At 58.8% G+C, this 56,461-nt stretch carries 53 protein-coding genes (2 of these 53 running past the window's edge); 26 read left to right on the forward strand and 27 right to left on the reverse strand.

Annotation, left to right across the window (positions count from 1 at the left end; genetic code table 11):
- A protein-coding gene (locus tag ACYVI2_RS19120; protein WP_415818578.1) for a DJ-1/PfpI family protein crosses the window boundary here: on the reverse strand, nt 1–18 show its beginning. It extends 663 nt beyond the left edge of the window; only the first 18 of its 681 coding nucleotides appear in the window; its start codon is at nt 16–18; its stop codon lies off the left edge, out of view.
- Nucleotides 19–141: 123 nt separating this feature from the next.
- On the opposite strand from ACYVI2_RS19120, the gene ACYVI2_RS19125 reads away from it, so the two are divergent.
- Nucleotides 142–1,116 (forward strand): GlxA family transcriptional regulator, encoded by a 975-nt coding sequence (locus ACYVI2_RS19125; protein ID WP_415818576.1) that lies wholly within the window; start codon nt 142–144, stop codon nt 1,114–1,116.
- 28 nt (nt 1,117–1,144) lie between these two features.
- Here ACYVI2_RS19125 and ACYVI2_RS19130 read toward each other — a convergent pair whose 3' ends face one another.
- Nucleotides 1,145–1,489: an EF-hand domain-containing protein gene (locus tag ACYVI2_RS19130; protein WP_415818574.1), complete on the reverse strand. Its 345-nt coding sequence runs from the start codon at nt 1,487–1,489 to the stop codon at nt 1,145–1,147.
- Nucleotides 1,490–1,670: 181 nt separating this feature from the next.
- Between ACYVI2_RS19130 and ACYVI2_RS19135 the strand changes: the two genes are divergently transcribed.
- Nucleotides 1,671–2,093: a cupin domain-containing protein gene (locus ACYVI2_RS19135; protein WP_415818572.1), complete on the forward strand. Its 423-nt coding sequence runs from the start codon at nt 1,671–1,673 to the stop codon at nt 2,091–2,093.
- Here ACYVI2_RS19135 and ACYVI2_RS19140 read toward each other — a convergent pair.
- From ACYVI2_RS19140 to amaB, 5 genes are all read right to left on the reverse strand, one after another.
- Entirely contained in the window at nt 2,058–2,906 is an 849-nt protein-coding gene (locus ACYVI2_RS19140) for a 5'-methylthioadenosine/adenosylhomocysteine nucleosidase (RefSeq protein ID WP_415818570.1), read from the reverse strand. The genes ACYVI2_RS19135 and ACYVI2_RS19140 overlap by 36 nt on opposite strands.
- A 9-nt stretch (nt 2,907–2,915) precedes the next feature.
- Nucleotides 2,916–3,452, reverse strand: coding sequence for a GNAT family N-acetyltransferase (locus ACYVI2_RS19145; protein WP_415818568.1), 537 nt, complete (start codon nt 3,450–3,452; stop codon nt 2,916–2,918).
- 45 nt (nt 3,453–3,497) lie between these two features.
- Complete coding sequence (locus ACYVI2_RS19150; RefSeq protein WP_415818566.1) at nt 3,498–4,112, reverse strand: ABC transporter ATP-binding protein; 615 nt, start codon at nt 4,110–4,112, stop codon at nt 3,498–3,500.
- Between the two features lie 45 nt (nt 4,113–4,157).
- Entirely contained in the window at nt 4,158–6,563 is a 2,406-nt protein-coding gene (locus ACYVI2_RS19155; RefSeq protein WP_415818564.1) for a glucose/quinate/shikimate family membrane-bound PQQ-dependent dehydrogenase, read from the reverse strand.
- A 161-nt stretch (nt 6,564–6,724) separates the two neighbouring features.
- Nucleotides 6,725–8,227 (reverse strand): L-piperidine-6-carboxylate dehydrogenase, encoded by a 1,503-nt coding sequence (gene amaB / locus ACYVI2_RS19160; protein ID WP_415818562.1) that lies wholly within the window; start codon nt 8,225–8,227, stop codon nt 6,725–6,727.
- 108 nt (nt 8,228–8,335) lie between these two features.
- Here amaB and ACYVI2_RS19165 point away from each other — a divergent pair, with 108 nt between their 5' ends.
- From ACYVI2_RS19165 to ACYVI2_RS19190, 6 genes are all read left to right on the forward strand, one after another.
- Nucleotides 8,336–9,085: an amino acid ABC transporter ATP-binding protein gene (locus tag ACYVI2_RS19165; protein ID WP_415818560.1), complete on the forward strand. Its 750-nt coding sequence runs from the start codon at nt 8,336–8,338 to the stop codon at nt 9,083–9,085.
- A gap of 90 nt (nt 9,086–9,175) precedes the next feature.
- Complete coding sequence (locus ACYVI2_RS19170; RefSeq protein ID WP_415818558.1) at nt 9,176–9,967, forward strand: ABC transporter substrate-binding protein; 792 nt, start codon at nt 9,176–9,178, stop codon at nt 9,965–9,967.
- A 4-nt stretch (nt 9,968–9,971) separates the two neighbouring features.
- Nucleotides 9,972–10,664: an amino acid ABC transporter permease gene (locus ACYVI2_RS19175; protein WP_415818556.1), complete on the forward strand. Its 693-nt coding sequence runs from the start codon at nt 9,972–9,974 to the stop codon at nt 10,662–10,664.
- 2 nt (nt 10,665–10,666) lie between these two features.
- Nucleotides 10,667–11,356: an amino acid ABC transporter permease gene (locus ACYVI2_RS19180; protein WP_415818554.1), complete on the forward strand. Its 690-nt coding sequence runs from the start codon at nt 10,667–10,669 to the stop codon at nt 11,354–11,356.
- Nucleotides 11,357–11,367: 11 nt separating this feature from the next.
- Nucleotides 11,368–12,660, forward strand: coding sequence for an NAD(P)/FAD-dependent oxidoreductase (locus tag ACYVI2_RS19185; protein WP_415818552.1), 1,293 nt, complete (start codon nt 11,368–11,370; stop codon nt 12,658–12,660).
- Nucleotides 12,661–12,672: 12 nt separating this feature from the next.
- Nucleotides 12,673–13,257, forward strand: a complete 585-nt coding sequence (locus ACYVI2_RS19190) for a helix-turn-helix domain-containing protein (RefSeq protein ID WP_415818550.1) — start codon at nt 12,673–12,675, stop codon at nt 13,255–13,257.
- 39 nt (nt 13,258–13,296) lie between these two features.
- Here ACYVI2_RS19190 and ACYVI2_RS19195 read toward each other — a convergent pair whose 3' ends face one another.
- On the reverse strand, nt 13,297–14,400 hold the full coding sequence (locus ACYVI2_RS19195; RefSeq protein WP_415818548.1) for a branched-chain amino acid aminotransferase: 1,104 nt from the start codon (nt 14,398–14,400) through the stop codon (nt 13,297–13,299).
- Nucleotides 14,401–14,610: 210 nt separating this feature from the next.
- Here ACYVI2_RS19195 and ACYVI2_RS19200 point away from each other — a divergent pair, with 210 nt between their 5' ends.
- The 3 genes from ACYVI2_RS19200 (at nt 14,611) to ACYVI2_RS19210 (ending at nt 18,091) form a co-directional block, all read left to right on the forward strand.
- Nucleotides 14,611–15,654: a DUF72 domain-containing protein gene (locus ACYVI2_RS19200; RefSeq protein ID WP_415818546.1), complete on the forward strand. Its 1,044-nt coding sequence runs from the start codon at nt 14,611–14,613 to the stop codon at nt 15,652–15,654.
- Between the two features lie 143 nt (nt 15,655–15,797).
- On the forward strand, nt 15,798–16,694 hold the full coding sequence (locus tag ACYVI2_RS19205) for an alpha/beta fold hydrolase (RefSeq protein ID WP_415818544.1): 897 nt from the start codon (nt 15,798–15,800) through the stop codon (nt 16,692–16,694).
- Nucleotides 16,691–18,091 (forward strand): MmgE/PrpD family protein, encoded by a 1,401-nt coding sequence (locus tag ACYVI2_RS19210; RefSeq protein ID WP_415818542.1) that lies wholly within the window; start codon nt 16,691–16,693, stop codon nt 18,089–18,091. Before ACYVI2_RS19205 ends, ACYVI2_RS19210 begins: the two co-directional genes overlap by 4 nt.
- Nucleotides 18,092–18,137: 46 nt before the next feature.
- Here ACYVI2_RS19210 and ACYVI2_RS19215 read toward each other — a convergent pair whose 3' ends face one another.
- On the reverse strand, nt 18,138–19,070 hold the full coding sequence (locus ACYVI2_RS19215; protein ID WP_460490336.1) for a LysR substrate-binding domain-containing protein: 933 nt from the start codon (nt 19,068–19,070) through the stop codon (nt 18,138–18,140).
- A 172-nt stretch (nt 19,071–19,242) separates the two neighbouring features.
- On the opposite strand from ACYVI2_RS19215, the gene ACYVI2_RS19220 reads away from it, so the two are divergent.
- On the forward strand, nt 19,243–20,232 hold the full coding sequence (locus ACYVI2_RS19220) for a Bug family tripartite tricarboxylate transporter substrate binding protein (protein ID WP_415818538.1): 990 nt from the start codon (nt 19,243–19,245) through the stop codon (nt 20,230–20,232).
- 18 nt (nt 20,233–20,250) lie between these two features.
- Nucleotides 20,251–21,600, forward strand: a complete 1,350-nt coding sequence (locus ACYVI2_RS19225) for an MmgE/PrpD family protein (RefSeq protein ID WP_415818536.1) — start codon at nt 20,251–20,253, stop codon at nt 21,598–21,600.
- Nucleotides 21,601–21,655: 55 nt separating this feature from the next.
- Here ACYVI2_RS19225 and ACYVI2_RS19230 read toward each other — a convergent pair whose 3' ends face one another.
- Together ACYVI2_RS19230 and ACYVI2_RS19235 are read right to left on the reverse strand one after the other, a co-directional pair.
- Nucleotides 21,656–22,411: an Atu4866 domain-containing protein gene (locus ACYVI2_RS19230; RefSeq protein WP_415818534.1), complete on the reverse strand. Its 756-nt coding sequence runs from the start codon at nt 22,409–22,411 to the stop codon at nt 21,656–21,658.
- A 44-nt stretch (nt 22,412–22,455) separates the two neighbouring features.
- Nucleotides 22,456–23,526 (reverse strand): aldo/keto reductase, encoded by a 1,071-nt coding sequence (locus ACYVI2_RS19235; RefSeq protein WP_415818532.1) that lies wholly within the window; start codon nt 23,524–23,526, stop codon nt 22,456–22,458.
- Nucleotides 23,527–23,684: 158 nt separating this feature from the next.
- Between ACYVI2_RS19235 and ACYVI2_RS19240 the strand changes: the two genes are divergently transcribed.
- A complete protein-coding gene (locus ACYVI2_RS19240; RefSeq protein ID WP_415818530.1) occupies nt 23,685–24,590 on the forward strand; it encodes an AraC family transcriptional regulator in 906 nt (301 codons plus the stop codon).
- Nucleotides 24,591–24,622: 32 nt separating this feature from the next.
- Here ACYVI2_RS19240 and ACYVI2_RS19245 read toward each other — a convergent pair whose 3' ends face one another.
- Nucleotides 24,623–25,699, reverse strand: coding sequence for a LacI family DNA-binding transcriptional regulator (locus tag ACYVI2_RS19245; protein ID WP_415818528.1), 1,077 nt, complete (start codon nt 25,697–25,699; stop codon nt 24,623–24,625).
- Nucleotides 25,700–25,855: 156 nt separating this feature from the next.
- Between ACYVI2_RS19245 and ACYVI2_RS19250 the strand changes: the two genes are divergently transcribed.
- From ACYVI2_RS19250 to ACYVI2_RS19290, 9 genes are all read left to right on the forward strand, one after another.
- On the forward strand, nt 25,856–26,860 hold the full coding sequence (locus ACYVI2_RS19250; RefSeq protein ID WP_415818526.1) for a Bug family tripartite tricarboxylate transporter substrate binding protein: 1,005 nt from the start codon (nt 25,856–25,858) through the stop codon (nt 26,858–26,860).
- A gap of 3 nt (nt 26,861–26,863) precedes the next feature.
- A complete protein-coding gene (gene araD / locus ACYVI2_RS19255; RefSeq protein WP_415818524.1) occupies nt 26,864–28,615 on the forward strand; it encodes an L-arabinonate dehydratase in 1,752 nt (583 codons plus the stop codon).
- Nucleotides 28,616–28,636: 21 nt separating this feature from the next.
- Nucleotides 28,637–29,446, forward strand: a complete 810-nt coding sequence (locus ACYVI2_RS19260) for an HpcH/HpaI aldolase family protein (protein WP_415818522.1) — start codon at nt 28,637–28,639, stop codon at nt 29,444–29,446.
- Nucleotides 29,447–29,469: 23 nt separating this feature from the next.
- Nucleotides 29,470–30,438, forward strand: a complete 969-nt coding sequence (locus ACYVI2_RS19265) for a tripartite tricarboxylate transporter substrate binding protein (protein WP_415818520.1) — start codon at nt 29,470–29,472, stop codon at nt 30,436–30,438.
- Between the two features lie 271 nt (nt 30,439–30,709).
- Complete coding sequence (locus tag ACYVI2_RS19270; RefSeq protein ID WP_415818518.1) at nt 30,710–32,035, forward strand: MFS transporter; 1,326 nt, start codon at nt 30,710–30,712, stop codon at nt 32,033–32,035.
- Between the two features lie 19 nt (nt 32,036–32,054).
- Nucleotides 32,055–34,607 (forward strand): nitrite reductase large subunit NirB, encoded by a 2,553-nt coding sequence (gene nirB / locus ACYVI2_RS19275; RefSeq protein WP_415818602.1) that lies wholly within the window; start codon nt 32,055–32,057, stop codon nt 34,605–34,607.
- A gap of 31 nt (nt 34,608–34,638) precedes the next feature.
- Nucleotides 34,639–34,974, forward strand: coding sequence for a nitrite reductase small subunit NirD (nirD, locus tag ACYVI2_RS19280; protein WP_415818517.1), 336 nt, complete (start codon nt 34,639–34,641; stop codon nt 34,972–34,974).
- The gene (locus ACYVI2_RS19285; protein ID WP_415818515.1) at nt 34,971–36,194 is read left to right on the forward strand and encodes an NAD(P)/FAD-dependent oxidoreductase; all 1,224 of its coding nucleotides are present in this window, start codon (nt 34,971–34,973) and stop codon (nt 36,192–36,194) included. The genes nirD and ACYVI2_RS19285 overlap by 4 nt, the downstream gene beginning before the upstream one ends.
- A 14-nt stretch (nt 36,195–36,208) precedes the next feature.
- Complete coding sequence (locus ACYVI2_RS19290) at nt 36,209–38,944, forward strand: molybdopterin-dependent oxidoreductase (protein ID WP_415818513.1); 2,736 nt, start codon at nt 36,209–36,211, stop codon at nt 38,942–38,944.
- 20 nt (nt 38,945–38,964) lie between these two features.
- On the opposite strand, the gene ACYVI2_RS19295 is transcribed toward ACYVI2_RS19290, so the two are convergent.
- The 3 genes from ACYVI2_RS19295 to ACYVI2_RS19305 all read right to left on the reverse strand — a co-directional run bounded on the left by ACYVI2_RS19295 (nt 38,965) and on the right by ACYVI2_RS19305 (nt 41,799).
- The gene (locus ACYVI2_RS19295) at nt 38,965–40,071 is read right to left on the reverse strand and encodes an enolase C-terminal domain-like protein (protein ID WP_415818511.1); all 1,107 of its coding nucleotides are present in this window, start codon (nt 40,069–40,071) and stop codon (nt 38,965–38,967) included.
- Between the two features lie 70 nt (nt 40,072–40,141).
- Nucleotides 40,142–40,768, reverse strand: coding sequence for a glutathione S-transferase family protein (locus ACYVI2_RS19300; protein WP_415818509.1), 627 nt, complete (start codon nt 40,766–40,768; stop codon nt 40,142–40,144).
- Between the two features lie 65 nt (nt 40,769–40,833).
- Nucleotides 40,834–41,799: a Bug family tripartite tricarboxylate transporter substrate binding protein gene (locus tag ACYVI2_RS19305; RefSeq protein ID WP_415818507.1), complete on the reverse strand. Its 966-nt coding sequence runs from the start codon at nt 41,797–41,799 to the stop codon at nt 40,834–40,836.
- A 134-nt stretch (nt 41,800–41,933) separates the two neighbouring features.
- Here ACYVI2_RS19305 and ACYVI2_RS19310 point away from each other — a divergent pair, with 134 nt between their 5' ends.
- Nucleotides 41,934–42,701: a FadR/GntR family transcriptional regulator gene (locus ACYVI2_RS19310; RefSeq protein WP_415818505.1), complete on the forward strand. Its 768-nt coding sequence runs from the start codon at nt 41,934–41,936 to the stop codon at nt 42,699–42,701.
- Between the two features lie 20 nt (nt 42,702–42,721).
- On the opposite strand, the gene ACYVI2_RS19315 is transcribed toward ACYVI2_RS19310, so the two are convergent.
- The 3 genes from ACYVI2_RS19315 to ACYVI2_RS19325 are packed head-to-tail and all read right to left on the reverse strand — an operon-like array spanning nt 42,722 to nt 44,761.
- Nucleotides 42,722–43,108, reverse strand: a complete 387-nt coding sequence (locus ACYVI2_RS19315) for a RidA family protein (protein WP_415818503.1) — start codon at nt 43,106–43,108, stop codon at nt 42,722–42,724.
- Between the two features lie 39 nt (nt 43,109–43,147).
- Nucleotides 43,148–44,026, reverse strand: coding sequence for a glutathione-dependent disulfide-bond oxidoreductase (gene yghU, locus ACYVI2_RS19320; protein WP_415818501.1), 879 nt, complete (start codon nt 44,024–44,026; stop codon nt 43,148–43,150).
- Nucleotides 44,027–44,056: 30 nt separating this feature from the next.
- Nucleotides 44,057–44,761, reverse strand: a complete 705-nt coding sequence (locus ACYVI2_RS19325) for a glutathione S-transferase family protein (protein WP_415818499.1) — start codon at nt 44,759–44,761, stop codon at nt 44,057–44,059.
- Nucleotides 44,762–44,871: 110 nt separating this feature from the next.
- Between ACYVI2_RS19325 and ACYVI2_RS19330 the strand changes: the two genes are divergently transcribed.
- Nucleotides 44,872–45,450, forward strand: coding sequence for a TetR/AcrR family transcriptional regulator (locus ACYVI2_RS19330; RefSeq protein ID WP_415818497.1), 579 nt, complete (start codon nt 44,872–44,874; stop codon nt 45,448–45,450).
- 51 nt (nt 45,451–45,501) lie between these two features.
- On the opposite strand, the gene ACYVI2_RS19335 is transcribed toward ACYVI2_RS19330, so the two are convergent.
- The 4 genes from ACYVI2_RS19335 to ACYVI2_RS19350 form a co-directional block, all read right to left on the reverse strand.
- Nucleotides 45,502–45,819: an NIPSNAP family protein gene (locus tag ACYVI2_RS19335; RefSeq protein WP_415818495.1), complete on the reverse strand. Its 318-nt coding sequence runs from the start codon at nt 45,817–45,819 to the stop codon at nt 45,502–45,504.
- A 187-nt stretch (nt 45,820–46,006) separates the two neighbouring features.
- Nucleotides 46,007–47,074, reverse strand: a complete 1,068-nt coding sequence (locus ACYVI2_RS19340) for a phosphotransferase (RefSeq protein WP_415818493.1) — start codon at nt 47,072–47,074, stop codon at nt 46,007–46,009.
- Nucleotides 47,067–48,260 carry an acyl-CoA dehydrogenase family protein gene (locus tag ACYVI2_RS19345; RefSeq protein WP_415818491.1) on the reverse strand — a complete coding sequence of 398 codons (1,194 nt, stop codon included), beginning with the start codon at nt 48,258–48,260 and terminating at the stop codon, nt 47,067–47,069. Before ACYVI2_RS19345 ends, ACYVI2_RS19340 begins: the two co-directional genes overlap by 8 nt.
- 10 nt (nt 48,261–48,270) lie before the next feature.
- Entirely contained in the window at nt 48,271–49,017 is a 747-nt protein-coding gene (locus ACYVI2_RS19350) for an SDR family NAD(P)-dependent oxidoreductase (RefSeq protein WP_415818489.1), read from the reverse strand.
- A 156-nt stretch (nt 49,018–49,173) separates the two neighbouring features.
- Between ACYVI2_RS19350 and ACYVI2_RS19355 the strand changes: the two genes are divergently transcribed.
- Nucleotides 49,174–49,872, forward strand: coding sequence for a GntR family transcriptional regulator (locus tag ACYVI2_RS19355; protein ID WP_415818486.1), 699 nt, complete (start codon nt 49,174–49,176; stop codon nt 49,870–49,872).
- Here ACYVI2_RS19355 and ACYVI2_RS19360 read toward each other — a convergent pair.
- From ACYVI2_RS19360 to ACYVI2_RS19380, 5 genes are all read right to left on the reverse strand, one after another.
- Nucleotides 49,848–51,692, reverse strand: coding sequence for an ABC transporter ATP-binding protein (locus tag ACYVI2_RS19360; RefSeq protein ID WP_415818600.1), 1,845 nt, complete (start codon nt 51,690–51,692; stop codon nt 49,848–49,850). The two genes, ACYVI2_RS19355 and ACYVI2_RS19360, sit on opposite strands and share 25 nt — an antisense overlap.
- A 183-nt stretch (nt 51,693–51,875) precedes the next feature.
- Nucleotides 51,876–52,901: a Bug family tripartite tricarboxylate transporter substrate binding protein gene (locus tag ACYVI2_RS19365; RefSeq protein ID WP_415818481.1), complete on the reverse strand. Its 1,026-nt coding sequence runs from the start codon at nt 52,899–52,901 to the stop codon at nt 51,876–51,878.
- Nucleotides 52,879–54,072, reverse strand: a complete 1,194-nt coding sequence (locus ACYVI2_RS19370) for a CaiB/BaiF CoA transferase family protein (RefSeq protein ID WP_415818479.1) — start codon at nt 54,070–54,072, stop codon at nt 52,879–52,881. The genes ACYVI2_RS19365 and ACYVI2_RS19370 overlap by 23 nt, the downstream gene beginning before the upstream one ends.
- Before the next feature lie 57 nt (nt 54,073–54,129).
- Nucleotides 54,130–55,275: an FAS1-like dehydratase domain-containing protein gene (locus ACYVI2_RS19375; protein ID WP_415818477.1), complete on the reverse strand. Its 1,146-nt coding sequence runs from the start codon at nt 55,273–55,275 to the stop codon at nt 54,130–54,132.
- Between the two features lie 20 nt (nt 55,276–55,295).
- Nucleotides 55,296–56,461, reverse strand: partial view of an acyl-CoA synthetase gene (locus ACYVI2_RS19380; RefSeq protein WP_415818475.1) — the 3' portion only. Its footprint extends 403 nt past the window's final position; the window shows 1,166 of its 1,569 coding nt (coding positions 404–1,569); the start codon falls outside the window, past its right edge; it ends in the stop codon at nt 55,296–55,298.

Here is a 56,461-nt window from a genome sequence, read left to right on the forward strand (position 1 = left end):
TCCGATTTGAATCGTCATGAATATGCCTTTTTCAAAGGTAGTGGCGACGCGGGACAACGACGCAGCTCGAGATAGACAGATAGATTCTATGCGGGTAGCCTTTGGCGGAATTGCCAATTACCCCTCGATTTCTGCCAAGTCATGTCAAGCAAAACCCGATCCATTTTGCTGCTGGCGTTTCCGGACGTTCAATTGCTTGACGTCAGCGGGCCATTGCAGGTTTTTGCCTCGGCCAATGAACTCTTGGCAGCGCGAGGGCTCGCACGGCCCTATGCTCCCAGAGTCGTGTCAGCCGATGCCGGACTCGTGACCTCGTCCTCCGGCTTGGCCCTGCAGAGCCATTCTCTGCGTACCGTAAAGGGGCCGATCGACACGCTGGTGGTGCCAGGCGGGCGCGGCGTCTGCGCCGCGTCGGCGGATACGCGGCTGACTGATTGGATTCGGCGGCAAGTAGGCCGCTCCAGACGTATCGCCTCTGTGTGCTCCGGGGCGTTTCTGCTGGCAGAGGCCGGATTGCTGGATGGACGCCGCGTGGCAACGCATTGGTCGCGCTGCGACGAGCTCGCGAAACGCTATCCAACACTGCGCGTAGAGACGGATCCCATTTTCGTTCGCGACGGTGACGTCTGGACATCCGCCGGCGTGACCGCGGGCATCGATCTTGCCCTCGCGTTGTTGGAAGAGGACCTGGGGCGCTCGATGGCGCTTGAGGTCGCTCGTGAGCTCGTCGTCTTTCTGAAGCGGCCGGGAGGCCAGTCTCAGTTCAGTGCCACACTCTCGATGCAAAAGGCGAACGATCAGTTTGGCGAGTTGCACACGTGGATGGGAGAGCATCTGGGCTCCGACCTGTCCGTCCCTGCCTTAGCTAGACGGCTCCACATGAGCGAGCGCAGTTTCATGCGCCACTACAAAGCAGAAACGGGCATGACGCCTGCGCGTGCGGTTGAGAAACTTCGGGTCGAGACGGCACGGCGGTTGCTTGTCGACACGGCATGGTCGGCCAAACGTATCGCCGCCCGCTGCGGCTTTGGCAATGAGGAAGGCATGCGGCGCAGTTTCGTTCGGTTGCTACGGATCAGCCCCCAGGCGTACCGGGAGCGATTCTCGATTGCCTGACAGGCTTGGGCCGGGGCTGCTTTCCCGTTTACTTCCCACCCGTATAGTCTTTCATCACCTGGGTCATGAATTCTGCTTTAGCGACGCGGCCGTCACGGTTCGTGTCCATGGCCACAAACTGACTGTCGCTGACTTCTTTGGGGAAATCGTTTTTGCCGAGATAGCCGTCCGAATCCGCATCCAGTTTTCCGAAGGCTGCTGTCATGAAGGCTTGGTATTCAGTTTGGCTCACGTCGCCACTGCGGTCGGTGTCGAGTTGTTGGCGCTGCTCGGCCGTCAGTGAGGTCGATGCGGGAGGCGCCGCCGCTGCGGTGCAGAGAACGGGAAACAGGACAAGCGCACCAATTGCGCCCGAAAGTGTGGTTTTATTCATGGATGCTCCTTCAGTTCGCAGACGGCTTATCTCAGCGTGCTGCATTTGTATTTCTTCATGCCCTTCTCAATGTAGTCGGGCTCGCGGTGGCGCGCTTTCCAGAAATGCTGATTGGCGATCTTCATGAGCATAACTGCTTTTCCCATGGCCTCCAACCCTTCTGCGATAAGGACAGTATCAGATGCAAGCTAGTGAAATCATCGAAACCCTAGGCATGCAGCGCCATCCCGAGGGAGGTTGGTATGTTGAGACCTTTCGTGACGTACAGGGTGAAAGACGAGCCCATTCAACGGCTATCTACTATTTGCTTGAGGCCGGTGACAGTTCTCATTGGCATCGCGTTCGTGATGCGGCGGAAGTCTGGCACTTCTATGCCGGCGATCCATTGCTTCTCACGCTTTCCGACGGCGATAAGCTCGAAGATATTCGGCTCGGTACCGATTTCGCGAACGGCGAGCGGCCGCAAGCCGTGGTGCCGGCCGGTGTTTGGCAGGCTGCGCGACCCTTGGGACGTTTCACGCTGGTGGGTTGTACCGTCGCGCCCGGATTTGAGTATGCCAGTTTCGAGTTAGCTCCCTCCGATTGGAGTCCCCGAGGGCGTTAGTGGGGCTGGATCTATCATGCTTTGAATGCCGTCAGGCCGATAGAGCACACGGCTCGCGATGAACTGGCGCAGCACGCCACACGTGTAGCGGCCCGCCCATTGCTCCAGAAAATTCGTGAAATGATCCTTTGCGTCCTGATTGGCGTGATCTGAAATCACTCGCATGACTGCGTAGGGAACGCCGAACTCGTAGCACACCTGGGCCATGGCGCTGCCTTCCATCTCGACACAAAGCACCTCGGGTAGTCGCTGGTGTATCTCGGTGCCGCCAGCCGGGTCACTCACGAAAATATCGCCTGTTGCGATGAGGCCATGGTGCGCGCGAGGAGGTCGTACGTCAACGGCCTGCCCCGACGGGACTTGACCGCTCGCGGTGAGCGCTTCCAAATACGTTTCCGAATGCGTCATGAGCGCCAGGCTCAGAGCTGGGTCAGGTTCGAATCGCGACAGACCCAGCATCGGTACCTCGTATCGATCAAACAGGGGGCGGGCATCCAGATCATGCTGCATCAGGCTGCTTGCCACCACGATGTCGCCGATCTGTACTGAATGATGGATACCGCCTGCCAATCCGGCAAAAACGATCTCTGTCACGTTGAATTTTTCTATCAGAATAGTCGTTGTCGTTGCTGCTGCAACCTTGCCAATACGACTCAACACCACCACGCAGGGCTGGCCTGCAATTTCTCCCAGGTAGAAGTCGCGCATGGCAACTTTCTGCACAGACATGGATGATCCCATGGCCAAAACAAGACCTTCCAACTCTTTGGGCACGGCGGCCATGATGGCCAGTCTTTCTGTTGGCGTTGCCATTGTCAATTCCTATAGGGCAGGGACGATTGAGAATACCAACGCCGATACCGTGGCGCCATGTAATTGGAGCCGATTCCGCGCGATCCCTTCAAATTGCGCACCAGATTTGCGAGCCACCGCTTCGCTTGCTGTGTTGCCTACCGCAATCACGATCTCTACGCGTTGCATGCCCAGGGTATTGAATGCATATGGCGCCAAAGCCTGCACGGTACGCAACGCCACACCCTGTCGTTGAGCGGATTGTCGTACCCAATAGCCTAAATTGCAGAAGAAATATTGACGATTAATCGAGTTTAGTCCCGCCCCTCCCAGGAGTTCCCCCGTCTTTTCGGAAAAGATACCCAGCTCGTATCCTGTCTCGGCGCGAATACTCGCACGGCATTGCTTGAACCACGCGAGCGCATCTTGTTCGGAAAACGAGGACGTGCACCACGGCATCCATCGCCCAACGGTCTCAACAGACTCCCGCGTCGCGCGGGCGAAGTCCTTTGCGTCACTGTTCCGAAAACTACGGAAAATTAGTCCTTCAAAGGTAATTGAAGACATAAGTAGCTCAGTGCTGGTTTTCTCGCTTAATAAGCATCAGCTGGATCAGATCAACCCTGCGACGTTGATCGCCCTTGCTCCGCAAACCTGAACCAGCTCGTAATCGTGACTGGCGAACAGCACCACGCGATCCTCAGACCAGATCCGGAACTGTTCGGCCAGTGCGGCGCGGGCTTGTGCGTCCAGCCCGTTGCTGGGGCCATCTGCGATGATGACAGCCGGGTCGCCAATGGCGGCGGCCGTCAGAAAGACTTTGCGGCGAGTCCCTGTCGACATTTGATCGAAGCGCTTGTCCAGATGAGGCGCCAACCCTAGCCGATAAGCGAGGTCGAGCACGGCCTCGTCTAGGGACGCATTTTTTTCCCGAGCCACCTGCTCGAGCAAACCTCTGCCCGTCTGCTCGGGAAATGCCAGGCAATTGTCGGGCACGTAGGCTACGCGGGACTTTGCCTGTTCAGGGGCGTTGATGATCGAATGCCCGTCGATCCAGACGTCTCCTTCATCCGGTGCAAGGACGCCTGCGATAATGCGCAGCAAACTGGATTTGCCTGTGCTGTCTTCTTCGCATAGCGCTACACAACCAGAGGGAAAAGATTGCGTCAGCCCCTGAAATACGAGGTGATCGCCATAGCGTTTGCTGAGGTTGTCGATGCGTAGCATATTGGATGTATGTGCTGATGTTCAGGTCATGCAGGGTCTGGGCCATTAATCCGGCAGGGCGTAAGCCACCAGATAGTCACCCATCTTGGTGCCGAACGAGGCATGGCCACCGGCCATGACGACCACATATTGTTTGCCATTGACGGCATAGGTCATCGGCGTAGCCTGGCCGCCTGCTGGTAGACGTCCTTCCCACAATAGCTTGCCGTTGCTGACGTCAAAGGCGCGCAGATAGTCATCCTGCGTGGCCGCGACGAACATCACGTTCCCGGCGGTCGAGATGGGGCCGCCCAGGCCCGGTACGCCGATCTTCAGGGGAGGTAATTGGAATAGCTGTGGCAGGCTGTCACGAATGGTGCCAATGCGTTTTTTCCATACCACCTGGTGATTCTGCAGATCCACGCCAGCGACATAGCCCCACGCAGGCTCCTTGCACGGCAGGCCCAGCGGTGACAGGAAAGGATTCAGCTCCACGCCATACGGTACGCCGTACATGGGCTGTACGCCGCTTTCCGTGCCCGCTCCTTTCTCGGTCACGGGGCGGTTCGCGTCTTCGGGTATGAGCTTGGAGACAAAGGGCAGGCCGATCGGATTCATCAACGCTACCTGGCGGTCCTGGTTCACCGACATGCCGCCCCACTCGAACACGCCCAGGTTCCCCGGGAACACCAGCGTGCCGTTCTCCGACGGCGGAGTGTAGATGCCGTCGTAGTTCAGGCGCTTGAATATCACCCGGCACATGAGCTGGTCGAGCATCGTGGCGCCCCACATATCCTTATCGGTGAGCTTGTCTTGTGGCGCCAGGTTCAGCGTGGAGAAGGGTTGTGTGGGGGCGTAGCGCTCGCCCTGAGTTTGCGGGCCGCGTGCCACAGTTTGCGGCACGGGTTTTTCCGTCACGGGCACGATAGGCTGGCCGTTGCGGCGGTCAAGCACGAATACGTTGCCGGTCTTGGTGAGCACATAGATTGCCGGGACGGTTTGGCCGTTCGCCAGTGCTACGTCCATGAGTGACGGTTGCGCGGGCACGTCCATGTCCCACAGGTCGTGGTGTGTCGTCTGGAAATGCCAGATGAGGCGCCCCGTGGTGGCGTCCAGCGCCAGCATGGAGTTGGCATAGCGCTCTTTCAGCGCGTCGCGGTCGCCGCCCCAGATGTCGGGGGTACCCACGCCAGTCGGGACGTAGACGAGGTCGCTCTGTGCATCGTAGGCCAGCGGCGCCCAGGCGTTGGGCGAGTTGTGCACGAATGGTGTGGACTCGCCTGGCATGGCGTTCGGGTCTTGCGCGCCGGTGTCGAACACCCATTTCAGCGCACCGGTGCGTACGTCGTAGCCGCGAATCACGCCGGATGGCTCTTTGTTGGAAAAGTTGTCCGTGACCGAGCCGCCTATGACGATGGTGGTCGCGGTCACTACCGGCGGCGAGGTCGGGTTGTAGCCGCCAGGATAGGCATGAGGCATGCTTTTTTGCAGGTCGATCTCACCATCGTTGCCGAAGTCGCTGCATTTCTGGCCGTTGTCGGCGTTCACGGCGATCAGGCGACCGTCGTTGGCGGGAAGCAATAGCTTCCGTGGGCAGAGAGTAGACGCAGCGCTGTCACCCTTGGCCAAGCTGGCCGGGAAACGCTCGGTGTTGCCGGCGTCGTGGTAGGACACACCGCGGCAGGTCAGATGCTGAAAGGTCTTGTCGGCTTTCAGTTTCGGGTCGTAGCGCCATAGGCGTTTGCCGGTGGCGGCATCGAGCGCGTCGAGAAACTGATGGGGGGTGCACAGAAATAGCTTGTCGCCGACTTTGATGGGCGTGACTTCGTTGGTGGTCTCGCCGGAGTCGTTCTCGGTACGAAAATCGCCTGTGCGATAAGTCCATGCGACTTGCAGGTTTTTGACGTTACTGTCGTTGATCTGCGCCAGCGGCGAGTAGCGTACGCCGCCCTCGGTACGCCCATAGGACGGCCAGTCCTCGGCGGCTACGCCGGATACGGGCTTTGCCTCGGCCGGTTGCGCGCGGCTCAGTGTGCCGTTGATCTCCTGCGGGTCGTTGAATATGCTGTACCCCAGCACGCCCAGCATGGCTATCATTGCTATGCCGATCGCGGTTTTCGCGGGGCGGGGCGCGGCAAATCCACGCGTTGCTGGCGGCAGCAGCAGCCATAGGCCCAGCAGGAAAAGCAGGTCATAGCGCGGCGCCAACGCCCAGAAATCGGTCCCGGCTTCCCATACCCCCCAGACGACGGTGGCCGCCAGCACCAGCGCGTAAAGCCACAATCCCGTCTCACGATTGCGCCACAGCAGCCCCGCGCACACCAGCAGCACAATGCCCAGCACGGCGTAATACCACGAGCCGTCCAGCGTCGCCAACCAGACGCCACCCACTAGAGAATAGAGCGCAATGAGCAGCAAGATTACCCAGCCGATGGTCTGGGCCACGCTCCTGTATTGACCGTTGGTATTCATGGCGGTGATCCTTTAGGAGTGAGATCAACAACCCTTCCATCATACCGGTTCGTAGTACAACGGTACTCGGCCATTTTGAACACGCCGTTACAGCCACCACCTGTGCGGTGGCTGTGCGGGGCGTGGTTGCTCAAGCCATCGCGCCGGCTCGGCCAGGCGCGTTATTCGCCGAACTTGATGCCCTGGGCGAGCGGCAGTTGGCGTGTATAGTTGATCGTGTTGGTGGCGCGGCGCATGTAATTGCGCCATGCGTCCGAACCGGATTCCCGACCGCCGCCCGTTTCCTTTTCACCGCCGAACGCGCCACCAATTTCAGCGCCCGAGGTGCCGATGTTCACATTGGCGATACCGCAGTCGGAGCCCGACGCCGACAGGAAGGTTTCGGCTTCGCGCAGATCATTGGTGAAGATGGCCGATGACAGGCCTTGCGGTACACCGTTGTGCAGCGCCAGCGCCGCGTTGAAATCGGTGTAGCGCATGACGTAGAGGATAGGCGCGAAGGTTTCGTGACACACTACGTCGGTCTGGCCGGGCATCTCGGCGATGGCTGGGCGTACGTACCAGGCATCCGGGTATTCATCGGCCAGCACGCGTTCGCCGCCGGTCACCTTGCCGCCCTGTTCGCGCGCGGCTTTCAGCGCCACCTGCATACTGTCGAACGACGCGCGGTCGATCAGCGGGCCGACCAGTTTGGTCGCATCCAGCGGATTGCCGATAGGTGCGCTGGCATAGGCTTTGTGCAGACGCTGCAACAGATCCTCGGCCACGCTTTCGTGCACGATCAGGCGGCGCGTGGTGGTGCAGCGCTGACCCGCCGTACCGATGGCGCCGAACACGATCCCGCGCGCGGCCATGTCCAAGTCAGCCGTCGGGCCGACGATGATGGCATTGTTGCCGCCCAACTCCAGCAGCACGCGGCCGAAACGCTGGGCCACGCGGGGCCCCACTTGGCGGCCCATGCGGGTCGATCCGGTGGCCGACACCAATGCTACGGTAGGCGAGTCCACCAGCGCTTCCCCGATGTCGCGGCCACCGATCAGCACTTCCACCAAGCCGGCGGGCGTATCGCCGAAGCGCTGCGTGGCCTGGGCAAAGAGTGCCTTGCAGGCCAGCGCGGTCAGCGGCGTTTTCTCCGACGGTTTCCACACTACGGCATTGCCGCAGACGAGTGCCAGCGCTGCGTTCCATGACCACACGGCGACCGGGAAATTAAAGGCGCTGATCACGCCGACCACGCCCAGCGGATGCCAGGTCTCCATCATGCGGTGGCCAGGGCGCTCAGACGCGATGGTCAAGCCATACAGCTGGCGTGACAGGCCCACCGCGAAATCGCAGATATCGATCATTTCCTGCACTTCGCCTTCGCCCTCCGCGATGATTTTGCCGGCTTCCAGGCTGACCAGACGGCCCAATTCGCGCTTATGCTGGCGCAGAATCTCGCCGAACAGACGCACCAGTTCGCCGCGGCGCGGCGCTGGGACGTCACGCCAAACCAAGCTGGCCTGATGCGCGCGCGTGATGGCGGTGTGGGCCTGCGCGGCGCTGTGTTCGTGCACCCGGGCCAGTTCGGCGCCGTCGATGGGGCTGCGCGCGCTCAGCGTTCCTCCAGTCAGCGAATCCGCATTCAGGCCGAGCGCTCGCAAGATTTCTTGGGGGGTGTCCATGCCAGTTCCTTCGCTTTTTAAGGGTTATGCCTAAGTGGCGATTCTGGAAAAAAATTTACTATACGAAACTCTGGCGTGAAATGCGAAACCTTTTCTGCAGGGGACTCTGTGACGGATCCGTTGTTGGTTGTGCAGGCAGTCACCAAGACCTATCAGCGTGATGGGCAGGCCCCTCATCGCGCGCTGGACACCATCAATTGCGAGCTCGGCAGGGGTGAGGTGATGGCTGTTGTGGGGCCGTCGGGCTCTGGCAAGAGCACCTTGCTGCGTACCCTAAACGGCTTGGAAAGCATTGATAGCGGCACGATCTGCGTGGAGGGTGTGTCGCTCACCGATCCGACCACCGACGTCAATCTCTGGCGTACTGAGGTGGGCATGGTGTTCCAGCATTTCAACCTGTTCCAGCACCGCACGGCGCTGGACAATGTCGTGCTGCCTCAACGAGTGGTGCGAGGACGCAGCCGCACCGAAGCCGAGCGCCACGCCCGCGAACTGCTGGGCCGCGTCGGCATGGCCGATTATGGTGATCGTTACCCGAGCCAGCTGTCCGGCGGCCAGCAACAACGCGTCGCTATCGCCCGCGCGTTGGCCATGGATCCCAAGCTGATGCTGTTCGATGAAGCAACCTCGGCGCTCGATCCGGAAACGGTGGGCGGCATTCTGGAATTAATGCGCACGTTGGCGAGCGAGGGCATGACTATGGCCGTCGTAACTCATGAAATGAACTTTGCTCGCGACGTGGCAGACCGCGCTCTGTTCATGGACGCTGGCCGTATCGTCGAAATGGGTACGCCTGAAGATGTTCTCTGCCATCCCAGAGAGGCGCGCACGCGCGCGTTCCTGGAGATGGTTCTGTAGTTCCAGCAGCAAAGAAGCAAACAAGAAGCAAGGGGCGCGCGTGGCGCTGTCCCCGGAATGATAGAAATCCATTCATCACAGGGGTTAGACATGCTGAAAATTAAACAATGGCTAGGCGTGGCGGGTTTCGCGTTGGCAGCTGCGGCGGTCAGCGTGCCGGCACAGGCCGACGAACTGGCGGACATCCTCAAGCGCGGCGAGCTGCGGGTGGCGGTCCAGACGTCAGGCCCGCTCATGAGCTTCATGGACAAAACCGGCAAGCGCACCGGTCTGGCTGTGGAAGTGGCCAAGCGCATGGCCGACGACCTGGGCGTAAAGCTGGTACTACAGGACTATGAGTGGAAGGGCCTGATTCCCGCACTGCTGTCGGGCAAGGCCGACATGGTCGCTGCCGACATGACGCCCACGCCGCAGCGCGCGGCCCAGGTGCTGTTCTCGCTGCCCATGTTCTACGCCGACACGGTGGCAGTCGTCCCCAAGGACTCGCCGTATAAGTCGTATGGTGAACTCGACAAGGAGGGCGTGACCGTCGGCGCGTTGGGGGCCAGCACGTATGCGGAGGTAGGCAAGAAAATGTTGCCCAAGGCCACTCTGAAAGAGTTTTCGGGCGGTAGCGCTCCAGTGGGGCAAGCCCTGTCCAGCGGCCGGTTGGACGCGGGCATCATGTCGTTATCCACCGCCAACCAGTTTCTCGCCGACTTCGGCACCCTGCGGGTGCTGGACGGTGTCATGGTGCGTGAGCCCCTGGCCTTTGCCGTGGGCCCCAATGCCGTGCGCCTGAAGTTCTGGCTGGATAACTGGCAGACCCTGAAGACTGCCGATAACTCGCTGCCTGAACTGGTCAAGTATTGGTATTCCACCGAATGGAAGAAAGAGCACTGAGCTCATGGACTGGCTGATCGATTTTTATAACTGGCGCATCGTCAGCCAGTACGCAGGCGAGTTTGCGACCGGCCTGGGTAACACTCTCATTGCAGCGGGCGCGAGCCTCGTGTTGTCGGTGTTGGCGGGCATTCCGATAGCACTTGCCCATATGTCGTCACGGGGCATTGTTTGGCGTCCCGTAGCGGCTTATGTGCAGTTCATCCGTTCGACTCCGCTCCTGGTGCAGATCTACCTGGTCTACTATGCCGTGCCATACCTGGTGCCAGGGGCCAAAGGCTGGAGCGAGATGCTGCTGGGTATCATCGCAATGACGCTGCACCACGCTGCCTACATGAGCGAAATCATTCGCGTGGGCATCGAATCTGTGCCGCGCGGTCAGATCGACGGTGCCAAGGCCTGCGGCATGAATTACCGCCAGCGTTTGCGCTACGTCGTGCTGCCACAGGCCTTCGTCAATACGTTGCCACCGCTGCTAGGCCAGACCGCGGTGCTGATCAAGGATACGTCCTTGCTGTCATTGATCACCGTATTCGAACTGGTCGCCGCTGGCGTGCAAATGAACAGCGACCGTATCGTACCCAGTGAGAGTTTCTTGACCATCGCGGCGGGCTATCTGTTGATCTACGGTTGCATGCTGCTGTTGTCCAAGGGCGTGAGTCTCTGGCTAGCGGGTCCTGCCTGGAACGCGAGGTGATCATGCTGGACTCCTATCTTTCCGCCGCGGGCGTCGTGCTGCCCTTCCTGTTGAAAGGCTTCTGGGAAACGCTGAAGGTTTCCTTCGTGGCTATCATCGCCGGCTCGCTGCTGGGATTCGTCATCGGCGTGATCCGCAGTTATCGCATCTGCGGCGTGCATCAGTTGCTGGGGTTGTACATCCACCTTTTGCGCGGTACGCCGTTTCTGGTGCAGCTGTACATCTTCTATTTTGTGCTGCCCAGCACCGGCATCGAACTCCTGCATTGGGATTCCGCCACAGCGGCGTTCGTGTCGCTGTCTGTCTACACGTCCTGCTATGTGGCAGAGATCGTCATGGGCGCTATCCAATCGGTACCGCGTGGCCAGACCGAGGGCGCGATGACGCTCGGCCTCAAACCTCTCCAAATCCTGTGGCTGGTCATTCTGCCGCAGGCCATGCGTCTCATCGTGCAACCGATGAGCGGCGTCTACGTCATGTTGATCAAGAGCACGGCCATTCTGTCGGTGGTCGGCATCACCGAACTGACGCGGCAGGGTGAAGTGTTCATCATTACTTTCCCGTCCAAATCGCTCTTTATCTACGGCATGATCGCGGCCATCTATTTCATCTACTGCTACCCGCTGCTGCGCCTGGCCAACTGGCTTGAAAAGCGGCTGGCCGGCGGCCTGCAGGGCGCAAGCCTGCACTGAGACCGAGCATCATGACCTCCGAGTACGTTGACACTTATTACCGCCGTACGCTAGCCGACACTGACACTTACTATCCACCGTTGACGGGGGCGGATAGCACCGATGTCTGCGTGATAGGAGGAGGGTTGGCTGGCCTGTCCACCGCGCTGGAGCTGGCACGGCGCGGGCGTGACGTGACCTTGCTGGAAGGGCGGCGCATCGCCTGGGGCGCATCGGGCCGCAACGGCGGATCGGTGTCACCCGCTTTTGCCGCGGGCGCGGACACCATTCGCCGGCATGTGGACGAAGATCACTACCGTCAGCTCTACCGGCTTTCTATGGAAGGCGTGGAAATTATCCGCGCCAATATCCGCGATTTGGCGATCGACGATGCACACAAAGTAGACGGCCGTTTACGCGTGGTGCGCTATGAGGCGACCGATGCGCTGCGGCAATGGTGCGATGGCCAGCAGCGCGATTTCGGGCGAGACGTCCGCTTTCTGACCCGTGCCGAGGTGCGTGAGCGGCTGCTATCGGACGTCTATCACCAGGGGATCGAGGATCCGTCGTCGTTTCACTTTCATCCGTTGAACTACGCTCGCGCGCTGGCCCGCGAGTGCGCGCGGCTGGGTGTGCGGATCCACGAGGATACTGCCGTCAAGCACGTCGAACTGGACGGCGCAGTCAAGCGTGTGAGCACCGGGCAGGGTCAGGTCGACGCTCGCTCCGTGGTGCTGGCCACCGGCGGCTATACGGGCGGAATCGTGCCCACGTTGCGCCGGGCAATGCAGCCGATAGCCACCTACATCATGCTGACTGAGCCTCTGGGCGATCGGGTCCGGGACGCCATCCGCAGCAATGCCGCCATCGGCGACGACCGCCGCGCCGGCAACTACTACCGGGTGCTCGACGGCGGCCGCATCGGCTGGGGCAGTAGAATCACCACCCGTGTGGATGATCCGCCGGATCTGGCAGAGTCGCTGCGTCGCGAATTACTTTCCGTTTATCCTCAGCTGACGGGGGTGAAGGTCGAGACGGCGTGGTCGGGACGCATGGCCTACGCCCGGCATCTGATGCCACAGATTGGCCAGTTGGCTCCGGACGTCTGGTACTGCACGGCGTTCGGCGGGCATGGCATGAATACCACCGCGATTGGCGGCCGAATCGTCGCCGAGGGCATGACAGGCGATACTCAGCGCTACAAGTTGTTTGCCCCCTTTGGGCTTGCGTGGGCCGGGGGCAATGTCGGCAGGGCGGCGGTTCAATTGACTTATTGGTCGTACCAGGTCCGCGACTGGTGGCGGGAGAGGCGGTCGCGGGCATGACAGGGTGTATAGATGGAAGACGACAAACAGAGCGTGTTGGCACAACGGCTGAGAGCCTTGCGTCGAGCGCGGACGTGGACTTTGAAGCAGGCGGCGGCGGCTACCGGCGTGTCCGCGTCCACGTTGTCCAAGATCGAGAACGGCCTGCTGTCGCCTACCTATGACAACTTGATCAAGATCGCAGCGGGTCTGGATCTGGACGTGGCCGAACTGTTCACGTCATCCGACGCCCATATGGGTACCGGACGCCGCAGCCTCAGCCTTGCAGGAGAAGGACGTCCGTACGAAACGCCGTACTACGACCACCGTCTGCTCTGCACCGCGCTGTCGCACAAGCGCATGATGCCGTTTCATACCCGAGTGAAGGCTCGCTCGTTTGAGGAGTTCCACGACTGGAGTCGCCATCGAGGCGAGGAGTTTGTCTACGTCCTGGAAGGCGAAGTCCAGCTCTACACCGAGTTTTACGAGCCCGCCCGTCTGCGAGCGGGCGAGAGTTTCTACATCGACAGCCGCATGGGACATCGGGTGATCAGTCTGAGCAAGAAAGACGCGCTAGTACTGTGGGTGTCTACGCACGCGGACATCGGTGAGGAGTAAACCTTCCGTCAGTTCGAAAGGCCTACTTCGCAGTAACCTTTACGCCAGACGCATCATCCAGCCGTGACGGTCAGCCGTACGGCCATACTGAATGTTCGTCAATTCCTCGCGCAAGGCCATGGTGAGCTTGCCTGCGGGTGCGTTCTCGTCGCCCACTGTGAAATCGGCGCCTTTCAGCACCGATATCGGCGTCACCACCGCTGCGGTACCGCAGGCAAAAGCCTCCACGATCTCACCGGACGCAAAGCCGTCGCGCCATTCTTGCACCGATACCTTGCGCTCTTGCACCTCATGGCCGCGGTCACGGGCCAATTGAATGATGCTGGCGCGGGTCACGCCCTCGAGAATGCTGCCGGACAATTCGGGCGTGACCAAGGTTCCGTCCTTCTGGACCAGGAACACGTTCATCCCGCCCAATTCCTCGAGGTATTTGCCCTCGAGCGGATCCAGGAACAGGACCTGTGCGCAGCCGTTTTCGTAGGCTTCCTGTTGAGGCAGCAGCGAGGCGGCGTAGTTGCCGCCGCATTTGGCAGCACCCGTACCCCCCTTGGCCGCACGCGCGTAGTCGGTCGACAGCCAGATCGACACAGGCTTGACCCCGCCGGCAAAATACGAGCCTGCCGGGCTGGCGATGACATAGTAGGCCGCACGGTGCGCCGAACGAACGCCCAGGAAGCTCTCGTTGGCGATCATGAACGGACGCAGGTACAGGCTGGTTTCCGGCGCGGAGGGCACCCAGGGGGCGTCGACGGCCAGCAACTGCTTGAGCGACTCGATGAATAGCTCGGTGGGCAGCTCCGGCAGGGCCAGACGGCGCGCGGAGCGCTGCATGCGTTCCGCATTGGCTTGGGGGCGGAACGTCCAGACCGAGCCGTCGGCATGGCGGTAGACTTTCAGGCCCTCGAAGATTTCCTGCGCATAATGCAGGACCGAGGCCGCCGGATCCAGCTGCAACGGACCGTAAGGCCGTACCTCGGCATCATGCCAACCCTTTTCCTTGGTCCAGTCGATCGAGACCATGTGATCCGTGAAATATTTCCCAAACCCAGGATCGGCCAGGACGGAGTCGCGTTCGGCGGCCGTCCGCGCTGTCGTAGAACGTATCGTATTGAAAGAAACGGAAGAAGAGGCGGTGTTGGACATGGGAATATTCGCTAGTTCACTGAAATAACGGCTTGAATTCAAAAGGTAAAGCCGCAGGCCGGGATCACGTGCCCGTTGTCAGCAAGTGTAATCCTTTCGGGCGACGGGCCGGGAGTGGCTGGATCGCCCTGCAGGATGAGATTACTCCTTTCCGCCATCAAGGCGGCAATACGGTACGCTTTAGCCTGTTTCAATGCCAGTACCACAAGCATGCAAGACGATTTATTTGGAGATACCGCTACGCAGCCGGAGGCCGACACCGCGCCTCGGGTGGATCCGGTTTCTTTCATCAGCCTGAACCCGAACCAGGTGCAGCCCGCGCCCAGCGCCGAGGGCTGGCGCGACCTTGCGCAGCAGCTTCCGGCGCAGTTGCGTTTTGGTGTCTCTACCTGGTCCTATCCGGGTTGGGATGGACTGGTGTGGGATGGCGACTACGCTCCGAGCACGCTATCGAAAAACGGCCTCGAGGCCTACCATCGGCATCCGTTGCTGCGGACGGTGTGCGTGGACCGTACTTTCTGGCGGCCGTTGACGACAAGCCAATACGCCGCTTACGCAGGGCAGGTCGACGATGATTTCCGTTTTGTCGTCAAGTGCCCTGCCAGCATCACCGATGCCCAGGTACGCAGCGAGGACGGCAAGGCGCGCAAGGCCAACCCGAATTTTCTCGATCCGCGTCTGGCTGTGGAGCACTTTGTGCAGCCGACGCTCGCTGGCTTGCGCGCCAAGCTGGGCGTTCTGGTCTTTCAGCTCAGTCCTTTGCCCTGGAACTGGCTCGGCCACCCCGCGTCGCTGCTAGAGCGGCTGGACGGTATGCTGGCTGCAGTCCGGCAGGCCCTGCCCGCAGATGGCGCTGTGATCGTTGCGGTGGAGGTCCGAGATCCGGAGTTGCTGAGTCAGGGGCTGGTTGACACGCTCAAGGCGCATGGGGCGACGTTCTGCCTGGGCCTGCACGGCAAGATGCCGCCGATCGAGGAGCAACTGCCCATGCTGCGTGCGCTATGGCCCGGTCCGCTGGTCTGCCGTTGGACCCTGAATCGGATCTTTGGCGCGTATGGCTATGCCGACGCGCAAAAGAAGCACGATCCATTCAACGCCATCCTCAGCGAAGACCCCCATACACGGTCTGTGCTGGTACGCACTATCCGCGGTATCACGGGCGCAGGCCAGCCTGCCTATGTGACCGTCAGCAATGATGCCGAGGGTTGTGCGCCGCTGTCCATCCAGATGCTTGCACAGGCGATTGGGGCATAGTGCATGACCATGTCTTATCTGTTATTTCGACATCGGATAACTGTTAGCCGAATTCTGTATTAGCCACCCTGGCGTCTAGTCTCTAGAGTGATGTTCCATGGTCATGACAGGAATGTCATTTGCGACATTGCGCAGGAGCAACAATGCAGCCGGTTTCTCAATCCTCCTCGTCGGTTGGCAACAACGACGGTGTCCACGCCGCTGAGCAGAGCAGGGCGCGCTATAGGATAAAGCGCGCGAATGGCGTCGAGTTGGAAGTCTACGCGTATGGCGACGGCGATCTGATCGTGATGTTGCCGTCGCTCGGGCGCGGCGCAGAAGACCTGGCCGAAATTGCCCACCCGTTGAGCCAGGCAGGCTATCGGGTGTTGTGCCCCGAGCCGCGCGGTAACGGGCATAGCACGGGTCCCCTGGAAGGCAAGACCTTGCATGACTGGGCCGAGGATATCGCTGCCGTCATTGAACACGACGGGGGAGGGCCAGCGTTCATCATCGGGCATGCTCATGGAAACTGGATTGCCAGGACGGTCGCATCTGACCGGCCCGACTTGGTTCGCGCATTGCTGCTGCTGGCGGGCTCCGCTGGCAAAGTTCCCGTAGGCTACGAGGGCGTCCCTATCAGCGACGAGACCCGGGCACAGATCGAGGTCTGCGGGAATATGCTGCTGCCTGAATCGGCACGCCTGGAAAGCCTGAAACAGGTTTTTTTCGCACCGGGTAATGACGCGAGCGCCTGGCTCAATGGGTGGAACACGACGCTGATGACTATGCAGACACTCGCGCAAAAGAGAACGCCGGTGGATGATTTTTTTGCGGGCGGGACAGCGCCGATATTGAATCTGCAGGCCGAGTACGACGTTATTTCTCCTGCGCGTTTCGCGAATGTGCTCAAGGATTATTTGGGTGAACGCGTGACGAACAAGACTATCAAGAACGCTGCGCATGCACTGCTGCCAGAGCAACCGCAGGCCGTCATACAGGAAATACTTGCGTACCTGTCCACACAGCCACGCCTTGCCAACCATACTCGCGCCGAATGACTCAATCATCTCCTTCTTTGTTGGACAATGCCACGCGGGAACTCGCCAGTTTTTCCGCCGGGCTGGCGTTCAACCAAATTCCCGAAAATGTCCTCGGCAGAATCAAGACCAGCATATTAGACAGCATCGGTTGTTGCCTGTTTGGGATGACCTTGCCCTGGACACAAAAAGTACAAACCATGGTGGAGGAGCAGGGCAGCATTCCTGTCGCCTCCTTGTTTGGCGCCGGGCGGAAAGTCTCCGTTCCTGACGCCGTGCTGGTCAACGCCACCGCGGGCCATGCATTCGAATTGGACGATATTCATAAGGAGTCGATCGTTCATCCTGGTTCTATTGCTGTCCCTGTTGCGATCGCCTTGTCGGAAAAAACCGGCAAGCGCCGTGGTCGGGATCTGATGACTGCGATCGTGGCTGGATACGAGATCGGAACGCGTGTGGGCAACGCGGCAACCATGGATCTATTTTTCCGAGGCTTTCATCCGCAGGGAACATCCGGCGTTTTCGTCGCTGCTGCGACGGCAGGTCGTATGCTGGGGCTCGATGCGCATCGTATGCAGCACACCTTGGGGATCGCTGGGTCCCAAGCAGGCGGACTGATGGCGGCTCAAGAGGGTGCAATGGTCAAGCGATTCCATTCTGGACGCGCGGCTCAGAGCGGGGTTTATGCCGCACTGCTGGCAGACAAGGACTTTACCGGTATCACGGATGTGCTGGAGGCTTCTTATGGAGGCTACTTGAGCTCCTACTCGGGCAAGCCCAACCCTGGCCGATTGACCGATGGCCTGGGCGTTGTGTGGGAAACCGAAAAAGTCGGCTACAAGCCACATGCCAGCGTCACAAGCATCCATGCCGCGCTCGATGCGCTGGCACAGCTGATGCAGGCCCACGATCTGCGACCGGATACGATAGCTGGCATCGATGTCGGCGTCAGCCACATGACTCATGTACATTGCGCGTGGGAATACAAAGCGCAGGGAGTCACCGCCGCGCAAATGAACCTGTTTTATAGCCTGGCAGTGATGGCCTACGATGGCATGGCGTTCGTAGAGCAATATCGCCAGGAACGTTTGGCCGACCCCCGCATCCTGGCGCTCATTGCCCGCATGACAGCGCGTGTCGATCCCCGCATTGACGCGATGGGGCCTGCATTCCGGCACGCGGCGGTGGTGACCATTACGTCGACCTCCGGGGAGGTATTTGCCACCGAAATACTGCATCGGCGCGGCAGCCCGGAAAGCCCGCTCAGCCCGTCCGAGATCGAATACAAGTTTCGCAATATCGTGCAGCCTTGCCTGCGGACGGAGGATATCGACACCGTGATCGAGCTGACACGTAACCTGGATCAGTTGGACGATATCCAGCCTCTGCTCGATATTTTGAGCGCACCCCGGGCCTAGGCGAGTGGGCCAACGAGCCTTGCACGTAGCGGAAATTCTTGGGGCGTTATTCGGGATCGGCGAATGGCTCGTACATCACTTGGCGGATTACTTTCCTGACCAACTCCGTTGATACCTCATCTCTCCAGATTGCATACAGATGCAGATGACCTGCGCTGTTGTCGACATCCTTGAAGACGATGCCAGGAAACGGCATTCGCGAATACGGCTTGGGAACGATGGAGATACCGAGCCCGGAGCGGATCAGTTGAAAAACCGTGAATGGCGTTCTTGCCTGGTGCACCAGGGTGGGACGAAAGCCTTTTGCGAGGCAGCACGCCAATTGCGCATCATATAAAGATGGTGAGTGATCTCGCGAGAAACCAATGATGCGGTATTTTTCCAGTTCCGCCGCAGTGATTTTCTCAGCGTGCTCGAGTTCATGGCCGGCAGGAATGGCCAGGATAAACGGTTGAGAATAAATCGGCAGTTTGTTGAATGTCGAAATGGCCGGAATAGAGTGAACGATTCCGATGTCCAGCCGTTCTTGCATAAGCGAGTCGACTTGGTCGCGTGACGACATGTCGTAGATGCTCAATTCGATGTCGGGAAAGTCTTTTGATACCCGATCCAACACAATGGGCAGCACCTGTAATAGCGCCGAGGTGACGAAGCCGATTCTTATATTGCCGCCGTCGACTGCGGCCGCTCTGATCGTGGCACCGACCGCGCTACGCAGGTTCGCGAGAATGTTGCGGCTCTCGTTCAGGAATATCTTGCCTGCCTCCGTCAATCGGACTTCGCGCCGGCTGCGTTCAAGCAATTGGACGCCCAGATCGTCTTCCAGTGCCTTGATCTGCTGCGATAGCGGTGGCTGCGACATATGGAGTCGAACCGCCGCTTTGCTGAAGCTCAGCTCTTCCGCGACAGCCACAAAGTGGCGCAGATGCCTGATTTCTGGACTATGCATGGCCGTTTTCCCGTTTGATAGCGTCTCCATGCACTCCCGGCATGGTATGCGGATCATAGCGTTGTTCGTTATATCCGCGGCAAATAACTCGGGTATCGAAACGGTATTGGACGGGCTCGAGGATGGCGCCTAGATTGTCAATACACACAAAAACGGTGTCGCTGAACGACCTGCCGCACCGATTATTTACACGGAGACAAGAATGACGAATCTGCATACCTCGCGACGGATATGGGCAATGATCGCCGTGACGGTGACTTCCTTGATGGCGGCTCAGGCGCACGGCGAAACTGACAAATATCCTTCCAGGCCAATTACCGTCGTCGTGCCTTACACCCCGGGCGGGTCGGTGGATACCGTGGCCCGCTTGGTCACCGCTCAATTGCAGAAGCAATTGGGACAACCGATCGTGATAGAAAACAAGCCCGGCGCGTCCGGCATGATCGGCTCCGAATATGTGTCGCGTGCCAAGCCCGATGGCTACACGCTGTTGTTGCACGCCTCTAGCCAGGTATATCTGCCGTTGGTGGATGCGCGAGTCAAATACGATGCGCTGAAAGACTTCACCCCAATCGCCCGGCTCGGCACGGTGCCGCTATTAGTGGTCACAGGGGCGGAGTCGCCCTTTAACACGCTGAAGGAACTGCAAACCCAGGCCCACGCCAAAAAAGATTCTTTGACGTGGGCGACGTCGGGTTACGGAACATCGAGCCACCTCGTGGAGGAGATGCTGAATCGTGACCTGAAACTGGGCATGCAGATTGTGCCGTATCGCGGTGCTGCGCCGCAGCTGACCGATGTGACGGCTGGGCATGTTTCGGCCGCGGCTTCGCCCATGCCTGGCGCTTATCCTTACGTCGCATCCGGAAAGCTCAAGGCCCTCGCGGTGACAAGCTCGTCGCGAGTGTCCAAACTGCCAAACGTGCCTACCGTGGCGGAAAGCGGCGTGGAAGGCTTCGATTTTTCCTCATGGTATGGCGTATGGGGGCCCGCGGGCCTGCCGGCCAACATCGCGAACCAACTCGCGGCCGAAATCAACAAGGCGACTCATGCGCCCGAAGTGACCAAGGTCTTTGACACCATGATGTTCGAGGTCGCCAAGACTTCGCCTCAGGATCTGGCAAAAGTACAGCAGGACGAGCATGACAAGATCAGTCTGCTCGCGAAAGAAGCCGATATTGCGGTCAAGTGAAATAAAAGGGACGCTTACATGATAACGGGCAGCTTGGCCACGTGGTTGGCGGATTTATCCCGCGACCAGATCCCTGACGCAGTCATTAGAGAAATGCGTCATCTGGCTCTCGACACTTTCAGTGTGGGGCTCAGCGGGACACATACTCCCTGGTACCAGGCGATTCGCAACTGGGCTGTCCAGGACAATCACTCGCAGCACGGGGCGACGCTTTGGGGGGAAGGTACACGGCTCAGACCGTCCGATGCCGCCCTGGTCAATGGCGCAGCAGCTCATGCGCTGGAGCTCGACGATTTCCATAATGCCAAGGTGCATCCAGGGGCGGTCATTGTTCCCACTGTGTTCGCGGTGGCAGAGCATTATCGCGTTGACCCCGCACAGCTGGACATGGCTCTGGCTGTGGGCTACGAGGTGATGATAAGGACGTCGCTGGCGTTATCGCCTGCCGAAACACGCTTGCGCGGTTGGCACCTGACGCCGGTATGTGGCCCGCTGGGGGCGGCTGCGGCAGCGTCCGTCCTGTTGCAATTGAGACCACGCGAGATCCAGTCAGCGCTGGGATTGGCGGCTACCCAATCCAGTGGACTATTTGCCTTTACGCTGGACGGCTCCGACTCGAAACGGCTGCATGCGGGCATGGCTGCCAGGGCCGGTGTGGTATCTGCAGAGCTCGCTCGCAACGGTTTGACCGGCCCGGCCTATGCCATCGAGGCAGAAGACGGAGGCATGATGAAGGCGTTTTCCGATCATTCGGATGCCACTCGCCTGTTGCATGAGCTAGGTAAAACCTGGCACGCCGCCAAAACCAATTTCAAACCCTACAGTTGCTGCGGCAGTGCTCATGCTCACGTCGATGCAGCCCTCGAGCTACGGTCCGAATGGTTGCAAGGTGGAGTGGTGCGGGTGGGTGTGCCGACCCTGGTGGACATCCAATGCGGTTATCGATACGAGCCCGGCTCCGAACTGCAGGCTCAGATGAGCGTACGTTACGCCGTCGCCACTGCATTGCTGCGAGGTTCGGTGCTGCCGCAAGATTTCGGCGAAGCGCAACGCCGGGATCCTGCCATCGTTCAGTTGGCCAATGCGATCGAGATAGTCAGGGACGCTGATCTGGATCAACGTTATCCAAAGGAGTTCTGTGGTTGGGTGGAGGTCATTGATCGTTCTGGTACGCCACGCCGGATCATGCAATCCAATCCGTCTGGATCCGCCGAGAACACAACACGGCACGAAAAACTCCGGGAGAAATCCTTGGTGCTCTTAAACCAGGATTGCGACCCGGAAATCTCCGAGGCAATTTGCGATCGATTCCTGAAACCCGGCCCTTTGGATATTCAAGGGATTTTAGGGTCGCTGCGCATTGAGTAACGTCAACGCCTTCTGAATCAGGAATCCGTCTCCACGCATTAGCCAATGCCCGACGCTATCCTCGGCGGCGGAATATCATTCCGCCGTGATGAAGGGTGTTCTCATCGATGAATACGCCGTCGGCGGTGAATCCAGTGTCATCCCAATAATCGATGTGGTTTCCCTTGACCTCATAGCGGCCCTGATAGGCGCTCTCGCGACTACCGCGCGCCTCGTCGTAGCGACCGTTGGCAAGAAGCTCATGGCGGATGTGGCCGTCATCAGTCACCCACATTCCAGCGTAAGCATGCTCATTCATTTGCGTTTCTCCTTGTTGTTCAATAGACACCCGCTTTATGACGTCGTCATAGGGCGCGAGGTCGAGGAAGGCGATGACTTCGGTTGCGCGTTGATTTTCCATTCGGAAAATCCAAACATAGCTGTTGTGGTAGGGCTCACCGTCGGCGGCGGTTGCCGTGCCGTCCCAGTGAACGATGACATCGTCACCCTCGGCCCATACGTCTTTCACTGTGGGCCGCACGGGTGCAGACAGGCGCGCGGCAAAAGGGGCGACTGCTTGCTCCATGAACGCATCTCGGCCCCGGTAGCTTCCGGCTGCAGGGCTCGTTCCCTTGATTGTCCAGACGACGTCAGGTGACAGCACGTCTTGAAAGAACGTCCCGCTGCCAGCGGTCCATTGTTCAAAGGCCTGCACGATGAACTGCCGATTACGCTCGGTCGTCGAGCCGGCGGTTTGGGCATTCGCGCAGCCGTTGATCAGTGTGATGAAAATCAGCGCCGTTACTGTGGTGATGTATCTGAGAATCAACATGCGGTGTGCTCCTGTGTCTGTGAGAGAAAACCAAGCCGCTTCGTTCAGACGCGACGTTGCAGATTTGTCTGGCCGAAAATCAGCTGCTGGACCATAGGACGTTCCACAAAACGATTGGGAAAGATGGCCTCGGGTGCACTGGCTTGACTCAATCGGGCGATATGCTCGGTGTCGAGACGTATCTTCAGCGCGCCCAGGTTGTCCTGAGCCTGTATCAGCGTTCTGGCCCCGATGACAGGTGCGACGACAGCAGGGTTCAGCAGAGTCCAGGCCAGTGCGACTTGAGACGGCGTCGCACCGATCTCATGGGCAACGGCGTTCACGACCTCAGCGATATCCAGCGAGCGCGCTGTCATATGCCCAGACGACGCGATGACTCCCTTGCGCGTCACAGAGACACCGGCTTCGCTCTCCTGTTGCAGGTCGTCCCGGCTGTATTTGCCGGTCAGAATGCCGCCGCCGAGCGGTGACCACGGCATTACTCCCAGGCCCATTTCCTGTGCCATCGGCATCAGTTCATGTTCGGGCGTGCGTTCGACCAAGCTGTACTCGATTTGCAACGCCACGAGTGCAGACCAGCCGCGCAGATCTGCCATGGTTTGCAGCTGCGCGACCTTCCAGGCTGGCGTATTGCAGATGCCGAGATAGAGGACCTTGCCAGATCGCACCAGGTCGTCCAGCGCACGCATGACTTCATCGGGCGAGGTGGTAAAGTCCCAGGCGTGCAGGTGCAGCAGTTCGATCCGGTCGGTGTCGAGCTGCCGCAGGCTGGCCTCCACCGAGCGCACCAGATTCATTCGGTGATTTCCTCCCGAATTGGGGTCGCTTGGGTCACGCGCCATGGTGAACTTGGTCGAAACCACAATGCGATCGCGCCTGCCTTTCAGCAACTGGCCCAGAATGCGTTCCGATGTGCCGTTTGTGTAATTGACCGACGTATCAATGAAATTGCCGCCGTTGTCTACGTAGGTATCAAAGATCCGGCGTGCCTGCTCATCGTCGGCACCCCAGCCCCAATCGGCACCAAAGGTCATAGTGCCGAGAGCCAGTGGCGAGACGCGCATGCCGGATCGTCCGAGAAGACGGTATTGATCGAGCGCCGTGGGATTGGACATGGTGATCTCTTGCCTGAGTGAAAGTGTTGAATCCGCAGGGAGAAGTTTGCGCCGAGTGACGCGAATCGTTGTAGCGGGATCGTCCTGAGTTCTTGTACGATCGTCCGAACTGACGGCTCTCCAGTCGTTGATACGCCAACATCCTCATAGAGTGACACATGGGTTCGCTGACAAAGCTTGTGGATATTTTGGATCGTCATACCCCGGGTAATGGCACCTACGGCACGCCGATTCCAGGCGTGAGTCTGATCCGCTCAGATACCCCTACCATGCCGATGCCTGTTGTGTATGAACCGACACTTTGTCTTATTGCACAGGGGCGCAAGCGGGTAATGCTGGGAACGACTGCCTACGTGTACGACCCGGCGAGGTATTTGGTTGCATCAGTCGATCTGCCTGTCACGGGGGCAGTTATTGAGGCCAGCGAGACGGCCCCGTATCTATGCCTGGTAGTCGATCTCGATTTGGCCGAGCTGAGCGACCTTTGTTTGCGTTACCCGATCCAGGATCAGAACGACGATGTGCCGTCGGCCGGCATTGCGCTCAGCGACACTACACCGGAGCTGTTGGACGCAGCGGTACGGCTGGCAGCACTGCTCGACGCGCCGCGCGATATCGACGCCCTGGCCCCGCTAATGATCCGCGAGATTCTCTATCGTCTTCTAACAGATTCGGGAAACAACATCCTGAGACAGATGGCGGCGGCGGACAGTCGACTGAATCAGATCGCCAAGGGCATTGCCTGGCTGCGGGCACACTACCGCGAAAACCGCCGGATCGAAGAAATCGCCGACATTGCCGGCATGAGTCGCTCGACGTTCTATGCGCACTTCAAGGCGGTCACATCAATGAGCCCCCTGGATTTTCGTGGCCAATTGCGGTTGCAGGAAGCGCGCCGGTTGATGGTTGCCGAGGCGATGGATGCCGCAGGCGCAGGGTTTCGTGTCGGTTACGAAAGCCCGTCTCAATTCAGCCGCGACTATGCCCGTATGTTCGGTGCTCCCCCAGCGACGGACGCCTCTCGATTACGCAGGATGGCACAGGCGTCCGCAGCATGCTCATGAAAATGCGTCAGGCTGATAGGCAGCCGCGCAGATCATCTACGCCGGCTACTTGCCCTGACAATCAATTCGCTCACGAATTCATCCTGCATCGGATCCGCTGCGTGTTCGCCATCAGCATGCAAGAGCTTCAGTATCGCCCGCGCCGCGTGTTGACCGATCTGGTATCTGGGGGGCCTCACGGTCGTCAACGCCGGTGTCAAGCGTGACGATATCGCCGCATCTCCGAATCCCGCCATCAGGCAATCCCGAGGCAATTCCACACCACACGCCGGCGCATGCAGAATAGCCCCGGCTGCCATGTTGTCGTTGGAAAAAATCACCGCCTCAGGACGCGAGCGTTTTGATTCTTTTGTGAACGACTCAATCCATTTTTCCCCGACATCAAAGTCATCGGAATGCGTCGCGACCTGGATATCCGGTTTCAACCCGGCCTTTCGCATCTGTGATGCATATCCATCAGCCCGTTGCTTCGCACGAAAGTCCTCTTCGGCCATTGGCAATACAAACTGAATACGCTTGCACCCCTGCTCCAGAAAATGCCGAGCGAGTACCGCGCCGACTTCAGCGTGTGGAAAGCCCACTTGATGAAAAGGCCGCTCAGGAACAAATCCCCAGGCCTCGACGATCGGAATGTTCAAGCCCCTCAGTATGATCTCCGACGCGGGTGTGTGATCATCCCGAGTCAGTATCAGCGCACTGGGATGCCAACCCACAAAAGTACGGATGGCTTGTTCTTCCTGGTCTTTTGAATACTGTGCGTTGGCCAGTAAGAGCTGCAGACCGGACGATTGCAGTTCGTCGGTCATCCCCTTTACGAGGTCGGCAAACGTCGTACTGGCAATGTTCTGCATGACGGCGCAAACCACGCGGCCCCTGCCTGAGGCGAGCCCACCGGCGACTTGGCTGGGGACATAGCCAATGCTGTCCACGATCTCTTTCAGGCGCTCGCGTAATCCGGCGGACACTTTGTCGGGCGAGTTGAAGTAGCGGGAGACGGTAATCGAGGACACCCCAGCCATGTTGGCAACGTCATGGATGGTGTAGGTCCCGGTCTTGCGGCGGGCCGCGCGTGGGGTCTCTTTGGTGTCGGGCTTATTGTGTTGAGTCATGGTTTCTACTGATGGCGCCAGATCGAATGTTGATCCTACACTGCTTCCGATGTTACCGGTAACAGTTACCGGTAACATCGGAATTAACCCTGAGATGCCAATTCGCTAGAGATTGCACGAGAACGAAGAGGGACTTTGTGCCCCGGGAGACAAAAGATGGCCGTAAATGGAGCTGGATCCAGACGTCGATTTGCCCTTGCCGCTGCGCTGTTGAGCTGCCTGCCGCTGTGCCCGCTCTCTGCACAGGCGGATGAGGCGCAGGGTTACCCAAAAAAGCCGGTATCCCTGGTGGTGCCGTATCCGGCCGGCGGTGTCGCCGACCAGTTCGCGCGCAGCATGGCCAGTGAGTTGGGCAAGCGCCTGGGGCAAAGCGTCATTGTGGAAAACCGCCCAGGTGCGAATGGCAACATAGGCTCGGCCTTGGTCGCCAAGCAAGCCGCGGACGGCTATACGTTGTTGCTCGGCTCGACCAGTACGCTCGCGGTCAATCCGCATCTGTACAAAAACATGGGTTATGACCCCGTCAAGGACCTGCAGCCGATCACGTTGACGCATCAAATGCCCAATGTGCTGATCGTCAATACCGGCACTCCATATCACAGCGTGGCGGATGTGGTTGCCGCGGCAAAGAAGGCGCCTGGCCAGATTGCGTTCGGGTCAGCGGGGAATGGCAATTCCATGCATTTGGCGGGTGTGCTGTTTCAAAAGCAAGCGGGCATTGAGTTGATGCATGTCCCGTATCAGGGGGCGCCGCCGGCGCTGACCGACGTCATGGGTGGCGCGATTCCGATGATGTTTATCAACTTGCCAGCCATCGTCGGCTATCAAAAGTCGGACAAGATTCGTATTCTGGCTGTGACCGATACCAAGCGGGCCAATAGTGCGCCCGGCGTGCCTACATTCAGCGAGGCGGGTGTCGACGGGGTGGTGTCCCGCGTATGGAATGGATTGTTGGTGCGCCAGGGCACGCCCGATGCCATCGTGAAAAAACTCAACACCGAGATCGTGGCCATCCTCACCGATCCGGCGTTTCGCAAACCGCTAGAGGAACAGGGCTACGAAGTCCTCTCGTCTTCTCCACAAGAATTTTCGGACCTGCTGAACAAGGATCTGAAAACAATGGGCAAACTCATCGAGGCTGCCAACATCAAGCTGGATTGAAACATGGTTGAAAGAAAGAAAATCGGCGAGCTGCGCAGCCAGCGCTGGTTCGCCGGAGAAAGCATTCGCGGCTTTGCGCATCGGCAACGCATGCAGCAGCAAGGGCTGAATCGAGAAGAGTTCATGGGCCGGCCCATCATCGGCATCCTGAACACGTGGAGCGATCTGTCGCCGTGCCACGCTCACCTGAGAGATCGCGCACAGGCGATCAAAAGGGGCGTATTGCAGGCAGGCGGATATCCGTTAGAGCTGCCGGCAATGAGTCTTGGCGAGGTCATGGTGAAACCGACCACCATGCTCTATCGAAATTTTCTGGCCATGGAGGCCGAGGAGCTCATCCGCAGTTTGCCTCTGGATGGCGTGGTGCTATTGGGCGGGTGCGACAAAACGACGCCAGGGTTGGTGATGGGGGCTATCTCCATGGGGATTCCCGCCATTTTTTGCCCGGCAGGTCCTATGTTGAATGACCGATACAAGGGGCAGGCAGTCGGCGCTGGCACGCATACCAAGAAGTACTGGGAGCAGTACACCATTGGCGCGATCGATCAGGATGAGTGGATTTCGCTAGAGGCACGGATGACACGTGCCCCCGGCACATGCAACACGATGGGCACGGCCAGCACGATGACCGCGATCGTAGAGGCCATGGGGCTGGCCTTGCCGGGTTCGACGAGCGTGCCCGCCATGGACGCGGGACATACCCGAATGGCCTGGTCTTGTGGGACCCGAATCGTCGATATGGTGTGGGAGGATCTCACGCCATCGAGGATCTTGAGCCGCGCGTCGTTTCTGAACGGGGTGGCGGCGTGGATGGCGCTCGGTGGTTCCACCAATGCAGCCGTTCATTTGCCCGCCATGGCCAATCGTGCCGGCATTGAATTAGGCCTGAATGATTTTGACAGTATGGCCCGGCAGGTCCCTGTCATTGCCAATCTGTTCCCGTCGGGTAACCGCTTGATGGAAGATTTTTATTACGCGGGTGGACTGCCTGCGTTGCTGAACCGTATCCGCGATGTATTAGCATTGGACGCGTTGACGTGCACGGGCAAGACATTAGGCGCCAATATCGAGGGCCATGCCAGTACGGACGACGACGTGATTCGGCCCTTGAATAACCCGGTGGTCAGCGCGACGGATGATTGTCCCGAGGCCTGCATGGCGCTCGCTGTGTTGCATGGGAATCTCTGTCCGGATGGCGCGGTCATCAAGCCCTCTGCTGCATCTGCACGTTTGCTGAAACATACCGGACCGGCATTGGTGTTCGACTCCAACGCGGATATGTTGGCTGCCATCAACGATCCAGCATTGGACGTTGATGAGAACACCGTTCTCGTGCTGCGCAACGGTGGCCCGGTCGGTGGACCTGGCATGCCGGAATGGGGCAATTTGCCGATTCCGAAAAAGCTGCTTGAAAAAGGCATTACCGACATTCTGCGGCTCTCGGATTCGCGGATGAGCGGTACCCATTATGGGACTTGCGTTTTGCACATCAGCCCCGAGTCTGCCGTAGGCGGGCCGCTGGCTCTGATCCGTACGGGCGATCTCATTCAACTCGATATCGCGAAACGGCAGCTTGATGTTCTGGTGTCCGAAGCCGAACTGGCCCAGCGCAGACAGCAATGGACGCCGCCGGCCCAGAACTACGAACGCGGATACACCCGAATTTACCAGGCAGAAGTGACGCAGGCCCATCAGGGCTGCGATTTCAAGGCCCTCGAAGGGACCGCGCCTACACCCGAACCCTCTATTTACTAAAGACGCAGACAAGGATACGCAATGCCAGCGCCGAAAGACCTGTTAGAAAATGCATTTCGCACCCGTTTGAATGAACCTGGCGTGCCGCTTGGGACGTGGCTGATGTCAGGCGCCTCCAGCACGGCAGAGGCCATGGGACACGCTGGATTCGATTGGCTATTGGTCGATCTGGAGCATGTCCCGCTAGATGAAAAAGAAACGCTCGCGGTATTGCAGGCGATCGCTGGGACCAATGCCTGCCCGATTGCCCGTCTGGCCGCGAATGATCCGATCCTGTTCAAGCGCGCCTTGGACCTCGGAGCCAAAACCGTCATGGTGCCGTTTGTGGACAGCGCTGCGGCGGCCCAGCAAGCGGTGTCGTATGCAAAGTATCCGCCTGAAGGGATTCGCGGCTTTGCGGCCGTGCATCGCGCCAGCGGTTATGGCACAGCCAGCGAGTACGCCAAACGCGCGAATGACTCGGTCTTCACCATCATTCAGTTGGAAACGCCGCAGGCCGTGGCTGCGTTGGAGGATATTGCGAGTGTGCCGGGCGTCGATGCGCTGTTCCTGGGACCGGGCGATCTATCCGCCAACATGGGGCATATCGGCAACATCGCGCATCCCGAAGTCAAAGCCGTGATCGCCGATGTGGCCAAACGTTGCCAGGCGATCGGCAAACCTTGTGGCATTGTCGGTCCCACCCCCGAGATGGTTTCCGAGTTCATCGAGCTCGGCTATTCGTTCGTTGCCGTGGCTTCGGATATGGGAATGATGATGCGGCAGGCGACTGCTTTCATCGGCGCCATCCGGCCCGCCATCGCAAAAAAATTCGAAAGCAGCGTGTACTAAAAGAGAGATTGGGAGACAACACGATGAAATTACCATCGGCTCTGGTGAGCGCGATCGCGGCGGCCGTGGCGCTGGCAATAGCACCTCAGGTCGTGTCTGCACAGCAGGCGAACTATCCCAGCAAACCCATCACCATGATCGTGCCGTTTGGTCCAGGCGGCACGTCCGACATCATGGCTCGAATCCTGGCGAAGCATCTGAGCGCCACGTTGCCTGCGACGATTGTTGTTGAAAACAAAGCTGGAGCGGGTGGTGCCATCGGGATGACCCAGTTGAAGCGATCTGCGGCTGACGGATACACGGTGGGCTTGTCCGTTATCGGGCCGGAAGTCCTGCAGCCCGCGATCCGAAAGACGGGGTACACCTATCAGGACTTCGACCACGTATGCGCCACCTATTCCGTGCCGCTGATGATGATGGTCACCGAGGATTCGCCTTTTCGCAGCGTCTCGGATGTCATTGCCTACGCGAAAGAGAACCCGGGCAAGCTGACGTATGGATCCTCTGGACACGGCACATTGCTGCATCTGGCCATGGAGATGTTGATGGATCAGGCTGGGGCCACGGCACTGCACGTTCCATACAAAAGCTCTGGAGAGATGGTCACTGATCTGATGGGGAAACAGATCATGGTGTTCAACGAAACGCCAACGGTGTCCAAGCGCTATAAGCTGCGCCCGTTGGCGGTGTTCTCGGACACGAGGCTGGCCGGCTATCCCGATGTCCCGACTATTAAAGAGGCGGGATGGTCTATCAATGCCTCTATCTGGGGCGGGTTGATTGCGCCAAAGGGCCTGCCTAAAGAGGCGATCGGTGCATTGGAAAACGCATGCCAGACGGCATTGAAAAGCGATGCGTATCGGGCTGACGTCGAGCCGCTGGACACCCCAGCCTATTACATGGACTCGCAAGCCTTTGCCGCGTTTGCGCAGGACCAGTTCAACATGTATGGCGATCTGATCAACCGCCTGGGTTTAGTGGAAAAGCAATAACCGGCATTCCCCTTGTTGGTTCATGTGTCCCCTTTAGCGGGAAGGATCAGCACCATTGTCGTGCGGGCGGGGGCCCGCGCGCATTTGATAGCACCTCATTGGTGCTTCTCGATCCAGAATGAGTGCAGCGAGCACTTGTTTGGTGCGACGCAACATTGTCTTGTCTTAGTAGTCCTGCTTGGCACGGTTTTTGCATAACTGTCAGGCAAAACGACTCGTGCCGTCAGGTAACACCAGGCCGGTCTCAAGTACTACGTTCAACGGGACAGACATGACTGCCAAAGCTACTCGCATTGATTTGTTCAGCCTGCGTACGCCGCAGATGCGTGCCTTTCATCTGACTTGGCTGGCATTCTTTGTGTGTTTCTACGCGTGGTTCGCGTGCGCGCCGCTGATGCCGGTGCTAAAGGGCGAATTCAATCTCACGCCGGGGCAGATTGCCAATATCAATATTGCCGCTGTGGCGGTGACCATTCTGGTGCGCCTCATCGTCGGGCCGCTGTGTGATCGTTATGGACCGCGCAAGGCTTATACCGGCTTGCTGGTATTAGGAGCGATTCCGGTATTGGGCGTGGCCTTGGCGCAGAGCTATGAAGCCTTTTTGTTCTTCCGGTTGGCGATAGGCGCGATCGGAGCGAGCTTCGTCATCACGCAATATCACACCTCTGTCATGTTTGCACCCAATGTGGTCGGCACGGCGAATGCCACCACCGCGGGCTGGGGTAACGCAGGAGGCGGCGTGGCGCAAGGCACGATGCCGCTGCTGTTGACTGCCATCGTGATGATGGGTGTCAGCCAAAGCCTGGGTTGGCGGCTGGCCATGGTAGTGCCCGGTGTGGCGATGCTGATCGTTGCTGCACTCTACTGGCGCTATACGCAAGATTGCCCTGAGGGCAATTATTCAGATCTGCGGGCAGCAGGAAAGACGATCGAGGGTGGCAAGAAAGGTGGCTGGGCGAGTTTTGCTGCGGCGGCCTGTAATTATCGCGTGTGGTTGTTGTTTGTGACCTATGGCGCCTGCTTTGGTGTGGAGATTTTTATCCACAACGTGGCCGCTATCTACTACGTCGAGCGTTTTGGTCTGTCGCTCTCGTCGGCGGGCATGGCGGCCGCGAGCTTTGGCTTGCTGGCGCTGTTCGGCCGTGCATTGGGCGGCATCGTTTCTGACCGGATGGCGCATCGACGCGGATTGGATGGACGCACGCTGTTGTTATGCGTGCTGATGGTGGGCGAGGGTGTGGGGTTGTTGGGCTTTGCTCATGCAGATAACACCACGCTAGCCGTGCTGGCAATGCTGGTGTTCGGCCTCTTTACCCATATGGCCTGCGGTGCGACGTATGCGCTCGTGCCCTTTGTGGATCGCAATGCGTTGGGCGGCGTGGCAGGCATTATCGGCGCCGGCGGCAATGTCGGTGCGGTGGCGGCGGGCTTCTTGATGAAGGGGATGGGCGATACGCAGAGCACGCTGTCTGTGCTGGGTGTGTTGGTGATCCTGTCGGCCGCATGTGCGATTGCCGTGCGTTTTTCTGCTGAACATAAGGCTCGCGAGCAAGCCTTATACAACAACACGCTGAACCCCAGCGCCGTGGGCGCCTGAGGAGGAATTTGTCATGAGCATGAAGATCATCGTTGTTGGCCACGGCATGGTGGGCCACAAGTTTCTGGAAAGTCTTGCCGAGACGGGACTGCAAAATGTCGAGGTCACGGTGTTATGCGAGGAACCGCGTCCTGCCTATGACCGGGTGCACTTGTCTGAGTTTTTCAGTGGCCGTACCGCTGACGATCTGTCGTTGGTAGAACCTGGTTTCTTTGAGCGTACCGGTTTCAAGCTGCGCCTGGCCGCGCGCGCCGTTGCGGTAGAGCGCCGTAACAACACCGTGACGACTGCCGATGGCGAAGTGCTGCCCTACGACAAGCTGGTGCTGGCCACGGGCTCCAATCCTTTTGTGCCAGGGTTGCCTGGGCGTGATCGTCCGAATTGCTTCGTTTATCGCACGATCGAAGATCTGGAGGCGATGCAGGCCGCTGGCCATGGGGCCAGGCGCGGTGTGGTCGTCGGTGGCGGGTTGTTGGGCCTGGAGTGTGCGAAAGCGCTACGAGACATGGGCCTGGAAACGCATGTGGTCGAGTTTTCGCCGCGGTTGATGACGGTGCAGGTAGATGAGAGCGGCGGTCAGATGCTACGCCGCAAGATCGAGGCGTTGGGCGTCCAGGTGCACACCGATCGCAACACGGTAGAGATCGTGGACGGGACGCTGGCACGCCACCGGATGGTGTTTGCCGACGGCAAGCTCCTGGAAACCGACATGATTGTGTTCTCGGCCGGCATACGGCCACGGGACGAGATCGCACGTCAGTGCCTGCTGGCAGTGGGCCCGCGTGGCGGCGTGGTGATCGATGATTTCTGCCGCACGAGCGATCGCAATGTTTATGCGATAGGCGAATGTGCGTCTTGGCAGGAACAGGTGTTTGGCCTAGTGGCGCCCGGCTATGACATGGCCCGTGTGGCGGCGCGGCATATCGCCAGTACGGCAGGCCTGGCAGATGTGGAGTCCGCCCGATTCGCCGGTGCCGACATGAGCACGAAACTCAAACTCATGGGCGTGGATGTTGCCAGCATCGGTGATGCGCATGGCAAGACGAAGGACTGCCGTAGTTATCAGTACGTGGATGAGCGCAAGCAAGTCTACAAAAAAATCGTCGTCAGCGGGGACGGCAAGAAATTGCTCGGTGCCGTGCTGGTAGGCAACGCCGACGAGTATGGCACCCTGCTGCAGATGGCGTTGAACGACATCGCCTTGCCCGAGGACCCAGAGTTTCTGATCCTGCCATCAAGCGATGGCAAAGCCAAGCCCGGCCTGGGAGTGGATGCGCTGCCCGACAGTGCACAGATATGTTCCTGCAATAACGTCACGAAAGGACAGATTTGTGCGGCTGTCGGCGATGGGGTATGCACGATCGGCGATCTGAAGGCCTGCACGAAGGCCGGATCGACCTGCGGTGGCTGTGTGCCGCTGGTGACGCAGGTCATGAAGGCCGAAATGAAAAAGCAGGGAATGGCCGTCAACAACCATTTGTGCGAGCACTTCCCCTATTCGCGTCAGGAGATCTACCACTTGGTCCGCGTGGGCGGCATCAAGACGTTCGATGCATTATTGGAAAAGCATGGCAAGGGATTGGGCTGCGACATCTGCAAGCCCGTCGCGGCGAGCGTGCTCGCATCGTGCTGGAACGAATTCGTTCTGCAGCCGCCTTTGGCTGGCCTGCAGGATAGCAATGATTATTACCTGGGCAATATCCAAAAAGACGGCAGCTATTCCGTCGTGCCCCGTATGCCTGGTGGCGAGGTGACGCCCGACGGTTTGATCGCAGTCGGTCAGGTGGCCAAGAAATATGGTCTCTACACCAAAGTCACTGGCGGACAGCGCGTGGATATGTTTGGCGCGCGGGTAGAGCAGTTGCCTCTGATTTGGGAAGAGCTGATCGCAGCCGGTTTCGAATCGGGCCACGCGTATGGCAAATCGCTGCGTACCGTGAAAAGCTGCGTGGGATCCACGTGGTGCCGTTATGGTGTGGGTGATTCCGTGGGTTTCGCAATCTCTTTGGAGAACCGATACAAAGGGCTGCGTTCCCCACACAAGATCAAGTTCGGCGTGTCGGGTTGCACACGTGAATGCGCCGAGGCCCAGGGCAAGGACGTGGGCATCATTGCCACCGAGAAAGGCTGGAATCTCTACGTTTGCGGCAATGGCGGCATGAAGCCACGTCACGCCGAGTTGTTGGCATCCGATCTGGATCAGGCCACGCTGGTGAAGTATGTCGATCGCTTTTTGATGTTCTATGTGCGTACGGCAGACCGTTTGCAGCGCACCAGCACCTGGCGCGACAACCTGGAAGGTGGTCTGCAGTATCTGCAAGATGTCGTGGTGCACGACAAGCTGGGCATAGTGGCCGAGCTGGAAGCCGAGATGCAGCACGTGGTGGATACCTACCAGGACGAGTGGAAAGTCGCCGTCACGCAGCCCGAGGTACGCAAGCGTTTCCGCAGTTTCGTGAATAGCGAATCGCTGGACGAAAAAATCGTCTTTGTGCCCGAACGCGGACAGATTCGCCCGGCGTCACCGCAGGAGCGCGAGGATGCCGAGCGCGCGGAAGCCCTCACCGTCTAGTACTCATTGGATATAGAGAAGGAATGTCAGCATGACAACCCATGAAAATGGCTGGGCAGACGTTTGCGCAGTTCAGGACATCGTGCCCGGCACCGGGGTCTGTGCCTTGGTCAGCGGTCGGCATGTGGCGGTCTTTCGTTTGGGCGATGGACGCGTTTTTGCCATTGGCAATATCGACCCCAAGAGCGGCGCCAGCGTGCTGGCGCGCGGCTTGGTCGGTAACCTCGGCGATCGTGTCGTCGTCGCGTCGCCGCTATACAAGCAGCATTTCGACTTGTTCACCGGCGAGTGCCTGGAGGAGCCAGAGCAGTCAGTGCCGGCTTATCCCACCAAGGTCGACAACGCTCGGATCTGGGTGGCAGCATGAGTCAGGCGGGGCGCCCTAGTTTGGTGGTAGTAGGCAATGGTATGGCTGGCATGCGTACCGTAGAGGAACTGCTGCAGCTCGCCCCGGATTTGTATGACATCACCGTGTTCGGTGCAGAGCCGCACGGCAACTACAACCGTATCCTGCTGTCTCCGGTATTGGCCGGTGAAAAGAGCGTGGGCGATATCATGCTCAACACGCGTGAATGGTATGCCCAGTACGGTATCACTTTGCATGCAGGTGATCCGGTGGTGCAGATCGATCGTTCACGCCGGCTCGTGCACGCGCAAAGCGGCTTGCAGGTTCGATACGATCGTTTGTTGATCGCCACCGGGTCGCGGCCGTTCATTCCACCAGTACCTGGCAGCGACCTCGATGGCGTAATCGGGTTCCGCGACATCCAGGATGTGGAAACCATGCTCGAGGCCTCACGCCAGCATCATCATGCCGTGGTGATTGGCGGAGGGTTGCTGGGGTTGGAGGCCGCCAACGGTCTGTTGCGTCAAGGAATGACGGTAACTGTGGTGCACCTGCATCCAAGTTTGATGGAGCGCCAGCTGGATGCGCCGGCCTCTTCGTTGTTGCAGCGGGCGTTGGAGTCCAGCGGCCTGCGTTTTGAAATGAGTGCGCAAACTGCCGAGCTGGTAGGCACGGAGCGCGTCATTGCGGTGCGTTTCAAGGACGGGCGCGAGATTGCCGCCGATCTGGTGGTGATGGCGACAGGCGTGCGGCCAAATGTCGACTTGGCTCGTGACTCCGGCCTGCACTGCGAGCGTGCGATTGTCGTGGACGATACGCTGCAAACCTATGATCCATGTGTGTACGCCGTGGGCGAGTGTGTAGAGCATCGCCGCAGCACGTTCGGCTTGGTTGCCCCTATATGGGAACAGGCGCGCGTATGTGCGGCACATCTGGCGGGGGCGGGCCATCGCCGTTATGTGCAACGTGCTACGGCGACCAAGCTCAAGGTTACGGGCGTCGATCTTTATTCGGCTGGCAACATCGTCGGCGGCGCAGATACCGAGGATATTGTTCTGCGCGATCCGCGGCGCGGTATCTATAAGCGGCTGGTGCTCAAGGATGACTGCGTCGTCGGTGCGGTGCTGTACGGTGACGTGACAGACGGGCCGTGGTATTTCGATTTGATCCAACGGCAAGCGCCGATTACCTCGATTCGGCAACGCCTATTGTTTGGCCAAACGCTCTGCGAAGCAGAGTGACGGCATGATTGCAGATGACAACGACGATTAAAATAGCTCCCGTTGACGCGCCGGTACGTACCACTTGCCCCTATTGCGGCGTGGGGTGCGGCGTGCTGGCTACGCCGCGGGCTGATGGCGACGTACATATTGCGGGCGACCCTCAGCATCCCGCCAACGGCGGACGTCTATGCGTGAAGGGCTCTGCGCTCGGTGAAACCGTTGGCCTGGAAGGCCGTCTGCTTTATCCGGCCATGCGACCGGCCATGTCCGATCAGAAAGAGCCACTGCAGCGCGTATCGTGGGATCAGGCGCTCGATAAGGCGGCCCAGGGGTTTCGTCGCATCATCGAGTCGGATGGCCCTGATGCCGTGGCGTTTTATGTTTCTGGTCAGTTGTTGACCGAGGACTATTACGTTGCCAATAAATTGATGAAGGGCTTTATCGGCAGCGCCAATATCGATACGAATTCTCGGCTATGCATGTCATCGGCCGTGGCTGGGCACAAACGTGCCTTTGGTGAAGACTTGGTCCCTGTCTGCTATGACGATCTGGAGTTGGCCGATCTGGTCGTGCTGGTCGGGTCCAACGCCGCATGGTGTCATCCCATCCTGTTCCAACGCATCGCGCGCGCCAAAGAAGCCCGGCCGGATATGAGGCTGGTGGTAATCGATCCGCGTCATACGGCTACCTGTGAATTGGCCGATCTGCACTTGCCCGTCAAGCCCGGTACCGATGTGTGGCTGTTCAATGGCCTGTTGGCGCATCTGGTTCGGCAAGGTTTCGCAGACGATCGTTTCGTGTCGGAGCACACCACGGGTCTCGATGAGACGCTGCTCGCGGCAGGCGCCGACAGTGACATCGCATCCGTGGCCCGTGACTGCCGTCTCGATGAGGAATCTGTTCGCACTTTCTTTCAGTGGTTTGCCGAAAGGCCGCGCACCATCACCGCGTTTTCGCAGGGTGTGAATCAGTCCTCGGCCGGCACAGATAAAGTCAACAGCATCATCAACTGCCATCTGCTCACGGGCCGTATTGGTCAGCCCGGCATGGGGCCGTTCTCTATCACCGGTCAGCCCAATGCCATGGGCGGACGCGAGGTGGGGGGCTTGGCCAATATACTGGCTGCTCATCTGGAGCTGCATGAGCCCGCGCATCGCGAACTCGTCCAGACGTTCTGGGACGCGCCACGTATGGCCGATCGGGTGGGTTTGAAGGCCGTCGATTTGTTTCGGGCCATCGAGGCGGGACGCGTAAAGGCGGTATGGATCATGGGAACGAATCCCGTGGTCAGCCTGCCCGATGCAGACCAGGTCCGACGCGCCTTGAATGCATGTGAACTCGTGGTGGTGAGCGATATCGTCGCTCATACCGATACGATGGCGCATGCCGATATTGTGCTGCCTGCATTGGGCTGGGGCGAGAAGGATGGCACCGTTACCAATTCGGAACGCCGGATTTCGCGCCAACGCGCTTTCCTGCCAGTGCCCGGCGAGGCGCGTGCGGATTGGGACATCATTGCCGACGTGGCGCGGCGTATGGGTTATGAGGGATTCTCTTATCATCACCAGCGAGAGGTGTTCGATGAGCATGCTCGTTTGTCGGCCCAGTCTAACGCAGCCAATCTGATACCGAGGGCATTTCATATTGGCGGACTGGTGGGTCTATCGGCGCCGGCATACGACGCATTGACGCCGGTGCAGTGGCCCCTTCGATCCTTGGGTGACAGTGGTGCTGCGCGCTTGTTCAGCGACGGCGGCTTTTCCCATGCTGACGGACGCGCGCGTTTCGTACCCACGCCGGTGCGTACACCGGAATACACCACGGATGACGAGTATCCGCTGATACTCAACACAGGCCGTGTACGTGACCAATGGCACACCATGACGCGTACGGGACGCGCTCCCAAACTGGCCGACCATGTTCCCGAGCCCTTTATCGACCTGCACCCGCACGATGCGCTGTTGGCGGGTGTGCGAGAGGGTGCGTTGGCACGTGTGCGTTCCCGCTGGGGCAGCATGGTGGCCAGGGTGCGTCAGGGCGGCGGCATCGCTCGCGGCAGTGTGTTTGTGCCCATTCACTGGAACGGTCAGTTTGCCTCCGATGCGCGCGTAGGTGCAGTGGTCAACCCAGTCGTCGACCCTGTTTCGGGCGAGCCGGAGTTCAAGCACACACCGGTGACGGTGGAGCCTTTCGACGTGGCTTGGCACGGTTTTGTGCTGACGCGCCGGGAGCTGAATACCCATGATGTAGCTTGGTGGACGCGTATCCAAGGGCGGCAGTTTCTGCGCTATGAACTGGCCGGACGGCAAGCTGTCGATGCCCCTCACGATTGGGCGCGCGCGCTATTGGGAGTGAGCGACGTGCAGGCCGATTGGCTGGAATACGAAGACCGTACCGCACGCATCTATCGCGCCGTGTATCTCATCGATGATCGTATCGAAGCCTGTGTTTATCTGTCGCCGCGTCCCGATCTGCCGTCGCGTCAGTGGCTGGCGAGTTTATTCGCTCAGGAGTGTCTGGAAGACATAGACCGCGCAGGTGTACTGCTGGGCCAGCCTATCGTAGCGGGCGCGGATACGGGCCCCGTGATCTGCTCCTGCTTTGGTGTCGGCCGCAATACCATCTGCGACGCGATCCGCGACAAGGGGCTGCAGACGACAGGCGAGATTACCGCCTGCGTCAAAGCAGGCGGTAACTGCGGCTCATGCGTGCCAGAACTCAAGCGGTTGCTGACCGAGACTCAAGTATTGGCGCGGGTGGCTGCTTGATGACGCTGCCTCTTTTGTGATCACAATACCGCGAGGCGCTTGCGTTCGATAAGGTCAAAGTCGATCTTTGCGCCCAGCCCTGGCTCCGTTGGGGCATGCACAAATCCTTGCGCGTCGGGCTCAATATCCTCGATCAAACCGTACTTCTGCGCGCCGCTCGGTAAAAGCACCTCAAAGAATTCAGTATTCTTCAATGCCATTGCAACGTGCAACTGGGCCACGTTATTCAATGAATTTCCACCATGATGAATTTCGTAATTCATGCGAAAGGCTTCGGCTAGATGAGCGGCTTTCAGCATGCTGGTGATACCGCCTTTGAGCGGGATATCCCCTCGCAGGAAATCAGTCGCACTCTGCTGAATCCACGGCACATAAGCATCGAGCACAGCCGCCGGGGCCTCGGTGGCCATGATGGGAATATGCAGTTGCTGCTTGAGCTTTACGTAGTTGTAGAGGTCTGAGTCCTGTAGCGGATCTTCGTACCAGTAGTAATTCAATTCCTCGATAGCGCGGCCAACGCGGACGGCTTCGGGGTACTGATATGCCCACGCGGCATCGAGCATGACCAGATAATCGTCGCCGACCGCCTTGCGTACTGCTTGGCATACGCGGATATCCTCTTGCCACGGATGAGGCGGGTGGATTTTGTAGGCGGCCCAGTTCAAGGATTGATAATGCAACGCTTCGTCGGCATATTCCTGAGCCGAGTCCAAAATCATGGAGCTGGCGTAAGCCTTGATCTTGGTGCGATAGCTGCCCATCAGACGATGAATGGGCAGGCCAGCGACTTTACCCGCAATGTCCCACAGCGCCACGTCGCAGGCGCCAATCGTCCGTATGGTGGTGGTGCGGGCGCGACGCCACATGGCTTGAAACAGCCGCTCGCGATCCAAAGGGTCCTGACCCATCAAGATGGGCTTGAGATATTTGATCAGGTTGGGGGCGTCCAAGTCTGCGGGGTAGTACGCGGACCCCAGAAACGCATGCCCGGTCACGCCGTCGTCGGTCTGGATGGAAAGCAGCCCCATTTTGCTCGATCCAGCGAATTTGCCGGTATGGGCCGCGTAGCTGGTAGGGGGGATGTCATCCCAAGAGAAAAGGGTGACGCTGACATTATCGATCTTCATCTATTGCTCCGATGTGAGGCGCCTCGCTGTTGTCCAGCTCAATGCAGTAGCGCAGCGGTAGCCTCGGTAATCAATGACTCGCTTCGGTATATAGGCGCATACCTTCTATTACCCCCGGCCGTGCCGCCATGCGTTTGGCCCATGCGGTCAATGCCGGATATGCCGCAGGATCCAGCAGGTCGCGGCGTAGCGCATAGTTGGGGTAGAGGATGAAATCGGCATAGCTGATCGCACCAGCCAGATACTCGCGCGTTTTGAGATGTTGCTCGACAATGCCGAAATAGCGCAGGAAACGTTTGCGAAAGAGGTCGATGTGCGATTGGACTTTCTCTGGGGAAACGACCTCTACCTGGTTCATGGCGGCACTGGTACCGCCAATGTCGGTGCCGGCTTGCCAGGCCCATTGCATTGCCAGGGCGTGTTCTGCGGCGCCTTGAGGCACAAAGCGGCCGGATTTCTGGCACACATAGAGCACGATGGCTCCCGATTGTGCCAACACAAGAGGGCGGCCATCCGGGCCATCAGGGTCAACTATGGCAGGAATCTGGCTGGCCGGATTGATCTTCAGATACTCCGGTGTCTTGTGTGCACCCGCACCTACATCGATAGGGATCACTCGATGCGGCAAGCCGGATTCCGCTAAAGCGATAGTGGCGCGTAGACCGTTGCTGGTACGCCAAGCGTAGACATCTATCATTCATTTACCTTTCTGTTTATGCGGTCTGAGAGCGTTTTTCTGGTGATGCGGCCAGTTGCTGTGGATCATTCCACTTTTACGTTTGCCCGTTTGATCAATCCGGCCCAGTCGTTGGATTCCGCATCTAACCACTGCTTGTATTCATCGGCCGATTGATATACCGGCTCGACCATCATTTTTCGCAGCGTTTCCACCGTTTTGGGATCGCGCATGAAATCCTGTACCGCCTCGTTCAGCTTGTTGATTTCGGCTTCTGGCATAGTTGCCGGCGCAAATAAACCTTGAGAGATCATCGCCGAGAATCCCGGCACACCGGATTCGCTGATAGTGGGGATGTCCGATGCGTAGGGAGAGCGATTGGGGGTGGCAATCGCCAGAGCGCGTAGTTTGCCTGCCCGCAACAGCTCCAACACCGACGGCAATCCCGTAAACACCATGTCGATATGGCCGCCCACGGTATCCGAAATGGCGGGGCCGCTGCCTTTGTAGGGAACATGAACCAGCTTGATCTCGGCCTGCTCCATGAGTTTTTCCGCAGCCAAATGCGTGATGCCGCCTGCGCCGGAAGAGCCGATGGTGAGCTTGCCTGGTGTTTTGCGGGCGGCTTCGAGTACGTCCTGGAATGTCTTGAAGCGCGAGTTGGCTGGGACGACAAGGACGTTGCCAAAACTCGCCAGGTTGGCCACGGGGATCAAGTCGTTGCGCGAGTAGCTCAGAGAGGCGTAAAGAGAGGGGATGATGCTATAGACCGCCGAGTCCGACACCAGCAGCATCTTATTCGGAGGGGTTGATTTGACGACCGCTTCGGTACCTATGATGCCGCCTGCACCGGCGCGGTTTTCTACGACGATGGTTTCTTGCAGCGCTTTTCCCAGCGCTGGCGCCACCATGCGGCCGAACAGGTCAGAGCCACCGCCAGGGTTGTACGGCACGATCAATTGCACCGGTTGCCCGCCCTGCGCGCTCGCAGCGATAGGAACGAGTGGTAGTCCGAGCGCGATGCCAGCCGCGCATAACAGCTTTTTCAACATTGCTTGTCTCCGAATTTTTGTTCGTACTACCGATAGACATGCTTTGCATGTCAAACTCGTCTTTTCGGCTTTCGTGGCCGACGATTATTTGTTTGGTAAATTACATCATTGTTAAGTTGTCAGGCAACTATTTTATGGCTAGCGCTCCGACAAATGACCGCTCGCGGAAGACGCCTCCCAATGAGGACCTGCGTGCAACGCGTCCACCGCGATTGGCCGATCAACTCTATGATCGTCTGCTGCAACAGATCACCTATGGGAAATATCCCGAAGAAAGCCGGCTCCCGTCAGAGTTCGATTTATGCGCAACGTTCGGCGTTTCGCGCCCGGTAGTTCGCGAGGCATTGTTTCGCCTGCAGGCTGATGGTGTCATCGTGTCGCAGCGTGGGGCGGGGTCTTATGTGCGAAAGCGTCCCAGTCCCGAGTTGATACGGTTGGCTCCGATAGGAGGCTTGGCCGAGCTGGTGCGCTGTATGGAGCTGCGCAGCGCAATCGAGGGCGATGCCGCCTATATGGCTGCGGCGCGACGCAGCGACGATGATCTCGACATCATGGCCAAAGCCCTCGACGATATGCGAGTTGCTTTCGAGGCGCGCCAAGTCGGCAACGACGCCGATTACCGCTTTCACCAAGCCATTGCGGCGGCCTGTGGTAACGATCTATTCGTGACGATGCTGCAGTCGCTTTCGCAGCAGATATTCGACTACATGCGCGTCATGCGCAGCTTGGCGTTATCCAGTGCGGTGACACGAGGCCAGCAGGTGCAGCGCGAGCACGAATGTATTTTCCAGGCGATTCGTGATCAGCAGCCTGAGGCGGCACGAGATGCAATGCGTGAGCACATCCACAATTCCAGGATGCGAACACTAGACGAGAATTTCTTGCCTGCTAAAAAGAGGTGATGGCTGGCGCTCGAGCTTAATCAAGCCTCAGACATTGGCCCACCCGGATATTTCGGGCGTCTGGCTGCAGTCACAATGATTTCCACCAGCAACGCCGGCGCGGCCAATTTGGCCTCGCACGTCGCACGTGTAGGCATTGCATTCGCCGGGACCCATTCGGCCCAGGCGGCGTTCATCCCGTCAAAGTCGCGCTCGATGTCTTTGAGCCAGATTTGCACGGACAAGAGCCGAGACTTGTCCGATTTCGCCTGTGCCAGATAGCCGTCGATTTTTTTCAGCACATCGCGGGTCTGTTCGGTGATGCCTCCCGCGGCATTCGATGTCACGCCCGCCACATACACGGTATCTCCGTGAATCACGACTCGGCTCAAGCGCTCGTTGGACTCTCTGCGTACGATATCGGTCATGGGGGGTCTCCTTTGCGTGTGGACGGGCGTGAATGATCGTCAGGATCGGTTCGCTTCGATCTTATCCTGAGTTTTCGTTTCAAAGTCACTCGCGTCGTGGCGCTCGCGCAATTGTTCGGATGGCTCTCCGCTCAGGCGATTGACCATACGGCCGCGGCGTACTGCGGGCCGTGCCAGGATGGTATCGGCCCAGCGCTGGACGTGTTTGTAATCCTGCACGCTGAGAAACTCTGCCGCGCCGTATTGCCAGCCTTTGGCCAGTCCGCCGTACCAAGGGAATACGGCGATATCGGCAATCGTATAGTCGTTGCCAGCCAGGTACTCGCTCTCGGCGAGCCGCCGATCGAGTACATCGAGTTGACGTTTGACCTCCATGGCGAAACGATCGATGGCATATTCGATTTTGGTCGGGGCATAGGCATAGAAATGACCAAAACCGCCACCCAAATAAGGCGCGCTGCCCATTTGCCAGAACAACCAGTTCAACGTCTCGGTACGCCCCTGGATGTCTTTCGGGATGAAGGCGCCAAATTTTTCGGCCAGATACAACAGAATCGAGCCCGACTCGAATACGCGAATCGGCTCGGGGCCGCTGCGATCGAGCAAGGCGGGGATCTTGGAATTGGGATTGACGCCGATAAATCCGCTGCCAAACTGATCGCCTTCACGGATATTGATCAGCCACGCATCGTATTCGGCGCCGGTGTGCCCCAACGCGAGCAGTTCCTCCAGCAGGATCGTCACCTTGACGCCATTAGGCGTGCCTAGCGAATAGAGTTGCAGCGGATGTCGGCCGACCGGCAATTCCTTGTCGTGCGTAGGGCCAGCGATGGGCCGATTGATGCTGGCGAAGTGACCGCCGCTGGGTTGGGCCCAGGTCCAGACCTTTGGAGGAACATATTCGGGAGAGTCTGCCATGCTGATGCTCCGGGATAGCGTCGAGACCGCTCAGGCGGCTGAGGGATAGTTGGAAGGAAAGAGTGCGCGTTTGGTTTCTTCGTCGTTGACGCGCTTGAACTCGTGGTTCTGGCCGACGGCGCGCGCTCGCGCAACGGCAGGCCGTGCATCAACGGTGTCAAAGAGACGCTTGAGATTAGGAAAGGGCGCAAGCGGATCGTCTGCGCCTTTGCGTACTCGCGAGGCGCGATCTAGCCAGCCCCAGGCCGACATATCTGCGATCGTGTATGTGTCACCGACGATATAGGTGCGTCCCTCGAGATGATCGTTCAGCACTTGGTAATGCCGTTCAGCTTCGCGCCGATAGCGGTTGACGGCATAGTCCAGGCCCTCTGGCGCGGCAAACTGAAAATGTACCGCTTGTCCCGAGAACGGGCCCAGGCCGGATGCGAGGAACAGCAGCCACGAGAGCAACTCCGGCCGGTCTTGGGCGGCGCCCATGAATTTGCCGGTTTTTTCTGCGAGGTAGAGCAAGATCGCGGTGGAATCAAAGACGCGGGCTTCTTTGCCATCGGGCCCGGCTGTGTCGACGATGGCAGGGACTTTGCCATTAGGGTTGATCGCCCGAAACGCGGGCGCATGTTGCTCGCCCTTGCTGGTGTCGACCGGGATGACTTCGTAAGGCAGGCCCGCCTCCTCGAGAAAGAGGGAAATCTTTGCGGGGTTCGGCGTGGGGTGAAAATAAAACCGGATCATCTGTTTGCTCCGAGCAACGGTCTTGAGTTTTAATACGACCATTCTATAATGGCTCAACACGACAAGAATGGCAAGCACTGCGATGCCATAACGGGATCACAAAAAAAGATATGGCAAGGCCCAGAGAATTCGATGAGGATGCGCTGCTCGATGCGGTGATGCACTGCTTTTGGTCTCAGGGCTACGAGGCAACATCAGTGAAAGACCTCACTTGCGAGACGGGAATCACCGCCGCCAGTCTCTACAACGCTTATGGGGACAAACGCGGACTGTTCCGAGTCTCACTTGATCGCTACCTGGTGCATATCATGGAGCGAATAAAAATAGGCGAAACGCTCCCTCCTCGCGAGGCCATCGCCTATTTTTTTGAACAGATTCTGAACCGATCGCTGAATGATCGCGAACACAAGGGCTGCATGTTGGTGAACTCTGCGTTGGAGCTCGCCCCTCATGATCCCGAGTTTCGAAAGGTTATTGCCGATGCATTGAAGAACATTGAGATGTTCTTTCTACGTTGCATCACTGCAGGACAGGCTGACGGGACGGTCACGCGCGTGCTGCCCGCCGCGCAATTGGCCCGCCATTTGCTCAGTGTCTTGATGGGCGTGCGTGTCTTGGCGCGCGCCCGCCCGGAAAAGGCGCTGCTGGAGGGGGCTGTTACGACGGCTCTAACATTGTTGAGAGGTTAGGTCGTATACCCGGCGGGGCGTAGTGTCTTCTTTACTCTCAGTTGCTGGACATCAAGGTTTGAAGAAAGCAACCGGAGTCATCAGGCGGTTTTCCTGGCTGACGACATAGCCTGCTTCGGCGCTCTTGGTCAGGTAGCTCGCCCATTCCGGATCGCTTTGCAGGGCCTGGCGGCGCGCGGCGCGGTCAGCGGCGTCTTGATAGACCCAGATGTGCATGTAGCTGTTCACATTGCCCGTCTCGGTCTGCATGTAGGCCAGGGGCTTGCCCAGATGCCGGCTCTGTATCTCGTAGCCATGTTCCGCATACAGGGCGAGATGTTTTTTGATCGTGCCGGGGCGGCAGGTGTAGGTACGGACGTCGTAAAGCATGCGTGTTCCTTCGTGTAGCATGAGTATTGATGCCAGGCTGCGACAGCCACTTGTACTTTTGCCATTGGGTGGCGAATTAGTACGAGTGGTACTGTACGCAGTCATAGGAACGGCGCGTTAGGACAGATCAGAAGTCGCCTAGGACTTTTTTGCAGGGCCTGGATATGGGGATTGGGGCGCTTGCCGGTCAGGCGATTCGGGTCCTTACCTGTTCCCACGCGATATCGGCGACTCTCGTAAACCGATTTCCCATCGCCTCTGCATCCGCGCTGGCTGCGGTTCCCCGCAGCACGCGGCCCTTGATCCCGTGCAGGATGGCGGCAAAGCGGAACATGTTGAAGACGACGTAAAAATCCAGGTCAGGAATCCCCGCGCGCCCTGTACGTTCACAATAGGCCCGCACATAGGCCTGTTCATCGGGCAACCCCGAGGCCTGCAGGTCCAGCCCCCCGATTCCGCCCAATATGTCTGGAGGCATGCGGAACATCATGGCGTGATATGCAAAATCCGCAAGAGGATCACCCAAGGTGGACAGTTCCCAATCCAGCACCGCAAGTACCTTGGGTTCTGTTGGATGGAAAATCATGTTGTCTGCCCGAAAGTCGCCGTGCGTGATGGTGACGTCCTCGGTATCGGGCAGATGTTTGGGCAGCCATTGGACGAGTTGGTCCATCGCCGGATGACGGCCCGCGAGATCATCTTCGAGATACTGCTTGGACCAGCGGTCGATCTGGCGTTTGACGTAACCCCCCGGCCGGCCATAGTCACCCAGGCCGATAGCGGTATAGTCGATTTGGTGCAGCGTCGCCAGGGTGGCGTTCATGGCGTCCATGTACTGTGCGCGTGCTTCACGTGCGACGTCGGCAAAGCTGGCGTCCCAGAATACGCGGCCCTCCACCATGTCCATGACAAAGAACCAGCTGCCGATGACGCTGTCATCTGTGCACAGGCCATAGATCCGCGGCACTGCGAAACCCACGGTACCTAGTGCACTCATCACGCGGGCTTCGCGTTCTACGGCGTGAGCGCCTTTTAGTAATACGCCCGGCGGTTTGCGTCGCAGTACATAGTTGCGGGTCGGTGTCTGCAGGCGATAGGTCGGGTTGGATTGCCCGCCTTTGAACTGGTCTATCGTCAGTGGTCCCTGGTATCCCTCGACGTTGGCTTGCATCCAGGCCTCTAAAGCAGCCTGGTCAATGCGATGCTCGGGCCGGACAGCCGCGGTACCAGCGAAATTTCCAGTCGCTTTAGCCATGCGCACCTCCGTGCAACGCATCGCGTTTCATCTTTTTCGCCAGCGACCATTTGTGGACCTCGGTCGGGCCGTCATAGATGCGGAACGCGCGGACTTCACGGAATATCTGCTCGACAATCGTGTCGCGCGAGACACCGGTGCCGCCCATGACTTGCACGCAACGGTCCGCGACGCGAAATAATGCGTCGGAGACAGCGACCTTTGCCATGGAGCTTTCAGTGGTGGCTTGAGATCCGGAATCCAGCACGCCCGCGCACCAGTCGATCATCAAAGCGGCTTGTTGCAGATCGATCAAGTTGTCGGCCAGCATGAAGCCCACACCTTCGTGGTCAATCAGCGGTTTGCCGAAGGCTTTGCGTTTGACCGCATAGGCGGTTGCGATCTCGTGCGCGCGCGCAGCGCCACCGAACCAACGCATGCAGTGCGACAGACGGGCCGGAGACAGGCGGATCTGCGCGTAGCGAAAACCCTCGTGCACCTCGCCGAGAACGTCTTCCTGTGGAACGATGAGGTTATCGATGACGATCAGGGCGTGGCCGCCGGGCATCGAGCTGTCGATGGTATCGAGGATGCGTTCGATACGAATGGCGGGATGGGGTAGTTTGACCAGAAACATCGTGGCCTGGACTTTGTCGCCGGTATTGCTGCGTGCCATCACGATGCCGACCTCGGCGCCTTCTGCACCGGTGATGAACATCTTGCGTCCATTGATGATCCAGTTATTGCCTTGTTGAACGGCGGTCGTCTGCAGCATCGAGGGATCGGATCCCGCGCCACCATCCACCGCAGGTTCGGTCATGTAAAAGGCCGAACGTGCGTGTCCACTGACCAGCCGGTCCAGGTACTTGGCCTTTTGCGCCGGGGTGGCGACTTTGCCCAGCAAAAACATATTGCCTTCGTCTGGCGCCATGGTGTTGACCGCTATGGGTCCCAGGGGTGACAGGCCTGAGCGCTTGAGCACGGCAGCGGTTTCCAACTGCGTCATGTGGCTGCCATCGGACAGGATATGCGGCGTCATGACGCCAGCAGCGCGAGCCTTGGCACGCAGTTCTTCGACGAGCTCCTGTGTCGGGCCATGTGCGGTGCGGCGCGGATCGTTCTCATAGGGCACGACGACGTTACGCACAAACGCCTCGACGCGCTCGCCGACTTCGCGGCTGCGTTCACTGGGGTAGGGGGTGTACATGCCTGTTTCCTCAAAGCGTATTGACCAGATGGCCGCCGTCGACCACGAGCACCGAGCCTGTCATGTAGCGTGACGCGTCGCTGCACAAGAGCAGCAAGGGGCCATCGAGATCCTCGAGTTGGCCTAGACGCCGTTGCGGAATACGTTTGATCAACGCTTTACCTGCGTCGGATTGCCAAAAATCGGCGTTGATCTCGGTCTCGATATAGCCGGGCGCCAGGGCGTTGACGCGAACGCCATAGCGCGCCCATTCCAGCGCCAGCGTCTTGCTCAGCTGGATGACGCCGGCCTTGGACACGGCGTACGACACGATGCCGCCTGCTTGGCGCAGGCCCAGGATGGAGGCCACATTGATGATGCTGCCACCATTGGCCTGCAGCGCGGGCAGCAGGGATTGGGCCAGAAAAAACATCCCCTTGAGGTTGGTGTCCAGCACGGCATCCCAGTCCTCTGAACTGTGCGTGGCTGCAGCACTTTCCCGCACGATGCCGGCGTTATTGATCAGCACATCCAGTGTGTCGATTTGCTTGACCAGCTCGGTATGGCTGGCGGCATCCGTGACATCAAAGGGCAGGCACAGCGGCGCTACGCTGCACGACAGGGTGTCGGCGAAGGCCTGCAATCGATCCAGCCGCCGGGCCGCGAGGATCAGTTGCGCGCCCTGGGCGGCCAAGGTCCTGGCAAAGTGCTGTCCCAGACCGCTGGAGGCGCCCGTGATGAGCACCCGTTTGTTCGCGACGGATAGTGATGACGCCATTGCGTTGGTCTCCTCTGGTCCTATTGGCCCTGCCGCCATGTTCTTGGTGGGGCAGGGCAATATTTTCATCCGTAGAGTAAAATTGTTCCATAAAATTGTAGGATGATTTTTCTGGCGTGACCAGACCTTTATTTTTATGTGCCTGGAACTTTGCTTATGAGCCCATCTGCCCTGATTGCTGAAACCGGTGATTCGCCGTCGCTACAACAGAAAGCCAAAAGCGCCTCCGATGTGGTGTTTCAGGGCATTTTGCGCGAGCTTGAGGCGCACGCTCTGGTACCGGGCCAGCGCTTGGTCGAGGTCGATCTGGCCGCACATTTCGGGGTGGGGCGCAATTCAGTGCGCGAAGCCTTGCAGCGGCTGGCGGCAGAGGGGGTCATCGAGCTCTCGCGGCACAAGGGGGCGGCGATACGATCGCTGAGCCAGCAGGAAACGCTGGATGTGCTGGATGTGGCCGAGCGCATGCTGGGCCTGTTGGCGCGCACGGCGGTTCGAGGTGTTGGCGAGCCGTCTGCCCGCGCCTCGTTGCAAGAGACCTTGCAGCAGTTGGCGCAGGCCGATCAGACGCAGGACAGTATTGCCTTTGCCCGCGCCCGCCGGCGGTTTTATCGGGTATTGCTGGATATGGGAGGAAACCTGGAGCTCAAGCGCCTGTTTCCCACGATTCTGATGCCGGTGGTACACGCCCAGCATCGCCTGCCCAGCCTGCAGAAAATGCGCCTTGACGATTATCGGCGCATTGCCTTGGCGGTATTGGATGCCAAGCCGGATCACGCTGAGGCGGCGGCCAGTGCGCACGTGAACCATGTGCGCACGACGATTCAGACCGCCTATGCCGCAGGCAGGTCGTCCTGACCCAGAAAGCCGCCGCTCTGGTGCTGCCACAGGTTGGCGTAGACGCCATTTTGCAGCAGCAGCTCAGCGTGAGTGCCTTGTTCGATGATGCGCCCTTGGTCCATCACGATCAGCCGGTCCATCGCTGCGATCGTGGACAAGCGGTGTGCGATTGCAATGACCGTCTTGCCTTGCATCATTTCGCTCAAGCTTTCCTGAATTGCGGCTTCGACTTCCGAGTCGAGGGCGCTGGTGGCTTCGTCCAGTAACAGGATCGGGGCATTCTTGAGCATGACCCGCGCAATCGCGATGCGTTGACGCTGTCCGCCAGACAGCTTCGCTCCGCGCTCGCCGACCTGCGTGTCGTAGCCTGTGCGGCCCTGCGGATCGTTCAGGCGCTGAATGAAGTCGTCGGCCTGGGCATGCATGGCCGCCGCTTGTATGTCCGCGTCGCTGGCCTCGGGCAATCCATAGGCGATGTTGTCGCGAATACTGCGATGGAGCAATGACGTGTCTTGGGTGACCATGCCGATGGCTTGCCGCAAGCTGTCCTGTGTGACATGAGCGATGTTTTGTCCATCAATGCAGATGCGGCCTGCATCGACATCGTAAAAGCGCAGCAGCAGATTGACGAGCGTGGACTTGCCTGCACCCGAACGGCCGACAAGACCGATTTTCTCGCCTGGTTTCACGGTCAGGCTCAGGCCATCCAGAACCTGACGGTTGCCGCTGTAGTTGAACGAGATCTGATCGAATACGACTTCGCCCTTGGTGATCTGCAGCGCTGGCGCGCCGGGTTGATCCTGGACTTTGACCTTGCGGGAAAACGTCCCGATGCCATCCTGCACGGTGCCGATGGCCTCAAAGAGCGAGGTCATCTGCCACATGATCCAATGCGACATGCCGTTGACCCGCAAGGCCATCGCCGTCAGGGCGGCCACCGCTCCCGGGCCGACCGCTCCGGCATGCCATAGTTGCAGGGCATAGCCGCCAGCAGAAAGAATCAATCCGACCACCAACGCCTGATTGATAATCTCGAACTGGCTGACCAGCCGCATCTGGCTGTATCCCGTGTTCTTGAAATCCTCCATCGCTGCGCGCGCGAAATGCGCCTCGCGATTCGTATGCGAAAACAATTTAACAGTGATGATGTTGGAATACGCATCTGTCACACGGCCCGTCATGGACGAGCGCGCGTGGGCCTGTTCCTGCGATACCTTGCCCAGTCGGGGGATGAAATATCGCATCGTGAGTCCGTACAGGACGATCCAGACGAGAAATGGGATCATCAGCCGGCTATCAAACCCTCCCGCCAGCGCGATGATCGTCACAAAATAAATGCCGATGCCCAGCACTATCTCGGAAAACGTAAACAGCACCTCGCGCACGGCGAGAGCGGTCTGCATGACCTTGGTCGTGACTCGTCCGGCAAACTCGTCCGCAAAGAACGACAGGCTTTGCTGCAGCATCAGCCGGTGAAAATTCCAGCGCAGCCTCAGTGGCAGATTGATAGCCAATACTTGATGTTGGATGACGGTGCGTACGGCAACCAGCGCGATACTGGCGACCAGTACGATACCGATGCTCCATAGTACGCGCGTCTCTTCGGCGGATATCGCATCCGTCTGCCAATCGGCCAGAAAATCCACGACCTGACCGAGAAAGGCAAATAACCAGGCCTCATAGATCGAGACGCTGGCGCTGAACAGAGCCAGCAGGGCGAGATAACCACGGGCCCCCTTCGAGCACGCCCACAGAAACGGCAACAGCCCCTTGGGAGCGATGGCGGGGGATTCGGCGGGAAAGGGATCAAGCAGATTTTCAATCGGGCGGGGCAAGATAGCCTCCGGTAATACAGGGAAAAGGAGACTTTACGACATTCGATGCTTGTTCTGCTTGATCGTCAACATGGTGGAGATATCAGGCCGCACGACCTATGAGCCACCAGGAGGGACTTGATCGTGTGCGCTTTTCCTGCTGTGCTCGTGAGTCACTGCTTTCCAGGATGATTCTCGGCTAAAAAATCAGTTCGCTTTTAACCCCGCTGCTTCGATGACGGGTGCCCATTTCTGGCGTTCGCTCTGGGCAAATTCGGCGAGTGCGCGGGATGAACCGCCGGCAGGCTCATGGCCGAGTTCGAGTAGGCGTTTTTGAACGTCAGGCCGTTTGAGGATTTTGGTCAATGCCTGGTTGAGCGTTTTGACGTTGGCCGGTGGTGTCCCATGAGGCGCGTATATGCCATTCCATGCGATCACCTGAAAGCCGTCCACCCCTTCGCTCGCGACGGAGGGTACGCCGGGCAAGAGTGCCGACGGCTTGAGCGACGTGACCGCGAGAGGCTTTATTTTGCCGCCGTCTATCAAAGAGCGAGATGCACTGACGGTATCAATGGCGAGAGCAACGCGGCCGCCGATGAGGTCCGTTATGACGGTACTGGAGCCTTTATAAGGGATCCCGGTAATGCTTGTGCCTGTCTGTTTTTCAAGGAGTTCCAGTACCAAGCGTGCCGTGGTGCTGGGCAGGCCTACATCAATACGGTCGGGTTTGGCTTTGGCGGTCTGCAGTAGCGTTCTAATGCTGGTATATGGCGACTCTGGCGAGGTCAGCAGAACCATTGGAAAGGTGCTGACCAGAATTACAGGATCGAAGTCGCTTTCGGGATTGAACGGCACGCTGCTGTAAAGGTACGAGTTGAGCACGTGGGTGCCGTTTGTCCCCATAAGGATGGTATATCCGTCAGGGGTGGAGCGTGCCGCTTCGGCAGCACCGATGTTGCCTCCGGCGCCGGGGCGGTTCTCGACAACGAAGGGTTGGCCAAGCTCTTTGGTCAAGTGCTCGGCCAGCAAACGCGTGGCGACATCGGTGCCTTGACCTGCTTGATACGGCACGATAATGCGTACTGGTTTCTCCGGGTAGGATGCGGCGACGGCGAATTGGCTGAGGGACAGCATTACTGCAGCAAACAATCTTTTCATCTTTGTCTCCAGGTGGATGAGGTGTTGCTGTTTTTTTGCTATGTCTGATTTCTTAGGGGGCGGGTAAAACGCCAAGTGCCCGTAATCGCGCTATGTGTTCGAGGTCAAAGCCGCTCTCGAGCAAGATTTCGTCGGCGTGTTGAGCGAATCGAGGAGGTGGGCTGCCCGGCAAACCAGGCGTACGGCATAAGTGGTTAGGCAGGCCGACGCCGTGATAACCATTACGGTCGATTCTTGCGGTAGCCGCCTGGGCCTGCTCGAACGCTTCTGGCACGCTGTTGATAGGGCCGATAGGCACGCCCAGTTGCATCAGCTCTCGGCACAGCGTGTGACGATCTTTGTTTGCCAGTGCACGGTCGATGGCGGTAGTCAGCGCACTACGATGAGAAAGCCGGGCGGCATTGCTGGCAAAACGCCGATCAGCGATCAGTTCGGTCAGTTCAAGGTAATCGCAAAATCGACGAAACTGCCGGTCGTTGAGTATGCCCAGAAATACCGGCCCATTCTTGCAGTGGTATTTGTCGTAAGGGGCGATATTCGGGTGGGCGCTACCCAGAAGCTGTGGCGTTTTGCCTGAATACATCCAGTTGGCTGCGTGCGGGACAAGCAGGCTCAAGGCGGTATCGAATAGCGTCGCTTCGACGCGTTGGCCCCGATTGCTGATGCCGCGTTCTACCAGTGCCATCAGTATTCCCGTCATAGCGGTGTAGGCGGTCAAATGGTCAACGATCGGAATGCCGATGCGCGTAGGGCCGGACTCGGGCTCTCCGTTAATACTCATCAAGCCGCACATCGCCTGCAAAATGGCGTCGTAACCAGGCATGCCGCCCATAGGACCTTTGTCACCAAAGCCGGAGATAGAGCAATAAATCAGGCGGGGGAATTTCTCGGAGAGAACTGTGTCGTAGTCGAGTTGCCAGCGCGTCATGGTGCCTGGCAAGAAGTTCTCGACCAGCACGTCTGCATTCTCTAGCAGCCGCAGCAAGACGTCACGTCCTTCTGGCTGGGCCAGATCGAGCGCCAAGGCACGCTTGCCTCGATTGACGGCATTGAAATAGGCGGCAGTGCCGCTGCCGTCGAAAGGAGGCCCTAACGTCCGTGTTTCATCGCCCGCAGGTGGCTCGACCTTGATAACGTCCGCGCCGTTATCTGCCAACATCTGGGTGCACAATGGTCCTGCCAATACCCTGGATACGTCTATCACCCTAAGGCCACTCATTGAGCCCTTGTGATGATGATCTAGCATGATCGTTACCTCACATGCAGCGAGCCCGGCCGTTGACCGGGCTCTGTGGGGCGGTGGTTAGCCGCGAGAGGGGAGTTCCACTACGCCTGTCCCCAACACTGACAGTTCGTTGTCCTGATTTCGAGCCTCCTGCTCGATTTCAACGAGATGCCGGCCCTCTTCGACATATTTACGCTTGACCTTGCCTGTAAAGAACAGCATGTCGCCCTCGGGATTATGACGGCGGATCTTGCAATAAGATTTACGTAGAAAGCCATCATCGCCCATCCAATTGGTCAGATGGTGAGTGAGCCACGAGTTTCGTTCTGGGCCATAGTCATAGGCACCTGGAGCACCGACCTCCAGGGCGAAGTCTTCTTCCCAGTGCACCCGTTCCGGCACATCGGGAATACCAAATCGATTGGTGATGCCGACACCGGGGTGGGCATCGATGAGCTGCCATGCCAGCTTGTTTGCGCGAATATACAGCCCACCCCAACCTTGCGCGTAGGCAATGAAACCGGTCACTGTCATGGGGCCCTTGAATAGGGTGGGGAGGCTTTCCCCTTCTGTGACGTCGTCCCAGTAGCGCGTGTTTGAGCCGCGAATTTCTTCCTGGGCATAGAGTTTATAAGCCTCGCGGATTTCTTCTTCGCTGTAGCGGCGTGGCTCGCGTGCACGGACTTCTTTGTATTTGCTGCCTTGTTCACGGGCGTGATCACGCTCGGTGCGAAAGCACCAGCTATCGGCTTCGGCGAGCTTGTCGCCTGCCTGGTTAAAGAAGTCGACGTGATAAATCTGCTGTACTGCGCGTCCGGCAAAACGGGTCTCGTGTTCGATGAGGTCTTTCAGATAGGCCTCGGTGGAGATCACGTCATTACGGCGTATGGGGTTGTGCCAGGTCCAGTCTGCGCCGGACCACATCGCATGTACCCCTGGCAGTCCTCCTACATAGCCTGACACGATACGGCTGGTCGAGAATAAAAAGCTGGGCAGGGCGATGATGCCGCCGTAACGAGTCTCGGCGGCGTACGCTGGGTCGCACCATAGAGGATTGTCGTCACCAATGCCATGCGCGTAATGGCGGATATTGTCTCGGGTGGCCTCGTAGCACCAAGGTTCGGCGGTAAAGCCGATTTTTACGCCGATACGTTGACGTAGCTCTTCCAGCCCTTGCTCGGTGATTTTGGGAAAGCTTCTTTGCGTTTGAGTTTGGGTCAACATGATGTCTCCGGTTCTGATTGTCATTGCACGGCAGTGGCCGCGGCGAGGTTGGCGATCTCTTGTTCGCGCAGTTTTTTGCGATGAATCTTTCCAGCGGGAGTCTTGGGCAGCTCCGTCACGAAAACAACTTGACGCGGATATTCGTGTTGACTGAGCTGTGTGCGTACCGTGTCTTGGATTTCCTGGGTGAATATCTCGTCACCGGGACGTCGGGTGACAACGAATGCCTTGACCACCTGGCCACGCAATGTGTCGGGTACACCAATCGCGGCGGCTTCAATGACGTCAGGATGTTTGAGAATGGCGTCTTCGATTTCGACCGCGCTCATCGTCCATCCTGCAGAAATAATGACGTCGTCAGCACGTCCTCCATGCCAGAAATAGCCATCCTCGTCGATGCGGCCCAGGTCTTTGGTGGCGACCCAGTCGCCTCGCCGCCAAAGCTTGAGCTCTCCGGTAACACCTGCCGGACATGGAACGCCATTGGCGTCTTGCACCTCTACACGTAAGCCTGGTACGGGCTTGCCAAGGGATCCTGGTTTGATCTGGAAATCCGGAGCGCCGGGATAATTGACGAGGCAGACACCGATTTCGGTGGTGCCATACATGCTGCCGGCCGGATGCCCGAATACGCTGGCGACAAACTCTGCGGTCTCGCTGTCAATAGGCTCGCCGGTAAAGGAAAGCTTGTCCAAATAGTATTCATAGTGCGTCGCGACACCCGCATTTCGCATCATGCGGTAATGTGTGGCTGCCGCCGATAGATTATTGAAACGATGATCCTGCAGAGCCTTGAGCAGTCGCTCGGCGTGATATTTTCCGCTATACGCCCCGATCGTGACGCCCAGGGCCAGCGGTGCCAGCGTGCCGTGCCACAAACCATGCCCCCACGCGGGCGAGGACGGGCACATAAACCGGTCGCCCGGGCGGATCCCGCTGCCGTATAGTGCTGCCAACATGAGTGTGACGATGGCACGATGCGTGTGCTTGACTGCATCAGGCAACTCTCGTGTTGTACCCGAGGTGTACTGAAAGATCGCGAGATCGTCGGCACGGCTTTGGCATTGGAAATGGTCGGGGTAGCCGACCAGGTCGCTCAGGAAGCGTTCGCCCGTCACGATCACATCCAGATTCGGCAGGCTTGGTACCTGAGGGGCCTTTTCCGCGTGGGTGATCAGTAGACGGG

This window comes from Bordetella tumbae (assembly GCF_054780995.1).

What these genes read in the sequence shown, in the direction of transcription:
- ACYVI2_RS19235 (WP_415818532.1), bottom strand. Translation starts at nt 23,526, where the DNA reads ATGTCCAATCCCACGGCGCTCGATCAATACCGTCTTCTCGGACGATCC.
- ACYVI2_RS19155 (WP_415818564.1), bottom strand. Translation starts at nt 6,563, where the DNA reads ATGAATACCAACGGTCAATACAGGAGCGTGGCCCAGACCATCGGCTGG.
- ACYVI2_RS19220 (WP_415818538.1), top strand. Translation starts at nt 19,243, where the DNA reads ATGACGAATCTGCATACCTCGCGACGGATATGGGCAATGATCGCCGTG.
- nirB (WP_415818602.1), top strand. Translation starts at nt 32,055, where the DNA reads ATGAAGATCATCGTTGTTGGCCACGGCATGGTGGGCCACAAGTTTCTG.
- ACYVI2_RS19125 (WP_415818576.1), top strand. Translation starts at nt 142, where the DNA reads ATGTCAAGCAAAACCCGATCCATTTTGCTGCTGGCGTTTCCGGACGTT.
- ACYVI2_RS19305 (WP_415818507.1), bottom strand. Translation starts at nt 41,799, where the DNA reads ATGTTGAAAAAGCTGTTATGCGCGGCTGGCATCGCGCTCGGACTACCA.
- ACYVI2_RS19200 (WP_415818546.1), top strand. Translation starts at nt 14,611, where the DNA reads ATGCAAGACGATTTATTTGGAGATACCGCTACGCAGCCGGAGGCCGAC.
- ACYVI2_RS19150 (WP_415818566.1), bottom strand. Translation starts at nt 4,112, where the DNA reads ATGCTACGCATCGACAACCTCAGCAAACGCTATGGCGATCACCTCGTA.
- ACYVI2_RS19290 (WP_415818513.1), top strand. Translation starts at nt 36,209, where the DNA reads ATGACAACGACGATTAAAATAGCTCCCGTTGACGCGCCGGTACGTACC.
- ACYVI2_RS19285 (WP_415818515.1), top strand. Translation starts at nt 34,971, where the DNA reads ATGAGTCAGGCGGGGCGCCCTAGTTTGGTGGTAGTAGGCAATGGTATG.
- ACYVI2_RS19210 (WP_415818542.1), top strand. Translation starts at nt 16,691, where the DNA reads ATGACTCAATCATCTCCTTCTTTGTTGGACAATGCCACGCGGGAACTC.
- ACYVI2_RS19205 (WP_415818544.1), top strand. Translation starts at nt 15,798, where the DNA reads ATGCAGCCGGTTTCTCAATCCTCCTCGTCGGTTGGCAACAACGACGGT.
- ACYVI2_RS19310 (WP_415818505.1), top strand. Translation starts at nt 41,934, where the DNA reads ATGGCTAGCGCTCCGACAAATGACCGCTCGCGGAAGACGCCTCCCAAT.
- ACYVI2_RS19335 (WP_415818495.1), bottom strand. Translation starts at nt 45,819, where the DNA reads ATGCTTTACGACGTCCGTACCTACACCTGCCGCCCCGGCACGATCAAA.
- ACYVI2_RS19195 (WP_415818548.1), bottom strand. Translation starts at nt 14,400, where the DNA reads ATGTCCAACACCGCCTCTTCTTCCGTTTCTTTCAATACGATACGTTCT.
- ACYVI2_RS19295 (WP_415818511.1), bottom strand. Translation starts at nt 40,071, where the DNA reads ATGAAGATCGATAATGTCAGCGTCACCCTTTTCTCTTGGGATGACATC.
- araD (WP_415818524.1), top strand. Translation starts at nt 26,864, where the DNA reads ATGGTTGAAAGAAAGAAAATCGGCGAGCTGCGCAGCCAGCGCTGGTTC.
- ACYVI2_RS19300 (WP_415818509.1), bottom strand. Translation starts at nt 40,768, where the DNA reads ATGATAGATGTCTACGCTTGGCGTACCAGCAACGGTCTACGCGCCACT.
- ACYVI2_RS19190 (WP_415818550.1), top strand. Translation starts at nt 12,673, where the DNA reads ATGGAAGACGACAAACAGAGCGTGTTGGCACAACGGCTGAGAGCCTTG.
- ACYVI2_RS19265 (WP_415818520.1), top strand. Translation starts at nt 29,470, where the DNA reads ATGAAATTACCATCGGCTCTGGTGAGCGCGATCGCGGCGGCCGTGGCG.
- ACYVI2_RS19240 (WP_415818530.1), top strand. Translation starts at nt 23,685, where the DNA reads ATGGGTTCGCTGACAAAGCTTGTGGATATTTTGGATCGTCATACCCCG.
- ACYVI2_RS19185 (WP_415818552.1), top strand. Translation starts at nt 11,368, where the DNA reads ATGACCTCCGAGTACGTTGACACTTATTACCGCCGTACGCTAGCCGAC.
- ACYVI2_RS19250 (WP_415818526.1), top strand. Translation starts at nt 25,856, where the DNA reads ATGGCCGTAAATGGAGCTGGATCCAGACGTCGATTTGCCCTTGCCGCT.
- ACYVI2_RS19225 (WP_415818536.1), top strand. Translation starts at nt 20,251, where the DNA reads ATGATAACGGGCAGCTTGGCCACGTGGTTGGCGGATTTATCCCGCGAC.
- ACYVI2_RS19230 (WP_415818534.1), bottom strand. Translation starts at nt 22,411, where the DNA reads ATGTTGATTCTCAGATACATCACCACAGTAACGGCGCTGATTTTCATC.
- ACYVI2_RS19325 (WP_415818499.1), bottom strand. Translation starts at nt 44,761, where the DNA reads ATGATCCGGTTTTATTTTCACCCCACGCCGAACCCCGCAAAGATTTCC.
- ACYVI2_RS19135 (WP_415818572.1), top strand. Translation starts at nt 1,671, where the DNA reads ATGCAAGCTAGTGAAATCATCGAAACCCTAGGCATGCAGCGCCATCCC.
- ACYVI2_RS19270 (WP_415818518.1), top strand. Translation starts at nt 30,710, where the DNA reads ATGACTGCCAAAGCTACTCGCATTGATTTGTTCAGCCTGCGTACGCCG.
- ACYVI2_RS19140 (WP_415818570.1), bottom strand. Translation starts at nt 2,906, where the DNA reads ATGGCAACGCCAACAGAAAGACTGGCCATCATGGCCGCCGTGCCCAAA.
- ACYVI2_RS19215 (WP_460490336.1), bottom strand. Translation starts at nt 19,070, where the DNA reads ATGGAGACGCTATCAAACGGGAAAACGGCCATGCATAGTCCAGAAATC.
- ACYVI2_RS19245 (WP_415818528.1), bottom strand. Translation starts at nt 25,699, where the DNA reads ATGACTCAACACAATAAGCCCGACACCAAAGAGACCCCACGCGCGGCC.
- ACYVI2_RS19370 (WP_415818479.1), bottom strand. Translation starts at nt 54,072, where the DNA reads ATGCTAGATCATCATCACAAGGGCTCAATGAGTGGCCTTAGGGTGATA.
- ACYVI2_RS19175 (WP_415818556.1), top strand. Translation starts at nt 9,972, where the DNA reads ATGGACTGGCTGATCGATTTTTATAACTGGCGCATCGTCAGCCAGTAC.
- ACYVI2_RS19375 (WP_415818477.1), bottom strand. Translation starts at nt 55,275, where the DNA reads ATGTTGACCCAAACTCAAACGCAAAGAAGCTTTCCCAAAATCACCGAG.
- ACYVI2_RS19345 (WP_415818491.1), bottom strand. Translation starts at nt 48,260, where the DNA reads ATGTACACCCCCTACCCCAGTGAACGCAGCCGCGAAGTCGGCGAGCGC.
- ACYVI2_RS19350 (WP_415818489.1), bottom strand. Translation starts at nt 49,017, where the DNA reads ATGGCGTCATCACTATCCGTCGCGAACAAACGGGTGCTCATCACGGGC.
- ACYVI2_RS19145 (WP_415818568.1), bottom strand. Translation starts at nt 3,452, where the DNA reads ATGTCTTCAATTACCTTTGAAGGACTAATTTTCCGTAGTTTTCGGAAC.
- ACYVI2_RS19355 (WP_415818486.1), top strand. Translation starts at nt 49,174, where the DNA reads ATGAGCCCATCTGCCCTGATTGCTGAAACCGGTGATTCGCCGTCGCTA.
- amaB (WP_415818562.1), bottom strand. Translation starts at nt 8,227, where the DNA reads ATGGACACCCCCCAAGAAATCTTGCGAGCGCTCGGCCTGAATGCGGAT.
- ACYVI2_RS19260 (WP_415818522.1), top strand. Translation starts at nt 28,637, where the DNA reads ATGCCAGCGCCGAAAGACCTGTTAGAAAATGCATTTCGCACCCGTTTG.
- ACYVI2_RS19180 (WP_415818554.1), top strand. Translation starts at nt 10,667, where the DNA reads ATGCTGGACTCCTATCTTTCCGCCGCGGGCGTCGTGCTGCCCTTCCTG.
- ACYVI2_RS19330 (WP_415818497.1), top strand. Translation starts at nt 44,872, where the DNA reads ATGGCAAGGCCCAGAGAATTCGATGAGGATGCGCTGCTCGATGCGGTG.
- ACYVI2_RS19315 (WP_415818503.1), bottom strand. Translation starts at nt 43,108, where the DNA reads ATGACCGATATCGTACGCAGAGAGTCCAACGAGCGCTTGAGCCGAGTC.
- ACYVI2_RS19340 (WP_415818493.1), bottom strand. Translation starts at nt 47,074, where the DNA reads ATGGCTAAAGCGACTGGAAATTTCGCTGGTACCGCGGCTGTCCGGCCC.
- yghU (WP_415818501.1), bottom strand. Translation starts at nt 44,026, where the DNA reads ATGGCAGACTCTCCCGAATATGTTCCTCCAAAGGTCTGGACCTGGGCC.
- ACYVI2_RS19170 (WP_415818558.1), top strand. Translation starts at nt 9,176, where the DNA reads ATGCTGAAAATTAAACAATGGCTAGGCGTGGCGGGTTTCGCGTTGGCA.
- nirD (WP_415818517.1), top strand. Translation starts at nt 34,639, where the DNA reads ATGACAACCCATGAAAATGGCTGGGCAGACGTTTGCGCAGTTCAGGAC.
- ACYVI2_RS19130 (WP_415818574.1), bottom strand. Translation starts at nt 1,489, where the DNA reads ATGAATAAAACCACACTTTCGGGCGCAATTGGTGCGCTTGTCCTGTTT.